Source organism: Metabacillus sp. GQ13, assembly GCF_059758525.1.
On record NZ_JCAXET010000007.1, the window covers coordinates 57,672 to 115,342 of the forward strand.

Sequence of the window (57,671 nt, forward strand, 5' to 3'; positions counted from 1 at the left end):
TCCTGGGATGTATGGAATCGTTGGTGGTCTCCATGATATTCCTGCAGGAGAAGTTTGGCCATTAGAACAAATTATTGCTTTAAAGAAAGAGGTTGAAGATAAAGGATTACATTTAGAAATCATTGAAAGCGTTAATGTCCATGAAGACATAAAGTTAGGCCTACCTACTCGTGATCATTATATTACGAATTATCAAGCAACAATTCGCAATTTGGCAGAGGCTGGTATTAAAGTTATTTGCTATAACTTTATGCCAGTATTTGACTGGACAAGATCTGAGCTTGCGAAGGAATTAGCGGATGGATCAACAGTTTTATCGTACGAAAAGGAAATGTTGGAAAATGTAGATCCTATTAGTTTAATAAAAACAATTGAAAACTCGTCATTGGGCTTTTCGATGCCTGGATGGGAACCGGAAAGGATCAGTAGTATTAAACGAGCATTTGATTTATATAAAGATGTTACAGAGGATGATTTATTTGACAACCTCCAATATTTTCTAGAAAAAATCATCCCTGTAGCAGAAGAATGCGATGTAAAAATGGCGATTCATCCAGATGATCCACCATGGTCTATCTTTGGATTACCAAGAATTGTCACGAATAAGGAAAACTTAGAAAGAATCATCGGGTTAGTCGATAGTCCGTATAATGGTCTAACACTCTGCTCAGGTGCACTAGGCGCAAATCCACAGAATGATATTCCAGCAATTATGAGACATTTTTCTGAAAAGAAACGAATTCACTTTGCTCATATTCGCAATATAAAAATCCTGGATAATGGTGATTTTTATGAAAGTTCTCACCGAAGTAGTGATGGTTCACTAGATATTTATGAAATAGTAAAAGCTTTACATGATACAAATTTTGAAGGGTATATTCGTCCAGATCATGGGCGTATGATTTGGGAAGAGCAGGCTCGACCTGGATATGGACTGTATGATCGTGCATTAGGCATTATGTATATTTTAGGAATATGGGATAGTTTAGAAAAAGTAAATGAGCAAATAGTCAGTGAGAGTAAGCGAGCCCAAGTATAGCATTCGATATGGTGCACTTTGATTCAAATTTGATAAGTAAGTAGAATTATTTGAGAAAGGGACTTCTAAATGTATAGGGATTACAAAATGCAGTCAACCTCAACACGTGAACAAGTCTATCAGAAATTAAAGGCACAAATATTACGTCTACAGCTTGTTCCAGGCACAAGTATTTCTGAGAAGGAAATGTCAGACGAATTTAATGTTAGTCGTACACCGATAAGGGAAAGTTTTTTAAAGCTTGCTCAAGAAGGTCTTCTAGATGTCTATCCACAAAAAGGGACATTTGTATCGTTAATTGACTTAGATCTGGTTGAAGAAGCAAGGTTTATGAGGGAGCATTTAGAAAGAGCGGTAATTCGCCTAGCATGTCAAGAATTGCCTAAGGACAAATTGCTTTTACTCGAAATGAACTTAAGTAAGCAAAAGGTCTGTATTGAACAACAGGACTACCGGAAGATGTTTGAAATAGATGAGGAATACCATCGGACGATATTCTCAGGTTGTCATAAAGCGACAACCTGGGAAGCTATCCAGCAAATGAATGTCCATTTTAATAGAAGCAGAATGCTAAGATTAGCGACTAATTTTGATTGGAATATAATCTATGCACAACATGAGGATATTGTAGAAGCTATAAAGGCTCGAATGCCAGATTTAGCTGAAAAGTTAATGCAAGAGCATTTACGTCAAGCGGTTATCGATAAGGAATATTTAAAGAGAACCAATCCAACTTATTTTAAGTAGGTATTAGGTTAAAAGAAATGAAGCGGTGGAGATTCACTACCGCTTCATTTTTTTGGCTATAAAAATGACAGCTTTATAGAAATGTATATTTATTTGTCGAAATAAACATTATAACGTTATGTTTACCGATTTGATCTTTTGTGTTATCTTATCATTATAACGTTATAATCAAACTATTAATCTATTCGCTACCCTACTTGTACGAGACAACAATAATAATCTATTTAATTGTAAGTGTGTTTAATAAGAGTTACGGAAAGGTGAAATTGAATGAAAGAGCGGTTCGTATTACGAAATGTAAAGCGGATAAATGGAGAAGGTATCGATATTGTAATAGAGAACGGTAAAATTGCTGAGATAATGAAGGCTAAGAGTGGACGAGGATATCTTTTAGATTACTCTAATGTTTATGTATCGAGTGGTTGGATCGATTTACATGTTCATGCATTTCCTAATTTTAATCCGTATGGCGATGAAATAGATGAAATAGGTGTTAAACAAGGTGTTACAACAATTGTTGATGCTGGAAGTACTGGAGCAGATCGAATAGCAGATTTAGTTGCTAATAGTGAACGAGCCAAAACAAACTTGTTTGCGTTTTTGAACATTTCAAAAATCGGATTAAGAAGAGTCGATGAATTATCCAATATAGAATGGATAGACAGGGAAGAGGCCATTCAGGCAATAAATGAGTATACAGAGGTCATAGTTGGCTTAAAGGCTCGGATTAGTAAAAGCGTCGTTGGTAATAGTGGTATTGAACCTTTGCGAATTGCGCGAGGACTTTCTAGTGAAACATCCCTACCACTAATGGTTCACATCGGTTCAGGGCCACCAAATATTGAGGAGGTCATTCCACTCTTAGCAAGAAGGGACATCATTACGCATTATCTTAACGGGAAAGAAAACAATCTTTTCGATGATAAAGGTAAGCCACTTCAGGTGTTAACTGATGCAATTGAACGTGGTGTGCATTTGGATGTTGGGCATGGTACTGCAAGCTTTTCATTTAGGGTTGCTGAAACAGCCAAACAACATCAGATTGGTTTTGATACAATCAGCACTGACATTTACCGTGGAAACCGATTAAAAGGCCCTGTCTATAGTATGGAGAATGTACTCACGAAATTTCTTTACTTAGGATACTCGCTTGAAGAGGTAATTGCTGCGGTTACAACTCATGCAGCAAAATGGCTTAAAAAGCCAGAGCTTGGGCGAATAAAAGTTGGGGATGTTGCAAATTTAACACTTTTTACTATTATAAATGAACCTTTAACACTTATTGATTCTGAAGGAGATATGCGTGTAGCAGAAAGAAGAATAGAAACAAAAGGGGTGGTTGTAAATGGCGAGTTCATTGAACGCTAAATATGGTCTTAAACGTGTAATTAATGCAAGTGGGAGAATGAGCATCCTTGGTGTTTCTGCTCCGACGGATACTGTAATGGATGCGATGAAACAAGGTGGACAAAATTATGTTGAGATTGCAGATTTAGTTGATAAAGCAGGAGATTACGTGGCAAAAATGCTCGGTTCTGAGGCTGCGGTTGTTGTTAATTCGGCATCAAGTGGTATCGCACTTTCGGTTGCGGCACTTGTGACAAAGGGGGATCCTCGCAAAAGTGAACGCCTTCACCAAGAAGACATACCTAATAGTGAAATCATCATGCTAAAAGGTCATAACGTTCAATACGGAGCACCCATTGAAACGATGATCTATTTGGGCGGTGGAAAACTCGTAGAAGTGGGCTATGCAAACGAAGGCAAAGCAGTACATATTGAACGTGCAATTTCTGAACATACTGCAGCTATTCTTTACGTGAAATCACATCATGCAGTTCAAAAAGGTATGATTTCTGTTGAGGAGGCATGGAAGGTAGCACAACGTAATGAAGTTCCTCTCATTGTGGATGCGGCGGCAGAGGAAGATATTCAAAAGTATGTGAAATACTCAGACCTTGCGATTTATAGTGGTTCAAAGGCAATTGAAGGGCCGACTTCAGGGATTGTGGGGGGGAAGCAAAACTATATTGAATGGGTAAAAGTACAATTACATGGTATAGGAAGAAGTATGAAAGTTGGTAAAGAAACAAGCTATGGTTTACTTCAAGCACTCGATGAATACGGTGTTAAAGAAGATAAAAGTGAAGAACTAAAAGAAACATTACAAGTGTTAATGTCATTGAAGAAACTGAAAGGTGTTAATGTGACGATTGTACAGGATGAAGCAGGTCGAGAGATTTTTCGTGCTCGTATACAAATTGATCCACAACAGTCTAACATAACAGCAAAAGAGGTCGTGACGTTATTGCGCGAAGGTGAGATTGCAATTTACACACGTGATTATGGCGTGGCGCAAGGCTATTTTGATATCGATCCGCGTCCTCTTCAAGGTGACGATATTCATGTTATTGAATCGAAAATACATGAATTAGTAGGAGGGAAATAGGGTGTCTATCATAACAAAACGTTTTTACAAAGAACGTGTTTCATTAAATGTATTAGCCAATAGTATTGAAAACGCAAAAGAGGTTTTTAAAGTGGCAGAAGGATATGTTTTTGTCGGTGTTCTTTCCAAAGACTATCCAACAGTAGAAGATGCTGTAGTAGCAATGAAGGAATATGGAAGTGAAATTGATGAAGCCGTATCAATTGGACTTGGAGCAGGTGATAATCGTCAAGCAGCTATAGTCGCAGAGATTGCGAAACATTATCCTGGCAGTCATATTAACCAAGTTTTCCCTGCTGTTGGAGCAACACGTGCAAATCTGGGAGGAAATGATAGCTGGATAAATAGCTTAGTGTCTCCAACAGGGCGAGTTGGTTATGTGAATATCTCAACAGGGCCTGTAAGTGCTGCCCAAAATGAACATGCGATTGTGCCAATTAAAACGGCGATTGCTCTCGTACGTGACATGGGCGGTAATGCATTAAAATATTTCCCAATGGAAGGATTACATCGCGAAGGTGAATTTCGAGCAGTTGCACAAGCATGCGGAGAAGAAGGTTTTGCGTTAGAGCCAACTGGTGGAATTGATAAAGAGAACTTTGAAACGATTTTACGCATTGCTTTACAAGCAAACGTACCACAAGTTATTCCTCACGTGTATTCATCAATTATCGATAAGGAAACGGGGAAAACAAAGGTCGAGGATGTAAGTGTACTACTTGGGACCATGAAAAGATTGGTTGATCAATATGTCTAAAATTGTTGCAGCATTTGGAGAGGTCATGATGCGATTGCAGGTGCCAGGGTATGAGCTCTTGTCACAGGCTAACACATTAAACTATTCTTTCTCAGGTACGGGAGTAAATGTCATTTCAGCTATAACCAGATTTGGGCATACAGGATATCTCGTATCCTCATTACCAGCTAATGCAGTTGGTGATGCTGCCGTTTCATATCTTCGTAAGCTTGGAGTTACACAATCGTACATTGTTAGGGGTGGAAAATACGTTGGAATGTACTTTTTAGAAAGTGGATTCGGCTCTAGGCCTAGTCGCGTTACCTATTCTAATCGTCTAGAAAGTAGCTTCAATATCGCATCTGAAGGAACGTATGATTTTCAAAGGATTGCCAAAGAAGTTGACGTTGTTCATTTTTGTGGTATCACACTTGCGATGAATGATTCTGTCCGTCAGCACATGAAAAATTTTGCAAGAGCCGTCAAAGATAACGATAAGATTGTTGTCTTCGATTGCAATTACCGCCCTTCGCTTTGGGGAGTAGACGGATATGAAAAAGCGAAATCGCATTATGAAGAAATGCTGTATTTGGCAGATATCGTCATGATGAACGAAAAAGACGCTATGTTTGTACTTGGTATGAAAACAGAGAAAGATGGACGCCGAGAGCAACTTATGGATCTGATTCCAGCCGTTGCAAAAAAATATATGATTTCTGTTATAGCAGGTACTCATCGGTCAATCAATGGCGACAATTCACATTCATTGCAAGGCTTTATGTATAAGGATCAAACACTCACATTTGCCAATACATTAACCTTTTCTGTCTATGATAGAATAGGTGCAGGAGATGCCTATACGAGTGGTATCCTACACGGTGAGTTAGAAGGATTCTCACCAGAGAAGACTGTTGCATTTGCGGCAACAGCAGCAATGCTTACGCATACGACTGTGGGTGATACCCCCATGTCATCGGATCATGACATCCTTCGAGCGATGACAGAACCAGTGGGCGATGTAGAAAGGTAGTGAATGTAATAGTGAACGTATCCCGAAAAAAAGGGCCGTTATATTTGCAAATAAAGAATATATTGAAGGATCGAATATTTCACGGTGTTTACCCTATCGGGGAGAATATACCACCAGAACCTCAATTAGAAAATGAATTTGATGTTAGTAAAATTACCGTCCGCAATGCAATCAAGGAACTTGTTCAAGAAGGCTATCTTGAAAAGAAGAGCGGCAAAGGGACAAAAGTCATTCGAAATACCTCTACTTCTAAACTTTCCAAAGGGAAACGTTTTACAGAAATTTTAGTTGGAGAAGGTCATAAAATTCATAAACATTTGGTACAAGCAGAAGTTGTGTCTAATGAAGAAGGGACAGAACAGCATCGATTATTCGGGGAGTGTTGCCTCCGAATAGAACGTCTTTATCATTTTGATGACATGCCATTTATCCATTATACGCATTTTTTAACAACGCAAATGAAGGATATTGAATTGTCAGATTTAAATGTGCAGTCTTTATACGGATTGATTGAAGAACAAGATATCAATTTAGATAAGTTTCGCGATGAATTTGCTGCTGTACTCGCTCCTCCTCGTTTGGGGGAAATACTGTGCGTGAAAACGGGAACACCTTTATTAAAGAGATTACGTTATTCCTATGATGAAACAGGAAAAATAATCGAATATAGTGAAGGGTTCTATCACACGGAAATGCAACATTATGTTGTGAATTATGATTTATAAAAAAAGACTGAAAAAGCGACAAGGTCCGCTTTTTTTTTCAGCCGTTTGAAAGCGCTTAATAATATGAGTATTGATATGTATCTATTATATATCGGCTAAGGATTAGATGTTTTGATAGTTATCTAGAAGTTCATTTGGAAATGGCCTACGTTAATGAATTTAAGGGGGGATATCAATGGTTGAGAATAAAGTAATATATTTATCCGTTTTCATCGGTATTACCATATTAATGATCTTAGTAGGGGTTTGGTCTTCAAGGAAAGTCAAAAGTGGAGATGACTTTTTAATGGGTGGAAGAGGCTTGCCGTTGCCGCTATTGGTTGGGACAACCGTGGCTACTCTAGTTGGAACAGGATCTAGTATGGGTGCGGTCGGATTTGCATACACCAACGGTTGGGCGGGAGCTTTATACGGTTTAGGTGGTTCGATTGGAATTTTTGGTTTATTACTATTGTTTGCTAATGTTAGGAAATATAACTTTACAACTTTCTCAGAAGAATTAAGCTTTTATTTTGGTGCAAGCAAACTAGTCAAAGGTGTGACATCCATTATCTTGTATCTGGCTTCCATTGGCTGGCTTGGCGCTCATATTATGGGTGGTAGCTTGTATTTATCATGGATTACCGGATTGGATCTCTTTACAGCGAAGATTATAACGGCACTCGGATTTGCCGTTTACACTTTCATTGGTGGTTATTTGGCTGTTGTTTATACCGATACGATTCAAGGCGTTATTCTATTCGTAGGGTTTATCATGCTCACGATTCTTTCTCTAGTTAAAATAGGGGGGTATGAAACCCTATCACGAGAACTATCTAGTGAAATGGTGTCTTTTTTTGGAATTGAAAAAATGGGTGCCCTTCCTGCTATCTCCTTGATCGTGGTTATCGCGATTGGTGTATTGGCAGCTCCTTCTTATCGTCATAGGATTTATTCAAGCAAAAATACCGTAACACTTAAAAAGGCACTATTGATATCTGGCATTCTTTTTGCAGCCTTTTCCTTGTTTCCATCGATTGTGGGAATGGCTACCAACTTGATGAATCCAGAATTGGAAGCTGGTTATGCTTTCCCTTATTTAGCCACTGAAGTATTTCCACTTTGGCTTGGAGCCATCATCTTGACAGCAGGTCTAAGCGCAACGATGTCTTCTGGAAGTTCAGATTTTATTGCAGCTGTTACGATTTTGGTAACTGACGTTTATCAAGTGTTTACAGGTAAGCCTTTAAAAAAGGAAAAAGTGGTGACCTACTCCAGGGTATCTCTGATATTTACACTAGGACTGGCTCTAGTTTTCACCTTAGGCGCAACGAATATTATTGGATATATTACGAATTTCATTGCTACTATTATGTCAGGTTTGTTTGCAGCATCTGTTTTAGGGAAGTTTTGGCCCCGAGCAACATGGCAAGGTGGGTTAGCCTGTTTGCTAAGTGGCTCGGTCATTTCTTTTGTGATTCTGAGCAATGACACCTTCGAGGCGTTTTGGGGCAATCCAATTCTCCCAGCATTAGGTGGAGCGTTCCTTGTTGGAATTATTGTCAGTTTGATTACCCCGAAAAACACTGTTACGAATGAAGAAGCTTTGAGAAGGTTAGAAAGGGATAGAATGGTAAATGATTTAGAAATTTCTGACGACGTGACAATTTCCTCAAGCAAATAGTTTGGGTTATCACCGGCAATAAGTTTTCGAGAAATAAAATTCTATAATGAAAGAGGAGCAGGCAAGATGATTGCTCCTTTTTATTCTTCACCTCTTTTACAATGAAATTTCGTTTCTTGAAATCATTAAATAGGGGTCTCTTTTAGTTATTAACCTATGTAAATAGACAAAAATTAGTTTTTCTTACTTTCTTTGCGTTGTTCTATGCTAAACGTGAGTTTGTTGGTTCTTCTCTTTAGCAGTACTTCAAATATATTCAGACAGTGATGCAGTATCGAGAGGGAAGTATATTTAAGTTTCTTATTTTCACTAGCTTACTATCCTTTTATTCTTCTTGAAATTATAAGGTTTGTAAAAGTCAGAGATAAAGTTGTTCGTAAGACTAGGTTAAAGGAGAGTATGGAAAATGGGGATTTTTTCATTTGGGGTAACTTCAATGGTAATAAAGCGTATGTTATTTGGACATACGCAAACTTTAAGCAAAGTCTTTCTAATACAATGCTTACAGCCTAATGGGAAGACGGTTGATCTGTAATGAAACAATGGTTTCGCCGGTCACTACAAAATCAGTTGACATTGTTTATTCTACTAGCAGTACTATTGCCGATTTGTCTACTAGGATTGTTTTCGTATTTAACGTCGGTTCATCTATCAAAGGAACGTGATACGCTTTCAGGTGAAAATTCACTACAACAGTTAGAAATGACTTTGGAATTTATCATTAATGATGTGGAGAATATGTCAATCTTCTTGATTGGTAATGAGGATGTGCAACAGTACTTGCAGATGGACCATGACCCTATTCAGGATCGCCGAGCTATTTATGGTTTTATCTCCAATTTAGCATTATCCAAATCATATATTGCCAATATATTAATAGAACCGCTCAACGGTAAACAAAATATTTCAACTATACCGATTTTAACATCAGGCAGAAAATCTAGTGACTACCATCTGGCAGGTAAGTGGTGGTCATCTTCCCATGAAGATAAGATGTCGATTGGTTCACAAAAGATGCTTACATTGTCGCGTCCGATTCGTAGTACAGACAGCTATGAATTAATTGGCTACTTGTCTATTAGTTTGGATCAGCAGGTCATTGAAGAATATTTGAAATTGGTCAATTTTGAGTGGAATGGATTTGTGTTGCTAATGTATGAAGGAGAGGTACTAGCAGGAAAGTCTGAGATGCTTCATGGTAGTCAAGAGCTACAGAATATTTATTCTTTAGTTGATAGAAATGATAGGTCACAGACGTTTATAGATCAAATAGGTGGAGAAAGGAGTACTGTATTATCAACGACACTATCGGAGGTTGGTTGGAAGTTAATAGGGATTATTCCGTTTCAAGAGTATAGTGAACAAAACCGCTATCTTTTGTGGTTAACAGTTATTGCAGTGGCAATTGCCGTCTTTTTCATTTTTATCCTTGTCTTGTTTTTTGTTCGCAAAGTCATTGGTCCGTTAACATCATTAACGACAGCGATTCAAACATCGCATCCAGGGGAGGGAATTGAACATTTACCCTCACATTCAAAAGATGAAGTAGGTCAGCTAATTATTAGCTATAAACAGCTTAACAAGCGTATTCGATTGTTAATGGAGGAAGTGAAAAAAAAGGAATCGGTTAAGCGAGAAGTTGATTTACAGGCATTACAAGCGCAAATTAATCCGCACTTTTTATATAATACGCTCGCTTCTATTCACTGGATGGCGCTTACTGTACGAGAAACCAATATATCAGAAATGGTATCATCGCTTAGCAAGTTTCTGAGATTTAGTTTAAATGAAGGGAATGAATATTGTACGGTAGAACAGGAGCTTGCGCATCTGTCATATTATGAGCACATTCAAAAAATTCGTTATCCGGATGCTTTCCAGCTAGAAATACGTATTCCGAATGATGTGAAGCAGATGTATATGTTAAAACTGGTGCTACAGCCAATTATTGAGAACTGTATTATACATGGATTATTCCCAAAAAGTACGGATCAGAATGTCATCAAAGTTATTGGTGAATGGGATCAAACTTATTTGCGTGTTACGGTAACTGATAATGGTGTCGGTATGTCAGGGGAGCAGGTTCAACAGTTGCATAATCAGTTTTCAAATGATGCAAATGGCGAAGTAGTAATGGGCAAAAGTTATGGTCTTCGGAATGTTAATCTACGACTATTATTACACTATGGTCCGTATTCAGGGTTACGTATTACGAGTAAGTTAGGTGCTGGTACGTCAATACAATTTTCTATTCCATTAGTGAGAAGGTGAGTACAATGAAAGTTTTGATCGTAGATGATGAGGTTATTATTCGGGAAGGCATAGGTAAAGTAGTTGCTTGGAGTGATCACGGCTATAAACTGCTTGAGACGGCATCATCAGCGGAGGAGGCGATGTTGCGGATCAGTGAAGAAATGCCTGATATCCTACTAACGGATATTCGGATGAAGGGGAAAAGTGGGCTCGAATTAGCTGCATATGTGTACAATCAAGATATGCCGATCGAAGTAATCGTATTAACTGGATATGATGATTTTGCCTATGCCCAGGAGGCACTTCGTCAAGGAGTTTGTGATTATTTATTAAAAACAAGTGCTCCTGATGATATTTTACGTGCTGTAAAAAAAGCGAAGGACAGGCTTGAGCATACAAAGGAGCATATTTTGTGGAAGCAAGAGGAACAGGAGCGAAATATATCTACTTTGATGAAGCGGGTGCTCCATCAAAATGCTGTTCCTACAGATGTAAGACAATTATATGAACTAGTTCCGGAACTTCAGGGGAAGCCGTCTCAATTATTGCTGATCGATATAACACTTAAGGCAGATCAGTTGGTCGAGAATGAGAAGCTTTGGAATACGTATGTTTTTGGAAAATGGGTTACATTCAATGAGAAAATCGCTATCATTGTACAGCGTGACCCTCTTTTAGAGGATGATTATTTATTGAGTATGGCTGCCAAGCGAATGGCTAGGCAGTTAGAAAAACCAATTTATGCCGGAACAGTAGTGTCATCATTAGCTGAACTTTCAGCATCCTATAAGCAAGCAGGATCACTCATCTTATATGAGTGGCTGTTGACAGATCATACGATGATTAGCTCCGATGATATTAAGCAACGCTTAGGAATTCCACACACAGAATTGCCAAATCATGAGGAGCAACTTCTTCATTATGTAAAACTAGGTAACCATGAAGATATGAAGCTTTGGTTAATGGAGCTTATTGATTGGCTATTTTCTCACGGGCAAGCTACACCAGAATCCATACAACTATATGTGCAGACCTTATTTATTGCAGCAATTCAATTTGTTAGTCGGGTAGCATCTTCTACTGGAAAAGAAATATGTAACTATCGGTCACTGCCTCCTGCTACAGAATGGTTTCCAGCATCGGAAGAGTCATTAACTCCATTTTTTTTACAGCTGATGGATAATTATCAAAAGCTAGCGAACTGCCAAAACAATTACGTAGAAATCGCTATCTATTATATTGAACAGAGGATTGGTGAACCAATAACATTACATAAGGTTGCTAATCACGTTCATATTCACCCTAACTATTTAAGCGACATGATCCGAAAAGAAACAGGCAAATCCTACGTCGAACTTCTCACCAAGATTCGGATGGAAAAAGCAGAAGAATTGCTCCGCTACTCACATGCCAAAGTAAAAGATATATCAAAACTAATCGGATATACCGACGGGAAATATTTCACCTCTCAATTTAAAAAATATACTGGAATGACACCATCTCAATATCGAGATCAGCAATAATGGATGCACTAAAAGAGAGCATCTAGTTTTTACTACTAAAAAATTAATATAGTATCTTTTGTCTACCCTTTATCTGTGATTTGTCCCCTTTGGAGGATGGAAGCGTTAACATATAATGAATCTATATTAAACAAGGGGGTTCAAATATGAGGAAATTGTTTACGATTGTTGGATTTCTATTTTTGCTTGTATTAGCTGCATGTAGTGGTGGGGGTGGAAATGGTCCAAGTGATGCTGCTTCTACAAAAGGGGAAGATGTTGCTTCAATTTCAATTTGGCATAACTTTTCCGGAGATGATCTACGTGCGAAAACGGTTCGTGGGATGATTGAGCAATTTCAAAAAGAAAATCCGGAAATTAAAGTGGATGCACAAGCAATTCCAGTGGATGGCTATCGCCAGCGAATTAGTACGGTTGCAGCAGCCGATGAGTTGCCAGATGTATTTTTAACATATGCTGGGAGCTATACAGATGAGTTTTATGAAGGTAATTTGATTCAGCCGATTACTCCTCTGTTGGAAGAACACCCAGAGTGGCGCGATTCCTTTTTACCTGGTGCTTTAGATGTATATGATTATGGTGAGGGAGAGATATATTCTGCTCCAGTTGCGATGTCCGCTACCTCATTTTTATATTACAATAAACAGTTGTTTAAAGAAAATAATTTAGAAGTCCCTAAAACATGGGATGAGTTCATGCATGTAATAGATGTGTTTAATAAAAAGGGGATTACCCCGATTTCGATGGGGAATCAAGCCCCATGGGTTGCCCAATCTACAACATTTGGTGCTATTGCGGATCGTGTGACAGGAACAGAATGGTTTATGGACGCTGCTGCACAAGACGGAGCATCTTTTACGGACCCTGTTTTTATCAAAGCGCTTGGATATTTTAAACAGTTAGTAGATGCAAATGCTTACCAGGATGGAGCAAATGGGATTGATAATACCCAGGCAGAGCAATATTTTGCTCAAGGAAATACTGCAATGATGATAAATGGGTCATGGACTATTAGTAGCTTAGCAGATTCTGCCTCAGAAGAAACACTGGAAAATATCGGTGTATCTCTCGTTCCTGCGATTACAGAAGGTGAGGGTCGTGCTAACACGATTACTGGGGGACCAGGGGGCGGTTTCTTACTTAACAGTAAAACTAAAGGGAAAGCTAAAGAAGTTGCACTTGAGCTCATATATGCGCTAAGCAATGCTGAGGCACAAAAAGCAATTGCAGAAAGTAATTCTATGGTTATGTATGACGTAAATATTAGTCAAGAAACGGTTAATCCGTTATTTTATGAGGCGTTTAATTTAGTTCTCGAAGCTGAGTATGCACCAGTTTATGATCTGCATTTGTCAGCGGCTGCGGGTGAAGCAATAAATATTGGGCTTCAAGAAATTATGTTAGGTGGAGATGTGGAATCGGTAGCGAAAAAGCTACAACAGGCACAGGCTCAAGCAGTCAATGAATAAAGAAAGTATGACATGCAAGAAGGAGAGAAGAATATGCAGTCTGTATTAAAAGTGAGGGGCATGCTGGCAGTAACACTGCTTCCAGCCCTTATGCTTTATTCCTTTTTCGTTATCATTCCAATTTTTTGGTCGGCATATTATGGGTTTTTTAATTGGTCCGGAATTAGTGATGCATCATTTATTGGATGGTCGAATTATATTGAAGTAATTAAAGATCCGATCTTTTGGCGGGCATTAAAAAATAACATGATTATTGTAGGTGCATCTGTATTCGGTCAAGTGCCAATTGCGTTAGGTCTTGCACTAATGCTTCGTAAAAGCTCCTTGTTTCAAAGACTTGTACGTTCAGCTATCTTTTTACCCATGGTTATTTCAACTGTTGTTGTTGGGGTGATTTGGGGATATATTTACCATCCGCAACTTGGAGTTGTAAATACATTATTAACAGCGGTTGGTTTAGAATCGTGGACACGTCCATGGTTAGCTGATCCAAGCATTAATATGTATGCAGTATCGATTCCGATTATATGGAATTATATAGGTCCGTATCTCATTATTTTTATAGCTGCATTGCAGAATATTCCGTCTGAATTAGATGATGCGGCCCAAATTGATGGTGCTGCTGGAATAAAGAAGCTGGTTTATGTGACATTGCCCATGATGTGGACAACTATCAAGGTGGCTGTAGTTTTATGTATTTCTGGTAGCTTAAAGGCATTTGACCAAGTGTTTGTAATGACGGGAGGCGGACCAGCGCAATCAACCGAGTTGTTAGCCACATACATGTACAATAATACGTTTATGATTTATCGCTATGGTTATGGTTCGGCCGTTTCCACAATGATTATTCTGGTTAGCTTACTTTTAATTATTATTAGTCAGCTGTTAATGAAGAGAAAAAATTAGAAGGGAGGAGGTAAATAATGCAAAAAATTATACTTGAAAAGCAAGCACCATCAATAACGTTTCAAATGAAATTGGTTGTGTTTCGAGTATTGAAAAATGGGTTTTTAGTCTTGTTTTCTTTATTGATGATTTATCCGCTATATTGGCTATTGATTAGTTCCTTTAAAACGAATGAAGAGTTTTTTCAGCACCCTTATTCTCTTCCTCAAGAGTGGACATTCGATAATATCATTCGTGCTTGGGACATTGCTGACATGGGACGTGCCATGATCAATTCTTCGTTCGTGACAATCGCTGCAACGTTATTAACGGTCTTTTTAGGTGCACTAACAGCATATGCTTTATCACGGTTTACGTTTCGTTTAAAAGGATTCATAATGGTGTTTTTTTTACTTGGTATGCTTATTCCGATTCATAGTACGCTTGTGCCCTTGTTTACATTAATGAATGAAGTCGGATTGTTAAATACGTATTGGGCACTTATTTTACCGTATACCGCCTTTGAACTGCCAATTGCAATCTTTTTAACAGTAGCCTACATGTCGTCAATTCCTAAAGAGATAGAAGAAGCTGCTGTAATGGATGGTGCAGGCTATTGGGGTATCTTTTTTAGGATGATTCTGCCGTTATCAGTTCCGGCTTTGTCAACAGTGGCAATACTTGCATTTTTACGCTACTGGAATGAATTTGTGTTTGCTCTTGTATTTATTAACGATTCATCGCTAAAAACGTTGCCGCTTAGCTTAGCTATCTTTTCTGACGGATTTAGCACGGATTATGGACTGACGATGGCAGCGATGGCAATAGCAGTTATACCAACAATTTTGATGTATGCATTCTTCCAGGAGCAAATTATGAAAGGTATGGTAGCTGGGTCTGTAAAAGGATAAGTAGACTAGTCAATGGTTTTTTTCTAGAGATAATGTTAGTTGGTGTTATTAATGATTGAATGACTTTCCTCAAGTTGTCTTTCTACACTGGTTAAAACTGCAACGTATTCTTGTATTTTTTTATAATAAAAGGAGGTATCTCAATGGGAGATTTGTTAGTACCCTTGTACCAGCTACCACCAGAGAAGGCGACTGATCAACCGTCATGGGTAATTCGAAAGCCATTGCCACCAGAGAAGCATATAGTAGTTGCCTGGGTGAAAGAGCAATTTTCGGAGAAGTGGTCAAGTGAGTGTGATGTGGCATGTTCGCAAACGCCGGCTTCTTGTCTCATAGCTGTTGAAAATGGGGAAATTCTAGGGTTTGCTTGCTTCGACGTCACTTTTCGTAATTTTTTTGGACCAACAGGAGTACATGAAGGCTCACGAGGTAGAGGTATTGGATATGGACTGTTAACAGCAAGTTTACAAGAGATGAAACATATGGGTTATGCGTATGCCATCATCGGAGGTGCCGGTCCCGTCTCTTTTTATAAACAGGCTGTTGGTGCTATCGATATACCAGGCTCTCAAACTGGCGTTTATGAAGGCATGCTGGAAACAAAGGAGGAGGAATAAGTATGAAACGTATTCGCATTGGTATTATCGGAACGGGTTCAATTTCCCAAGAGCATCTTGATGCATATACTAAGCAGCCGGATTCTGAGATATTTGCGATTTGTGATATACAAATAAAGAGAGCAGAGCAGGTAGCGGCCAAATATAACATCCCTCACGTATTTAAAAGTTTTGAAGAAATGTTGGAACTAGAAGAATTAGATGCAGTAAGTATTTGCACGTGGAATTACACACACGCGGACATAACCATTGCCGCGCTGCATGCTGGCAAGCATGTTCTAGTGGAGAAGCCATTAGCTATTAATGTTGAAGAAGCAGAGCGAATTAAAGTGGCAGCTAAGAAAACAGGTAAGGTCGTACAAGTGGGAGTTGTACGCCGCTTTGACCAAAATACACAAATGCTAAAGCAATTTGCAGATGGCGGTTTGTTCGGGGAATTTTACTATGCTAAAGCTTCTTATTTAAGGCGAGCAGGTAATCCTGGCGGTTGGTTTGCAGATAAACAGAAATCTGGTGGAGGTCCACTGATCGATATAGGTGTGCATGTCATTGATTTATGCTGGTATTTAATGGGCAAGCCAAAGCCAGTGTCAATTAGTGCTAACACGTATCATAAGCTTGGGAATAGGTCTAATATTAAGTATGTATCTTTTTACAAAGCAGCAGATTATGATCCAAATCAAAATGATGTTGAAGATTTGGCGAATGCGATTATCCGCTTTGAAAATGGGGCTTCCTTAATGATAGATGTGAGTTATACACTTCATGCTTCAAAAGACGAGACAGCGGTAAAGCTCTATGGTACAAAGGGTGGTTTGGAAATTGAACCTGAGCTGAAAATGGTGACAGAGCAGCACGATACAATGCTTAACATCTTCCCACAAACAGATTCACCAAAGTTAGATGTTAAACAAGCATTTGCTGCAGAAATTGATCACTTTATACAATGCTGTCAAACGGGACAAACACCAATTAGCTCACTAGACGATGGGATCGAGATCATGAAAATGCTGAATGGTATATATAAATCTGCTGAAAAGGGCCAAGAGATTACACGACAAGAACATAAAGGGGAGACGATAGAATGAACATCGGTGTAAGTTCCTATAGCTTGTTGAAAGCGCTTAGGTCTAAGGAGATCAACATCGAAGGGATGTTTCAATGGGTCAAGAAAATAGGAGGCAATCACGTTGAAATTGTCCCATTTGATTTTGACGTAACATTAGATACTGCACCAGTGATTCGGGAACAGGCAAAACAGGCAGGTTTAGATATTTCCAACTATGCTATTGGAGCTAACTTTGGGCTAGATGATAATAAGCAATACACTGAAGAAATCGAGAGAGTGAAACGGCAAGTAGATATTGGAGCTGAATTAGGAGTTAAGCATATGAGGCATGATGTAGCCACTCGAAAAAACGGTACAATAACGACATTTATTAACGAACTAGATAAACTAGCAACAGCATGCAAAGAAATTACTGAATATGCTTCATCCTATGGTATTGTAACATCAATTGAAAATCATGGACTATATTTACAAGGCAGTGATCGCGTCATTGCGTTAGTAGAACGAGTAGATCATCCTAATTTTCGTCTAACGCTAGACGTGGGAAATTTCGTATGTACTGATGAAGATCCAGCAATTGCAGTCGAAAAATGTTTACCATATGCCTCAATGGTTCATATAAAAGACTTTTACGTGCGTGAAAGAAATGACCTTCTGCAGGACGGTTGGATCAAAACAGCAGGTGGAAAGAAAATTAGAGGCTCTATTGTCGGACAGGGTGACCTACCTATCGATCGAATATTGCACATGATAACTAACAGCAATTACGACAGCTGGTTATCAATTGAATTTGAAGGAATGGAAGATTGTTTGGATGGTACAGCTGCAGGGTTTAAATATGTACAAAGTATAGTAGACAAGGAGGGTGCAGCATATGAATAATCCAATAGGTGTTATAGCAGACGGTTTTCAACGCGGGCTTTGGGACGGACTGCGTTTAGCTGGAGATCTTAAAGTACAAGGTGTACAGCTGTATGCTGTTTCGGGAGAAATGGATCCCAAAACAATGACAACTGACACAAAAAAACGGCTGAAAGAGGAGTTGCTAGTAAACGATTTGACAATTTCCGCACTATGTGGAGATTTAGGCGGCCACGGCTTTCAAGACCGTAGCGTGAATGCAGAAAAGATCGATACGTCCAAACGCATACTCGAGCTTGCAGTGGAACTTGGTACACCAATCGTTACGACACATATTGGTATTGTTCCAGAAGAAAAAAGTCACGTATATGAGACAATGCTCGAAGCCTGCGAAGAGCTTGGAGCATTTGCATCATCGTTAAATGCCTTTTTTGCGGTAGAAACCGGCCCAGAACCTGCAGCACATCTCAAATCGTTTCTCGATCACCTGTCCACCAAGGGTGTATCCGTAAATTTTGACCCAGCTAATATGGTGATGGTTACAGGTGATGATCCAGTAAATGGCGTTTATATACTAAAGGATTACATCGTTCATACACACGTAAAAGACGGAATAAAACTAGGACCGGTAGATCCGCGTAACGTTTACGGCGAAATTGGTTACAAGCCAATGAGCCACGAAGCTATTGCAAAAATGGTCGAAAACGGAGCAGGTTTTAAAGAAACACCCTTTGGAAAAGGATCTGTTCCATTTGATAAATACTTTCAAGCATTAGAAGATATTGGCTACGACGGTTACTTAATTGTTGAACGTGAAGCAGGCACCAATGCACTAGAAAACATTAAGCAAGCTGTACAGTTTTTACAGAAGCGGTAAGCCGAAGAGCATAATATAAAACATGGTGGTGATATCAATGGATAACGTGTTAGTCCAATATGCCAGTGCTCTTCAAAAAGTATATGGGTTTGCCTACCTACAAGTACTATGGATACTCTTTACATTGGCAGGTCTGATAATCTTTGGGATTTTTCCAGCAACAAGAGCACTAATGACCGTTATGAACCAACAAACAGACACATCAGCAGTTGATATCTTTCACACCTTTCGTCAAGCGTATCAAGAGTCCTTCTTTGCCATTAATAAAGCATCGATCATATGGACGATCATGCTTATTCTTATGAGTGTCAACCTACTGATCTTACCTGAAACACAGCAAATCTTAAGGCTTCTAGCTTTAGGTATGATTTGCTTCTTACTATTATGTATAGTACATTTCATTCACTATTTTCATTATCGTGAACCAACCTTTGCACAAATCAAACAATCATTTGCACACGCCTGTCTTCACCCAAGAAAAAATGTAGGCTACGCTTGTATTTTTCTCTTGCTGGGAATAGCCATATTGTTTATCCCTGGTATCACTTGTTTCTTTGGAGTAAGTGTTACTATCAAATTGATTACACACATTGCAACAAACTAACAGTGACAGACTGGAGAGTGTAGGTCGACAACTTAAAGTAATGAAAATTTATAATCATTTAGAATGAAGGAAATAAGACATACGCAAAATAAATTCCAAATAACTCCGTATAATGGGTTAATAACTATCTTTAAGTATTCGTAAACATCATCCATTCAATATATGTAGGGACAAGGAGTGAAAAACAAAACCTCCGGAAGATATATTTCAACCGGGGGTATGAGTAGTAAATTATGTTCGTTTTTTATATAGAAAGTATCTAATTTTGTCCCTATACCGAGAGTTTCTATTGCAGGAATCAATAAAGTAAGTAAGAAAATCCTCGCACTTTTACAAATCAATTTCCATCACATTAGAAATATCTCTAAAGCCAAGAGATTCATATAAACGCTTTGCGGGATTTCCGGTATAAACGTTTAGTAGAACCTTTTGATAGCCTTGCATCATCAAGTCCTCGATACCATGGATCATTAATTGTTTCCCAATACCAGCCTTTCTAAATGAAGGAAAGACATATAAAGACGTAATGGTAGCCGTTTTTACACTATTGATAGGATTGAAGTCTGGTCCGATTAAAATCCAGCCAGCTATCGTTGAACCTTCTAAGGCTACCAAATAATAGGAACCACTGTTTAATAACGGAACAAATATATTGAGGCCGCTTTGAGGGTTATTTTGCACAAGTCCCATCGAACTTTCATCCATGACATTGATTGTCATATGAAGAAGTGTATTAGTCTCAGCTTTGTTAGCTTTTTTAATTAACATGAAGACACCTCGTTTACCGTGTAAGTATCAATACCTTAGTTTATGAGGCGATAGGTGTTTTGTGTAAAAAACATTTTTTATGAATGCTTCTTTATAAGAGGTCTAAGAATTAGGCTCTTTTCTAAAAGTTTGTTGCTTTAGTACGATGTAAATTGAAGCTATCTTCAGAGGGATATTAGATTAATTTAGTGCAAAGAGCACGATGATATAGTTAAAACCTTTGTATGGAAAACAACAATCCTTGTGAAAACAGCCAAGAATAAAGACTTTGAGGTTTACCTAGGTAATTCATCCGCATATCTTACCCTCAATTCACTAAGTTCCTCCAGTTTCCGCAAGCTCTTCTCTTTGTTTTTCATTCCTGTCGCAATAATTAAATTTTCAACAATATAGGTTGGTGCAATCATTGAGTGAAACTCCCACATTTCGCCTCTACTCGCAAAAAGGACATGATCAGCAAGATTAGTAAAATCAGCAACCAGTTGGTCAGTGATCAGTATTGTTTTATAGCCAACCATTTTAGCATGTTCTAAGAGGACTTTTGCCTCGGGTAATAATCGTATAAATCCAAAAATGACAATGAGATCCTCTTTATCTATATGGAGTATTTCTTCTAATAGCTCACTTCCATTTTTCTGAAGCAAGTCAATTGATAATCCGAATCTAGACATTCGATAATGCATTAACTCCCCTAAACCTTTAGACGGACCAGGGCAATATAGGTGAATTTTAGGAGAAGATGCAAGTGCCTGTACAGCATGCTCAAAATCCTCAGTAGAGAAATGCACAAGCGTTTTCTCAAGATGATTGATATTTGTCTTTAATGTTTGTTTTTGAAGTTCCTTTTCTTCAATGCTATCAATCATATTTTTCATTTTTCCAGCAGGACTAACCTCAAATTGATTCCTCATCTTAAGCTTAAATTCTTTAAAGTTTTTATAGCCAACGGAACGCCAAAATCGAGAAACAGAAGCAATACTCATATTTAGTGAGTCAGATATTTCCTGTTCAGTTGAAAGCAATACTAAGTCGATGTTTTTTTGAATATAATCAGCAAGTTTATATTGATTCGGTGACATTGTTTCCTTGTTCCAGTTAAATATGCTCAAGTTCGTGTTCCTCCTTATCCGTACATATATCTATAGACTAGCATAATTCAATACCGACATGAAAGTTTTTTTACATATAAACATACAGTGAAAGTTTTTTTACAATTCCTTTACGAGAAGATCATATTGCGTTAATAAAACCTCGTTACAATGAGATTAAATCATATGAGGAGGTTATTTCAATGTCTTTTGTTAATCAAAGGTATGTGCTTACGCAATCACAAAAAATGATGGTATTTATTTTGTCGATGTCCCTTTATGGATTATCAAACATGATAACAGAGTTAATTCCAGAGGTTAGGCTAGGACCGATTGAATTATCTGTTGAATACTTTGCATTTATCCCATTAACGCTGTGTATCTTATTTCACCCATTATATGCGGCAATCGGTGCTTCACTTGGAGAGGTTATCTTCGGGGAAATTATGTTAGGACAATTCGGTGGGCTAGGAGAATTAGAGAAATTCATTGCCTTTTCACTAGCGATGTTTATCGCTGGATCGCTTGTAAATGATCCGAAAAATAAGCGACAGGTTGGAGTGGCGGCGATAACAGGTGTGATCATTCACCAGTTAATCAGTAGTCTCGTTGATATAGGGAAAGTATGGATAGGGTTAGAAGACTTAGAAACAGTCCCTGGTTTAGCGGAAAGTATTGTTGTGATAGAAGGTGTTTCCCTTTTAAATGACGTATTGTTTTCTGGGATCTTATTTGCGCTACTTCCTACGTTATATTTAGTACCAAGGCTGTATGGGAAAATTGAGCCATTACTTGGAATGAAGCCAAGAGATCGTGCGACTAAGTATTCACTTCGTGAAATAATCGCGCCACGATTGGTCATAGTAGCTATTATATTTGCTGCACTTGCATTTGTCGCAGAGTTTTTAGCTGAGGCAGATATCAACTTTATTGAATGGGAATCAAATGTAGGTGATTGGGTTATCTGGGTCAGTATGGCTGTTGCTGCAATTGTCGCCATTTGTACAATTGTATTTATGATAAGAAGTAAAAATAAGGAAATTAGCGGGAAGGGATAATCCGATGTCTATTCAAATAAACCAAGTGACCTTTACTTACCCAGGAGCAGAAAAACCTATCCTGAAAAATGTATCTTTAGAAATTAATAAAGGTGAATTTGTGGCAATTGTAGGCGGAAATGGTAGCGGGAAATCAACATTGTGTAAATTAATCAATGGTCTTATCCCACATTATTATGTAGGTGATTTTGAAGGTGAAGTCTTCATGAATGGTTGTTCAACATCGTTATATAAAGTAGCTGATTTATCACAACAGGTTGGTTATGTTTATCAAGACTTTGAGAACCAATTGGTGAGGCCGACTGTTCTTGATGATGTATGTTTTGCTCCATTGAACTTCGGATATGAAGATTATTTAGAACGAGGGAAGCGTGCGCTTGAACTCACTGGACTTGTCGGTTTTGACAAAGAGTTTATCTGGCAGTTAAGTGGTGGACAAAAACACCTATTGGCTCTTGCGGGTGCGATTTCGCTAGATCCAGAAATCCTCATTATTGACGAACCTGTTGCGCAACTTGATCCATGTCATGCACGTGAGATATATCGGGTATTGAAGATGCTTCATGAGTCATATGGAAAAACAATTATCGTTATCGAACATCATACTGAATTCATTGCAGATTATTGTCAACAGGTAGTTCTGATGGATGATGGACAAGTGGTTTGGAAGAAGCCGACTCGTCAAGCACTACAGGATGTTGACCAGTTAATGGAGAGGTCAATTTTTCCTCCACAAGTTACACAAGCTGCCCACCAATTAAAACTAAGTGATCGTTATCCAATCTCTATCAATGAAGCAGAACGTTATTTTTCCAAGAGTAGGTTAACAAGTCAAAATGACAGTGAAGTAAAGATGGAAGATTGCCTGCCAAAAGAGCCCTTTATTAAAATAAATGACGTAACATATGGCTATAAAACGGTAGATAGGTCCAAGAATATCATTTTAAAGGATACTAATCTTACCTTTAATCGAGGCGATTTAGTTGCCTTGATTGGTAACAATGGTGCAGGTAAGTCATCACTTATGAAGTTAATGACAGGATTAGTGAAACCGGACAAGGGTGACATCTTTATAGATGATTGTAATACGCGTAAGTACAAACCAGAAAAAATAGCGGATATTGTGACATATATTTATCAAAATCCAGAAGAGATGTTTATTGAAGACAGCATAAGAAAGGATGTCGAATTCTTCTTGAAAGCTAGAAGGGTAACCGGATATGAGGAGAAAGTGAATTCAATCTTAGAGCAATTTGACTTAACATCTCTGCAAGACCGTGATGGGCGATTGCTTAGTGGAGGCCAACAAAGACGAGCTTCTTTAGCCATTGGCGTTGCAATGAATCCAGCCGTTATTTTATTAGATGAGCCGACAGCAAATCTTGATATTGCGACTAGAAAACATATTACAAGCTTAATAAGTGATCTACGTCATACTGTAGAAACGGTCATTGTAGCAACACATGATATGCAATTAGTTGCCGAATGGGCTAACCGTGTCATTGTCCTCCATCAAGGAACTGTGCTCCATGATGGTACAAGAGAGTCCGTTTTTACTAACCAAGAATTGCTTAAAAAGGCAGGGTTGGAAGCACCACAAATTTTAGAAATAAGTAGAAGATTGGACATGTCTCCACTTACTTATACCGTTGCTGATTTTGTGAAAAATGTAGAGAATAGGAGGCTTGAAAGTGGAATATACCCGCAAACTGTTTGATAAATTTTCTGTAGAACAAGTAAAGATTGAACTACTTAATACAGCATACGGTAACGGTAATACCTTTTTAGCTAAGCTAGATCCACGCACTTTGTTTACGTGGTACCTATTCTTTGGTATTGTTCCATGGTTTATCCATAATCAAACGATCCTCTTCGGGATGTTACTATTTATGATTTTTACAACGATTATTGCGAGAGTAAGTCCATTAATTATCTTTATATTATGTTTGGGCTTAGTCAGTCAGGCGGGATACTTAGTCGTTGTCTCATGGTTTTTTGGTGGAAACCTGGAAGCTATTCTCCCTTTATTGAAATTAACTCTTAAACTATCCGTTATCTCATTAGCGAGTATGACTGTTTTTTGTTCAATGGATCCCGAAAAATTAAGTGATGGCCTTTTAAGCATCGGTGTCCCTGGACAAGTATCGTTTAGTATAGCCTACGGATATAGAATGCTCCCTAGTTTACTAGAGGAATATCATCATGTGTTTTTGTCTTTTCGTTTAAGGGGAAAGGCACCTGAGAAAAATGGCTTTTTATATTGGAAACTAGTAGTCTACCTATGTAAAATTGCTGTTCTATCATTTTATCCATTAATACTAAGTGCTTCAAAAAGAGCAAGAACAACAGTAGAAGCACTTGAAACAAAGGGTTTTTCGTACGCTGTTAATAAACCAGAGGTGAAAAGGATAAAGCTTTCTTATTTGGTATTAACAACGAGAGATTATGCATTTATGAGCCTCTCTCTTATTTATATTTTAATGATCTTTTTCTTGGGTCATATCTTACCTTATTAATTTATTCTAGGAGGATTTTTTAGTGAAAATTGATTTACATACACATGTGAAAATTTCTAAACAGTCGAAGTTCATGCCGGATTACTTCCGTGAGATGATGGAAGAAGCAAAGGCAAATGGATTAACAGCTCTTGCTATGACGGAACACTTTAATACAAGTCGTTATACAGATATTTACGAATTTCTAGATCAGAATTACACCTATATCAACGACTATTATGAAATAAATGGCCTAAAGTTATTTCCAGGTATTGAGGTTGATGTAAAAGAAATTGGCCATATCTTACTTATCGGAAACAGAAATGACATTTTATCGATAGAGAAAGAGCTTATAGACCATAAGGAAGAGGAAAACTTTATTTCTTATGCTAATCTTCTTGATCTTGCAGAGATGTATAATGTCTTAAAAATAGGTGCTCATCCATTTCGAAAAAGCACACCACTCTATCATATTGATCTGGATCAATTAAAAAGGTTAGATGCATTTGATCTTAACGGAAAAGACCTCTATTCCCAAGGTGAGGATCCTTACAAAGAGAAGCTTGAGCAATTTGCAAATAAGGTAGGCATTCCAATTGTAGGTGGTAGTGATACACATCATTTTCTTCAGTATGGAAGTGTAATAAATGAGCTAAATGATGAATGTCATACAATCAAAGAATTAAAGAATTGTATTAGTAACAGACAATATAAAATAAATGTTTCACCATGTCTTACCATCAAAGTAAGATCAGCAAAGCTAGTAAAAAAAATGATGAAAGAAATGATTGGAGAGGAGATGGATCTTACCCTATAAATTATGTTTTAGTATAAAACAAGGACTGTTAACTAAAAAAATAAGAATACAACATTTAAACTAGTAGGAAACTTGCTAGTTTTTTTGTTTACTAAATGATGGTCATAGTTGTATGAAAACCATTTATTTTTATTACCTAATCGATAAGTCTAATATTCAAAGAGTATTTTTTAATAGGACAGTTTTTTGAAAACGAAATGAAAAAAATCAATTAGATTTTACAAGAAACAACAATTTATCACAGATTATCAAGTGTTTAAGCAATCGTTAAACTAATTAATTGACAAAATATTAGGTTTTTTTACATAAAATACTTTTAATTGATAAGTTTACTAAGTATAATACTATCTGTAGATAGCGCTTTCATTATGCGTTTAGATAGGTAGGTGATAGAAAACGAATACTTTAGATTTAAAGATTTATAGTTTTTTTATGGATTTATTATTACTTTTATTAGGAGGACATTATGAGGCATGTTAAAAAGATAGTTGCAGTTCTTATGACATTAACGTTGGTATTTTCGAGCCTTCCATCAGCCTTTGCAGCTACCGGTGGAAATTCAGTTGAAATGAATCTTGTAGATTCTAATGCGTCAAATTATACAAAATCATTATTTGCATATTTGCAAAATATAAGCGGAAAGCAAGTATTATTTGGACATCAACATGCGACTGATGAGGGGCTTACACTGACAGGTTCTGGATTGCGTGTCGGTTCAATAGAGTCTGAAGTGAAAAATTCTGTCGATGATTATCCTGCTATGTTTGGTTGGGATACTTTAAGTCTTGATGGAGACGAAAAACCTGGTTCACCAGATAATACAAATGAAGAAAATAGAGAAAACTTAATTGCTTCAATGAAAGCAGCACATGATTTAGGTGGAGTTGTCGCACTTAGTATGCATCCGCCTAACTTTGCAACAGGTGGTCGTTACAATGACACTAGTAGCAAAAATGCAGTAGCAGATATTCTTCCAGGAGGGCCAGCTAATGATAAATTTAATGCATGGTTAGATAATCTAGCTTTATTTGCTAATAACCTAAAGGATGATAATGGTGAATTAATTCCAGTTATCTTCCGTCCATTCCATGAACAGAATGGTGGTTGGTTTTGGTGGGGTGCTCAAACGACAACAACAAGCCAATACAAAGAAGTTTATCGTTATTTAGTGGAATATTTACGTGATAAAAGAGATGTTAGTAACTTTTTGTATGCGTTCTCGCCAAATGGCCCGTTTAACGGAAATGAAGAAGATTATTTGATTACATATCCTGGCGATGATTATGTAGATATCATTGGTCTTGATCAATATGATAGTCAAAGTAACCCTGGATCTGAAAGCTTCATCAGTAAGCTTGTCAATGATTTAGCGATGGTTTCTAGACTTGCAGAAGAAAAAGGAAAGATTTCAGCATTTTCTGAATACGGTTACAGTCCACAAGGAATGAAGACAACAGGTAATGGGGACCTTGAGTGGTTTACAAAAATCTTACATGCAATTAAAGCAAATCCAGATGCAAAGAAAGTTTCTTATATGCAAACGTGGGCAAACTTTGCTTTAAATGGTAATTTATTTGTTCCTTATAAAGACTATAAAAATGCTCCGGATGGCACTCCAGTTGATCATGAGTTACTACCTGATTTTACTAAGTTCTATGAAGATCCATATTCTGCTTTTCTGAGTGAAACAGGTGAAATCTATAAAGGGGAGAATCATACAACTACAGAAGAAAATTCATTTATGCATGTCGTGTCACCAACTGCAAATGCAGAGGTGAAAGTAAATACTACGACAATTCGTGCCAGAGTTCTTAATAGTAGCCCATCAAAAGTTGTTTATACTGTTGAAGGATCAGATGAAGAGATTCCTATGACTTTGGATGAAGATGGATTCTACTATACGGCTGATTGGTCACCATCTGCATCACATAATGGAGGATCAGTAAATATTACAGTAAAGGCATACGATGACTCTAATGTTGTTGTACATGAACAAACAGTACCAGTCATTGTAAAGGTATCAGAGATTGTTGTGAAAAATTATCGATTTGATGAAAGTATTACTGACATCAAGAGCAACGGGTCATACCCTGAAACGATTCAATCTACGTTAGAACATTCATCATTTGATGGGAACGGTATGTTGAAAATGAATATTTCAGGACTTGAGCAAAGTCAAACATGGCAGGAATTAAAACTAGAACTAACAGATGTTTCAGATGTAAATCTAAATGCAGTGAAACGAGTGAAATTTAATGCACTAGTTCCAACTTCTGCTGGAACTGCTAACGCTAGTCTAAGAGGAATTGCGATGCTTCCTCCTGATTCGGAGACAAAATACGGGGAATCTACAACAAGTAAGCAATTAGCTAGTCTTGAAACAACGACAATTGACGGAGTAGAATATGCACAATTTCCAGTTTCAATTGATTTAAATGATTCAGCTAAATCGGAAGAAGCATCAGGACTTGCGCTTTCGCTAGTAGGAACAGAATTAAGCCTTGGGAAAGGTGCAATTTATGTCGATGATATCCAACTTCTAAGTGTTTTTGCTGAAGCTCCAAATGATCCTGCCCTAATTGATGATTTTGAATCGTATTTAGGCAGTGATGCAGCATTAGGAACAAAGTTTGTTCCTGCTAATACTAGTGCTTCGATATCATTAAGTGGTTCTAACAAAAATAGTGGTACTTACGGGTTGAAATATGATTACACATTATCGGCAGCGGGTGACTATACTGGGGTAACCAAATCATTAGGCACCCTGGATTGGTCTAATTTTAATAAGTTGCAATTTTGGCTTGATTCCGACGGGAAATCTCAAAAGTTAGTGATTCAGATTCAAATGAATGGAATTTCTTTTGAAGCATATCCATCACTTGCTTCTAAAGAATCAGGAATGGTAGAGATTCCTTTTAGTGAATTTACCCCCGCATCTTGGGATACAGCTAATGCTGGCAAGGTTATCACAAAAGAAAACTTGAAAAACGTAACAAATTACTCTATTTATATCAATGCTAGTGAGGATTTAATTGAACCGATCAGTAGCACACTTTACATGGATGATATTAAAGTCATTGATGATGGTACAGGTGGTGTTCCAAATGGTGGAACAGGATCAGGAAGTATGCCAGAAAAACCAGGTGTTCTACATGACTTTGAAGATGGTACACAAGGCTTTGTTATTGAGTCAAACAATGCACAAGCGACAAATGCTGCTATAACAGATGAAGAAGCTTCACAGGGGACTAAATCATTGACTTCAACATTTGATATGGAAGCTGCAGAAGGATTTGAATTTGCAAAAGTTCAGGCACATGATTTATCGGAGATTATGTCAATTAGTGCAAAGGTGAAGATATCTACTGGAACAGCGAATGCACGTCTTTATATTAAAACAGGCTCTGACTGGGCGTGGGTAGACAGTGGAGTAGTTGCCGTTGATAATAGGGAATTTAAAACGTTAACAATCCCACTAGGTGATGTAGCTAATCTTAATAGTGTCAATGCGATTGGAATAAAGATTGAACCGACAAGTGGAACTGGTACTGCCAGTGCATATATTGATGAGATTGTATTAGCCGGTGGAGTACCAGGACCAGGTGAACCAGACACAGACGAACCAGGACCAGGTGAACCAGACACAGAAGTACCAGGACCAGGTGAACCAGACACGGACGAACCGGGACCAGGTGAACCAGACACAGACGAACCAGGACCAGATGAACCGGTAACAGACGAACCAGATACAGACGAACCCACAGTTGAACCTAGCCAAGAAGGTGAGGACAAAGCCGGAGAAAATAAAGGTAATAATCAGTTACCAAGTACAGCTACAAGTCTATATAATTGGTTTGCTCTAGGAACTGTGTTACTTGTAGGTGGTTTGTTCTTGTATGCAATAAGAAGGAAAAGAAAAGCATTAAGTGAATAATTGAAAAATGAACGAACAATAATAAGTTCAAAAAGCAAGGGCTGACAATAGATAGTTGTCAGTCCTTTATTAGTTCCTAATTAATGGTGTGAAATGACATCATGGTAGGATATGATAGTGTAGATAGGTTAATAAAAGAACTGGATGTTTTTTACAACTAATAACGTTAAATGTTACATCCTTATAGCATCCATCTTATAGCATCCATTATCATGAATGTATGTAAAGTAATGCTAGCTACCTGATAGCGGCCATGGAAGTATAAGGATGTATGGCAAGTTAGGTACAAATGATAAACGAAGATGAGTAAAAACAGATAGGCAAAAATAGTCTAACAAAAGAGCTTTTGGGACTACAGTTTTTGGGTAAAACTACTATGAGGAAGTCTGTTAACATGACAACAAGGTGATTCGGCTTTTTACGGAACTCTGCTGTTTAATCATGTGTTCGACTAAATTCTATTATAGATCGATTTAGATTCAATTAATTTTTAGCATTGATGAAAGGCAGGTGGTTTGATGATAACGTATGAAGAAGTCATGGATACACTTAAGGATTTAGGATCAGATCAAACAAAGGATACCCATATGAGACATGGTGCGACGGAACCAATATTCGGTGTTAAAATAGGTGATATGAAAAAACATTTAGTGAAAAAGGTGAAAAAGGATCAGAATCTAGTCTTGAAATTATATGATACACAAAATAGTGATGCAATGTATCTTGCTGGATTATCGATTGATCCAAAGAAAATGACGAAAGAACAACTTCAAAACTGGGTTGAAAAAGCTAACTGGTATTTGATAAGCGAATATACAGTAGCTCAAGTAGCAGCAGAATCAAATGTTGCGTTAGAATTAGCAAGGGAATGGATGACTTCTGATGCTGAAATGATTGCTACTGCGGGTTGGAGTACGTATTCAAACTATTTATCAATAGCAGAAAATGAAAGCATTAATAAAAACGAGGTAGAATCATTACTAGATAAGGTAGAAGCTACTATACATGATGAAAGAAATCGAGTTCGTTATGTGATGAATGGTTTCGTAATAGCTGTGGGTGCGTACTATCCACCACTTATTGAAAAGGCTAAGAATGTAGCTAAAGTTATTGGGAAAGTCCATGTAGATATGGGAAATACAGCTTGTAAAGTTCCTTTAGCTACAAGTTATATAAAAAAAGTTGAGGATAAAGAATTGATAGGGAAAAAACGTAAGACATGTATTTGCTAAAAGGTGAGGGGATTTTTGGTGTTAGGCTCAAATTATGGTTGTTTGTCATTATCTTATTTAGCAGTAAGGATAGAGTAGAAACCGCATCAATGTAGAGGAAACGGCTCAATATGGTATAATAATATGAGAAGGGAAGTGTCGGGTTGAAATACTTAAACAATTTGTACAAAGAAGGAGAAGTTGTTAAGGTTCGTAAGACTGGAGAACTAGTGACAATTTCAAAAACGCAATATGTAAAACATATGAAAAAATACTCTTATAAAGTTATTGAATATCCTAGCACCTTTTATTTTGAAGGAGAATTTGAAAAGGCACAAGAACCCGAAGGAAAATAAAGAGTTTTGCCAAATGTTGTTTTCATATTAAAAAATGACCTAAATCAAACATATAGATAGTAGAAACAATGACTGCAAAAAACCACTTCACAATTAGAGGTGGTTTTTTTCGTTATATCAGACCTTATAGGTTTTGCGCTTCTTTTTTTCTTCTCAATCATTTGTCTATGTTAGCTGATTTTTTGATTTGAAAAGATGTCATAATCTATCAATCTAGTATGGTGACTATTTTAATAGAAAATGGAAAAATTCTTCAGAGGAAGATTGAAAGTGAGTCAAAAGATATACACCACTTTGCGAAAATTTATGTTTTTTGAGTAGTATGACGTAGGTCGTTATCTGTGTTTTTATTTAAACCATCAATACCGATTGACTGAGATAAAAGCATCATATAAATTGGGTATATATGTAATGGCAGGTAGTTATTTAATATTGACTTTAAGATAAAATACATAACTAGTTGACTATTATATGAGTTAGATAATTCCCTGCTCTTTTGAAAGATGTTTATCATGGTTTTCTGTGATGAAACAGGTTTATTTTTAGAGTAGGCAATATAATTCTGAAGGAGTGGAAGAAAAAATGGCAGGACAAATTCGTATGACCCCAGCTGAACTTACAGCTAAAGCAGCTCGCTATGGTCAAAGTTCACGACAAATTGAACAAATTTTAACAGACTTAAGAAACTTACAAAATGAATTACGTGGAGAATGGGAAGGTCGCGCATTCGAAAGATTCGATGACCAATTTAACGAATTAAGTCCAAAAGTGCAAAATTTTGCTCAGCTAATGCAGGAAATTAATGAGCAGTTGACAAAAACTGCAGACGCAGTGGCTCAACATGATGAGCAATTATCACGAAATTTTGGTTTAAACTAATCAATCCGTGTTAACTAATAAGGTGAACATATGATTGGTGGAATGAGTCATTTCGGGTCTCCTGTGTTCCCTTAACCAAAAGCCACGCAACAACTGTTGTGTGGCTTTTGGTCTTGTTTGGTAAATTTCTGGATTTTCACAATGGAAAGAAGTGCACGATAACCAGCTTCAACAATCCAACTTTAAAAAGGTTGATGCTTGTCGGGTGATCAAGGACCTTTCTCTTTCTATATATGAACTTATAAATAGCATACATACTACTTATCACTAGCAGGAGTTGAGATTGATGAAAAGAATAGAAAGAGGTGTCTTACTGTTTCTCGTTTTAGTATTAGCTCTGTCCGCAGGTATTTCCTACCTTGCATTGAACCAAGCCTCAAAGACCAGTAACAATGCAGTTCAGAAAATGGCTGTAGCGTTGGTAAACGAGGACGAAGGGACAGAATTTAATGGGAATCATTATGAATTTGGTTCAGAATTTATAAACAGTATAGAAAAGGATGCACAACATGAATGGTATATTGTCAGCCGTGGAGTTGCGGAAAGTGGTCTAGAGCGTAACGTTTATAATATGATGATTGTCATCCCAAATGACTTTACAGATAAAGCATTATCGATAGATTCTGCTTCACCTGATCAAGTATTACTGAACTATAAGATAAATGCCACCGACAATAATAAAGTAAAAGCAGAAGCTGAAAATACGGCAAGTTCGATCTTAGGTGACTTTAATCGTCGAATTATCGATGTTTATTTTGCTAGTATTATCGGGAATTTGCAGGACGCACAAGATAACATTAGCTCAATTGTAGAAAAGGAACAAAATTATACATATATGTATAATAATACAATTAATCGTCCGTTGTCTAACTATACTTCACAATTTAAAGCAGTTCAAAGTGATACGGAAATTTCCAAAGCAAGCTTCGATGGTTTACAAGATATATTAAAAGAATTCGAGAGTAATCTTGGAGAGGGCGTTAAAAAAACTCAAACCTACCAAGATAGCTTTATGAATTTAGCTGAAAAACAAGCTGCGAATGGCCTCTTGGCAAAAGATCTATCTAACCTTTTATCTGATTTAGATAGTGGTATGAATAGTGAGGATGCCTTGCAGCAACTTGATCATTTACAAGCGGCGAATGAGGCAATTAACAATCAATTCATAATGAAAAATGAAGAACAAAATACAGCTACAATTATTTCAAAATCAGTAGCCATTCAAACGTATCTTCATTCGACGAAAGAAAAGATGGGTAGAATTGATACAAAGTTAACAGATACATTAGCATCAGATATGCAGAAGACTCTTGCAGATAAATTACAGAAGTCAATTAGAAGTTCTTCTGGTGAAGAGCAAGATGTTTACTTAAATATGATCTTTGCTAAGCCAGATAATAATGCAAAGAAAAGTCTTGAGCGTCAAATAAATAAGCTCCCTTCGTTAAATCTCGATGATTTGGATGGGTTAAACATAGCGGAAGGAACGTATAATCAATTAAAAAATGTCATTGAGGTGACCAATAAATATACTAGTGAGTTTGGATTTATCCCCGAGCGCCCTACAGATAGCACCCCTCTGGCAGACCAAGTGGATCAAATCCTGAGCGATTTAGTGGAAACTGGTGTAAATGTAACGGACTCTGTAATCCTTCCTGAGAATAAGAAGAAAGGACAGGAACTTACATTAAACGTTCCAGAAGAGTATGAAGTGAATCAAGTACTACTAACATTACCTGATGAGCAAGAAATGGATTATACAACTTCTTATAGCGAAAATAAAAAAATTTCCCTTCCGGCGACAGATGAAGGGAAATTCATTGTTAAGTTGAAGCTTCATTTGAAAGACAAAAGCAGCGGGGTTGATGTGTTCCAACCGATTACATGGAGTTGGAATATTGTCCAAAAAGATGTGACAGATGTTGATAAACCAGAATTACCATCAGAACCAGAAATACCGGAAGTTCCAGAAGAACCAGAATTAGAAATACCAGGAAATCCAGAGATAGCTGATCCAACAGATCCAACAGATCCAACAGATCCAACAGATAAAGATACTGCCCCACCTGTTGATACGGATGATCCTGTACTACCTGTACAAGTCCTTAATATCACCAATAGCAGCGAGAATATAAACTCCGGTGAGATGAAGGCTAGTGATGAAGAGCAGAATGTCAGCGTAGAGAAGGATACAAATCTCAATGATGATAACGCAGAAGAAAATGATCTTGATCCACTAAATCCAGTGGAAGAGAACACCGGTGAAGATGAGCAAAGTGAAGAAGAACTAAATCCAGGGAATCCAAATGACGAAAAACCTGGTGATGGTAATGAAGAGGATGGTAATGATTCAGGAGATAAGGATGAACAGGATGATCAACCTAAAAATCCAACCGAAAAATTAAAAGTAATCAATAATACCATCAATCATCAAGTGATGTCACCACTTATAAATGATTCAACAAGCATACTTTTTAATGCAGCAAGTGATACGATAAGCAATTATCAAAGAATGCTAATGTTATATGATATTTACTTTGGAATTAACATGTTTAATCCTGATCTCGTAGATCAATTGAGTCAAACAAAGCTATCAGATTTAACAACACCAGATTCATTGTATTACCTGTTTAATAAGCAGGATATTGTTGAAGTGATAGCAAATTATCTAGCGGAACAAATTACAGAGGAAGTACGCATTGAAACTGAGAACTTACAAACCGATATGGATACTTATATCGCTATGGTGAACCAGGCTGTTCAAGACTCAGAGACAATGTCAAATTTGATTAACCAAACGACAGACCAAGCAAATGTTTTAAATACAAATCTAGCAGAATCATTAAATGATGTGACTTCTTGGAGAGAGGCAAGTCTTAACTTACAAGATGAACAGACTAAAATCCTTAATAATGAGGATGAAGTACAAAGTGTTGTAGTCGAATTGGATGGGCAATTTAGTTCTTTATTAGCTGCAAGTCAATCACTTGCAGAACAATCAAAGGGTAATTTAAATACAGCTGATGGGGTTTATCAAACATTTGAGGCGATTGATAACCAAGCAGCTAAAATTCAAACAAGTGGTTCTGATATTGTCGAAGATGCAGCTGATTTGTCTGAAAATCTAACTGAAAAGCTAGTCGAAGATCAAACATTCGCAGAAAATTTTGCCGGCGTCTTAGCCAATAGTCGAGTAGGTGAAAGGCAAAATGAAAATCTATTCAGTTTTCTTTCGAATCCAGTTCAAACAAAAAATGATGGAGTTATTGTAGCAGGAAATAAATTCACACCGTATTTTATCGTGTTAATTTGTTTTATCGTTTGTTTATTTACTGCCTATGTTATCTCTACAAATGAAAGAAAAAGGGTACAGAAAGATACATTTGAGGAAGAACGGTCAATGGTTCGTAACAATGGACCGATAACGATTGTAACTACAAGTATTGGGATTATTGAAGGAATAGTAATTGGGTTGCTTTCTGGTTATTTATTACAGATGGGTCAAGATGAATTCTTGCTTTGGACCGGTACGATTACTTTGATTATGCTGGCTATGCTACTTGTAGCAACTTACTTATTAAGACAATTAAAAATGGTAGGTATGTTTATTCTACTTATTATTCTGAGTCTCTATTTATTTTTAACGGAAGCATTAGGACTACACTTAGAAAAAGTATCAATTGCAGCTAAATTACGTACATTTTCTCCGCTGCAATATATAGAGAAGTTACTGATGGAATTTGGAAATGGTCTAGGAGACAATCAATCAATCATTTACAGCTGTCTCGCTTTAATTGTCATTAGTATTGCAGGTCATTTATTTGTCTTAAACCGTTTTGCAAAAAGCAAGGAGGTTGATGATGAGGGTGTTAGTGAAACGATCTAGTGTTATAGCAGTCTCCCTAATAGTAACCTTGAGCATTTTTCCTTCCTTAACAATTGCTGAGGAAAGTCCTGAAGATACTGGAAAGATGAAAGTGAAAATGGAACGAATTGGCCAGAATGACACAGACCGAAAAAATTCAGGCAGTAATGATAATAAGGAAACCGAATTAGATAAAATTGCCCCGAGTTTGTTTGAAGAACAAACTCGGGCAGCAATCCAAGTTAAACAACAAGAATTGCAAGATACAACAGAGCAACTTGAAAATGTCCTTTTCGTTACAGATAGTAAGGGCAACACAGCTTTAATGGAAACGGAAGAAACGTTGTTTACAAGTGATTATGATGTTGAAATGACAGTTGCCATAAATCAGAATAATAACGAAGATAATGAAGAGGAAAGTATAAGCGCAAATATAGTGGCAGGCTTAAGTGGATTAGTTCTAATGGGCTGTGCAGGCCTTTTCTTGATGATGAGAAAGATGTTTTAGTTAGGGGGATAAAGGCGATGGCATATGGAACACATATTAATATTACGATCGATTTCAGTAAGTGGGATGATAAACAATACGATTTAAGAATCCCAATACATCAGCCTATAAAACAATTGCTTATGAACTTAGCGGACACATTAAATCTCGATATTAAGAGAGAAGTTCTTTTCGCAGTAAAGGTACCAGCAAAAAAACTCCTATTGACTGATGATGACCGTCTTGTTGATTTTTCGGTGACAGACGGTGATATTCTAATAGTTTTATAACGCTCTTTTCAAAAAAGCCCTTATCAAGATCATTTCCCTAAAGTCATAAAACGCTTAAGGTAGTAGCGTGGATAACTAAAAAGACTAAGCAATAAACTTGCTCAACTTAGAAAAAGGAGTCAATGAAAATGAATGAACGAACCATAGAAATGGATTCAGTGCCTATCCAATTTTCGATCAATGATGACATATGGCAGCTAAAGTTGGCAAAGTCTCAGACACATGTTAAGGATATTCGTCAGTTGGCGCTTATTACAGAAAAGGCGGACAATTTTGTACCTGCACAAGTTGAAGATGGTGAGGATATCTTTACCTTTTCATTCATCGTCGATTCAAAGGTAAAGAAATGGGAAGATGTGTTAAAGCTGAGTCGAAGCGATAAATTACGGTTATTGTGTAATATTTCTCGGTTTGAGAAGGCTCTATCAACTCGAATGACCTTCTTCTTACATCCTGAAAATCTTGTATTTGATGATAACCTCTTACCATCTTTGGTCTATCGTGGCATTCGTGACTTGGTACCACCCTTTGAACTCGATAAAGATAAGTTTGTTCTCCAATATAAATGTTTAGTCGTTGCATTGTTTTCCAAGAAGTATACCTTTGATGAACTTTACAGTGGGTCTTTAAAGAATGCTAGAGATACAGAATTTGAGCGTGAAATTGGGGAAACAGAGGATTTAAACTCACTGATCAATCTCCTAGAAGCTAGTTATCTACAAGAAAAAGACCAAACAGATAGAAATATGCAGGTTGTACCTAAGAAAAGGTTTCGCCTCTTCAAACAATTAACCATTACAATGATTATCGTTTCCGTTATTTTAGCGGTACCTCTGGCTTATTTCAGTTTTGGTAAAGTACCTTTTCAAAATCATTTACTAGAGGCTCATCGCCACTTCCTTGCGACGGACTATGGCCAGGTAATCAGTGAAATGCAGGGGGAAGAACCAGAGAAAATACCAGTAGCTGGAAAGTATGTGCTAGCCTATTCGTACATTAAGTCAGAGAAACTATCCGATGAACAAAAAGAGTCAATTATGAAAAACATTAGTATGAAAAGTGATGAAAATTACTTATTATACTGGATTTATAATGGACGAGGTGATTTTGACAAATCAATAGATCTTGCGATGTATATTGATGATCCTCAATTAATCATGTATGGACTGATTAAACAAATAGAAAGAACGAAAAATGACCCTGATATGACGGGATCGGAACGTGAAGAAGAGGTGCAAAAATACCAGGAACAACTTGTTAAATATACAGAGGAATATGGTACCGATTCACTACAGGATTCACAGACATCCGGCTCAGTAACCGAAGATGAAAAAGACGTAGTGGAGGAACAAGTTAATCCAGATGTGGTAGACCAAGGAGAAAAACAAGAAACGACAACGAAAGATAGACCTAATACGGAAAAAACAGAGCTACCAAAAGATAGCGATGCAGCAGAAGGTAAGGAACAGACAGAGAAGAAAGAGTAGTCTGTGATTCCTTATAGAAGAGGAAGAATCTTATCGAATGAACGAGCAATTTTTGTTTGGAGAGGGAGATTGAAGGATGGCGAGACGATTACTACTACTAAGCTATGGAGATCAATTACACAAATGCCATTTAATTTTATACGAAAATAGGGTTATTACAATTGGGAATAGTGATACAAATACGGTCACATTTTCGGCAATGATGGAGGAAAGACCTGTAAGAATTGAATGGTCAGGTGAAGTCTGCAAAATTGGAGATCAACGACTTAAAGATAATGGGAAACTTACAATAGCACTAACTGAAACACCACTACATCTATATTTAACAGATGAAACGGAATGGCAGGTATATGATACAGCAAGACAGTATAGTATGACATTCGGCAAAAATGAATATGATGATGTATGGTTACAAAACTCAACAGTCGATCTTATTCTAATTCGTGATCAGCTGGGGGCGTCGTTCAAGCTAGAAATTTACGATGGTCTTGTGTATCACAATTTTAGTAAAACAAATGGAAATGTGGTGCTTGAACCAGGCGACCAGCTTTTCTTTGATGGACTTCTAATGAACATCGGAAAAGATGAAATCGAGATACTAAAGACTGATGTGGTAAAATCAACAAAATTAGTTCGTTTACATGGAGAATCCTACGGATATGGAGAAGAATATCCGGATTATCACCGATCACCGCGAATCATCTATCGTGAACCTGTAGAAAAGTTAAAAATGGCGAAGCCTACTTCTATCCCAAGAAAACCAAGTGAACAATTGGCACGTGTTATTGTCCCACCATTAGTTATGATTGCAGCTATGATTTTGGTTTCTTTTTTTCGACCAAGCGGAATTTATATCATCATCATGCTTTCAATGACAGTAGTGACAGTGATCTTTTCAATCACAACTTATATAAAGAGTCTAAAGCAATATCGTTTGGATACAAAGGAACGAGAAGAGAGCTACCAGGAATATTTGAAACAGAAAACAAAGGAATTATATAAGGCAAGTGGAGAACAACGGCATGCGCTACATTATCATTATCCAAGTATTGGGAAATTGCGTGAAATGGCTGTGAGTGTCGATTCAAGAATCTATGAAAAGACGATGTTCCATCACGATTTTCTCATGTACCGTGTCGGATTAGGTAGGGTAGACTCAAGTTTTGAAATTGAATTTAATATCGAAGAATTCACCCAGGAAAAAGATGAATTGATCGAAACAGCACGAGAACTTCGTTCACAATATCTAGCACTAGAGTCTGTGCCGGTGGTGACCTCTTTATCGAAAGGTCCGGTCGGGTATATCGGTCAACGCTATCTTGTTTTGGAACAATTGCAGTTATTAGTAACTCAGATGTCCTTGTTCCACAGTTATTTTGATTTGCAGTTTGTTACAATTTTTCCAGAAGAGGAAAAAGAAAAATGGGACTGGATGCGTTGGTTGCCACATGCTAGTTTACGGGATATAAATGTACGTGGTTTTGTTTATCACGACCGCTCTAGAGATCAAGTCTTGAATTCACTTTACCAAATGTTAAAAGAACGAAAACTAGCGATTGATGAAAAAGGTAATAAAAACGAAAAATTATATTTCTCTCCCCATTTTGTTGTACTAATTACCGATGAAAAAATGATTTTGGATCACTCTGTTATGGAATTCTTTAATGAAGACCCGAGTGAACTGGGTGTTTCACTACTGTTTGTTCAAGATGTTATGCAGTCTCTTCCAGAACATGTGAAAACTGTTATCGATATCCGAGATGCGAAGAATGGCAATATCATTCTTGAAGAGGGTGAATTGGTTAACAGAAAGTTTACTTTGGATCATTTCCCAGGTGGATTTAATAAAGAGGATATTTCACGTGCGTTGGCACCACTTAACCATTTGCAAAATTTGAAAAATTCAATTCCTGAAAGTGTAACATTTCTTGAAATGTATGGTGTGGAGAAGGTAGAAGATTTAAGTATTCCATTACGTTGGGCACAAAATGAAACATATAAAAGCTTAGCTGTTCCATTAGGATTACGTGGAAAAGAGGATATCGTCAACTTGAATTTACACGAGAAGGCACATGGGCCACATGGTTTAGTTGCCGGTACGACTGGATCTGGTAAATCAGAAATCATCCAATCCTATATCATTTCACTTGCTGTAAATTTTCATCCGTATGAAGTTTCCTTCCTATTGATTGATTATAAAGGTGGCGGGATGGCAAATTTATTTAAGAATTTACCACATTTATTAGGGACGATTACAAATTTAGATGGCGCACAATCGATGCGTGCACTTGCATCTATTAAAGCGGAGTTACAAAAACGTCAACGCTTGTTTGGTGAGCATGATGTTAATCATATCAATCAATATCAAAAACTTTATAAACAAGGTGAGGCAAGTGAGCCAATGCCACATTTATTTTTGATCTCAGATGAATTTGCCGAGTTAAAATCTGAACAACCAGACTTCATGAAAGAACTCGTCTCGACTGCTCGAATCGGTCGTTCTCTAGGGATTCACCTCATCTTGGCAACGCAAAAGCCAAGTGGTGTTGTCGACGATCAAATCTGGTCAAACTCTAAGTTTAAGTTAGCTCTCAAGGTGCAAAATGCGAGTGATTCGACTGAGATTTTAAAGACGCCTGATGCAGCAGAGATCACCCTTCCAGGTCGTGCCTACTTACAAGTAGGCAATAATGAAATCTATGAATTATTCCAAAGTGCATGGAGTGGTGCAGATTACCTTCCAGATAAGGATGAAAAAGATCTTGTAGACACAACGATTTTTGCAATAAATGACCTTGGACAATATGATATTATCTCTGAAGATTTGAGTGGTCTAGCCAATAAAGAAACCATTTCAAAAGTACCAACAGAGCTGGAAGCTGTCATTGATTTTATTGATGCCTATACAAAGAGTGAAAAGATTCCTGATCTTCCTAGACCATGGCTACCTCCATTAGAAGATAGAATCTATCTTTCCGATTTACATATAGTGGATTACAAAGAAACGTGGGATGAAGAAAAAAAACCATTAGAGGTCACAGTCGGTCTTCTTGATATTCCAGAAATGCAAGCGCAAAAACCATTATCACTAAATCTATCAAGGGATGGGCATATTGCAGTCTTTTCCAGTCCAGGATATGGAAAATCGATATTTCTACAAAGTATTGTTATGGATGTGGCTAGAAAAAATAACCCACAACGAGTGCATATGTACCTGATCGATTTAGGAACAAATGGTTTGCTACCATTGAAAGATCTCCCACATATAGCAGATACGATTATGGTTGATGAAGAAGATAAATTGGCAAAGTTAATTCGCCGTATACAAAGTGCCTTAAAGGAAAGAAAACAAAAACTAAGTAAATATGGAGTTGCCACTATCCAAATGTATGAGCGTGCGAGCGGAGAAGAAGTGCCTTCGATTCTATTAGTGATCGATACAATTGACTCTGTAGGTGACGCAGTTTATAAAGATGAGTTTGAAAAAATAACTTCACAGATTGCTAGAGAAGGTGCCAGTGTAGGTATTCATATGGCGATAAGTGCGGGGCGTCAAAGTGCTATGAGGGCTCCATTGCTTGCTAATATCAAGCACCAACTTTTTTTATATATGATTGACGAAACAGAACCTAGAAATATAGTAGGAAGAACAACTTTGAATATAGAGGAACTACCTGGTCGGGGATTAGTTAAGTTAGACCAACCAACTGTTTTCCAAACAGCGCTCCCGGTAAAAGGTAAGGACACGTTGAACATCATTGAAGAAATACAAAGAGAGTCTAGCGAAATGAAACAAGCTTGGACAGGTAAGATCCCAAAGGGGATACCGATGGTTCCTGAGAAAATTGACTTCACTGATTTTATCGATAAATCAGAGACTAAGGCAATTATTGAAAAAGGTGGAATACCTTTTGCTGTTGACTTTGAAGAGGTAGAACCAATCGAGTTAAGTGTTGTCAAAGATCATACAACATTGATCTTAGGTGACCTCATTGATTCAGTAGAACAAACCTATTTAACTATTATTTCAAGTATTGAATTTAACGACCATATTGATGTCGGAATGATAGACAATACGGCCACTAGATTTGGTTCATATAAGGATCAAGTCGATATGTACGCAGAATCGGGTGAAGCTATCGATCTATTTACTGAACGTCTCCAAGGGTTGTTTGAGGCTAGAGAAGATGCATTTCGTGAAGTGCAATCGGCAACAGGTGGGCGTGCAACGACAAATGATTTCCTGAAAGAAATACGTCCAATGGTCGTACTTATAACTGATGTGTCATTTGTGATCGATTCAGCATCATTAACAACACAAACAACAATTGCCAAGCTTATTCAAACAGGAGCTAGAGTTGGGATTCACTTTGTTGTTGGAGCAGCACATGGTGCGATAGAGAGACAATATGATGACATCACAACAACATTGAAAAAACAAAAAGTCGGTGTGTTAATTGGCAGAATCGCTGATCAAAATATGTTAGAAGTGTTGAATCGACCTTATAAAGAGAAGGGCCTACTCCCTTATGAAGCTTATTATATAAAACAAGGGAAAGCAGAAAAAATTAAGATTGTCGCCCCAAATCAAAAACGAGAGGTAGTGAAGTCCAGTGTTTAATTGGTTTAAAACAGATACTGAAATTAAAAGGGATGATTATGATAAATTGCATGACAAGTTAAATGATGCACTTGCAGATCATGATAAAAAAGTAGCAGAAGCCAATTCAGCATACAGTAGTTATTCTGGATCAATTCCTAATCTTTCAAATACAAAAATACCATCCAATGATTTTGATCCGAAAAGAGAAGAATTAAATGACAAATTAATGGAGCGGTATAATACCGATAAAGAGAAAAGGTCTTCACTTAATACAGCAATCAATCAAGCTTATGAGCGTTATATTTACTATAAAAACCTGGCGATTCGAGAAGAAGCAGCAAAAGAAGCTAAAGAGGCTAAAGAACGTAAAGAGAGATTGGAGCGATTATATGGGAAGCGTTAAAATTTATGGTGACAAAGTAAATGATGCAAAGACAGCTGCAAGAACATTGGAACAATCTTTAAAAACTACCTATGATCGTTGCGAGGAATTATCCTCATATGTCCATTCAGCAAAATGGAGTGGGAAATCTAGAGATGCATTTTTGACATACATTGACATTATTCAGCAGTATCATAAAGATTTGGTGTCGGTAGCAGCTAAACAAACAAAAGCGTTAAATAACTTGGATGATTATATCGATGACTTTAACAAAGATAGTGCTGTAAAAGAAGTGAGAAACTTATGATGAATAAGACATTAGAAGCGACAGATACATTTACTGGACCTGAGTTATACCTGTTAGCTGCTGCTTTTGGTGGAAATGTCCTTTTTGGCTTACCTGATAAGCAGACGTATCAATTAAAGGGTGAGAAAGTCTTTGAAGAGGCTCATTTTCGCTTAAGAGAGAAGGAGATTCTTTCTCTCGATGGAAAAATAACAAAGGCTGGGGCAATGGTGATTAAAGCGGTTGAAACATATCATCAAAGTGAAAAGTATGTTCGAATAAATAATTTAATGTTCGCTTTCCAAGACCGTGAAAAAGACGAGTTAATTATGCTGGTTGAGTTGGAAGAACCAGAACATTATCAATTACACGTTATATCAAAATCACTTGTTTTGAAAATGTTAGGTGAAAAGTTCCCTGTCATCGTAAGAGAACCCGATGAAAAGGAAAAAGACTTTCTTAAAAAAGAATTATCCAACCAAGAGAAAAAAGAGGTTGAAGGGTTTGAACCAGAATCGATGTTTATGAATTTGGAGCTATTTCATTTAAAGGAAGTACCAAAGATAAGCACCAATTCTGCCTATTACCAACAATGGCTTATTTTCACAAAGGATGGGAAGCTAATGATGGTTGATCCCATTTATAAAAAGTATTACCATGCGAGTCAATATTGGTTTCTGAAAAAGGTCTTTGATGAAATGGAATTCCCTTACAAGGAGGCACAAATAAATGGTTAGAGCAGCGATGAGTAGTGGAGGTGGAGGCTCTGCATCACTAATTAATGTTAATACAGATGAGATGACAACAATCTTTACTTATTTGCAGGAGATTATAACCGAATTAGAGTCGAATGCAGCTAGTAGTATTGAAAAGCTTGGGAACATTGATTTTTATACAGAGGGAAAGGCAAAGAAAACAATGGAAGTATATGCAGAAGCAAATGAAAAGATTATGGATCTATACGATAACTATAGTCGTGCTTCAACGTTAGTTATTGATATTCTAAACACAATGATGGAAGCTGACCAAGAAATTGCCGAACAAATTATCGCGAAGTTGGGGATATAAGCTATGGACGTAAAATACATCCCTGCAGACTGGGAAAAGATGAGAGATGGTATTGGAGACCTAATTGGTTTAGGGCGTTGGGGAAAGGGCATGATCGACGAATTAAAGGATTTAAGCGATAATTTAGACGGAGCTGAAGATGACATTGCAAAATATGACAGTGATGGGGTGATTTCTTTCCACCACACAAGTCAAAAGGATAAATACCAAGAACTATTTGAAGATTTCAAGGTTCTGCATTCTTTTGCCGGGAAAGTTGGCGATATTGTCGACCGTACAATTGACCAACCATTCTATGAAGATATGGATGAATTCGTTGAAGCAATGAGAGATTTGTCGATATCAAACTATACAACACAAAATCGAATTGGTGTAACAGAAGTCAAGATCAATTACTCGAGATATGGTCCACAAGAAACACTAGAAGTTCCAAAAACGGAAGTAAACTTGGATGATTTATTCAGTGGTGATAATCGTTACGCCAATCAAATAAAATTAGAATACGACGCCTGGAAAGAAACCAATCCTGACCAAGACTTCACACAAAAGGAATACCAACAAGCTATCGTGAATATGAAAGCATTTGAATATGAATCGATTCGGAATCAACAGGAAAATAAAGAGTTTTGGGTACATATAGGAGCATTGGTCGTGGTTGTAGCCGTAACAGTAATTTGCCCTCCTGCTGGTCTTGCACTAGGTGTAGCTTACGGTTCTCTAGAGTTAAGTTCAGCTGTATCTGGGAACGATTGGGTATCAGGTAGAGAACTAGGAACTCAAGAACGTTGGGTACGTGGTTTGTTAAGTCCGATAGATATTATTCCTGGCGTAGGTGGTTTAGCCAAGTTTAGTCGTACTGTTCATGTTGCCAATCTCGGAAGCCATACAGGTGCACTAGGTTTAAGAACAGGAGTAAGAAGTAGTCTACAACAAGGGGCTACACATCTTGATAATCTGGTAAAAACAGCTAGTGAACAATCCGTTGCACGTTTGAGAAGTGCAGCTTCTACCATAAAGGATGCTCCTAGTGCAGTGAAAGACAAACTTGTTCGTGACGCAAAGGATATAGGCGAGATCACAAGGAATGCCCTAGCATCAGCCACTAATATCCAATCTACTAGAAGAATGAACCTTGCATTTGAAGGTATTGATGTTGTGGATATTCCTATTAGGAATACGGATGCAATGGGGAATACGAGTAAGGATACATTGAGTAAGATAGATGAGATAGATGCTGGTGGTTTAAATAAAGGCGGAGCAGGAAAACATGGTTTTGATGCTACAAGTGATTTGAAGGGTTTTAGTGAAAAAATCCCAGAATTATTAACACATCATCGTCTTACACTGGAAGATTTCCACAACTTAAGATTAAAATCAGTATCAGACTTAACAGAGTCAGAGACCAAAATTTTGAAAGATATTCGTGATTCTGTACAACCAATAACTAATGAGACACTTTTGCAAAAAACTCTACCTATTAATGATATTGAGAAGTATCTTTCAGGGCAATATACTGAAGTAGGTGGTTACGTAGCAAAAGTAGAGGATGTAGCTGATATAAGAATGTATGATGATGTAGTAGAGACATCTCGTTTAGATTATACGACGTGGGATGGTTCAAGACCTTATCCAGAAGGTGCAAACTCTTATGCAATGATTAGATTTCAAAGTTCTGATGTTAATAAAATTGAAGTACCATATGGTGAGAGATTTGGTGGTACTACTACTGATGGACCTCCGTGTACACAAAATGGGTTTACTGCAGCCAGAAATGGAAAAATAGTACCTGAGTGGAAATTTAATGGCTATTTCGAACCAAAAAATGGTGCTGAGCTCTATGAAGTTATCGATGGAGAAGAAAGATTATTAGCTGTCTATAATAATGGTAAATTCGTAAGTGTAGCTAAGTAATTCTAATAAAAGAGGTGTGCTCTAATGCTAAAAAAGGGTAAATACACTATGGTAGACGGTAAAGAATATAGAATTTTTATAAATGAAAATAACACTGTAAACCTAGTAACAGATAATTCTGAAGCCTTACAGATGGGTTTTAATAAGGAACTATCAACTGGAAGATATGTTAAAACGGTTAGTAGTCATTTGCTAAATAATGTATATAGAATTTCAACATATGGAACATATAAAAATTCAGAGTTTAATGTTCATAATGAAAATCATGATCAATATTTAGTGGGAACTTCAGATGCAATAATAGCAAAATCACTAAATTTAAATAGATCCGATAAATATTATTATGAGGGTTGGATTCCGAAGCATGATGTCAAGGTATTTGAAAGGAAAGAAGACGTAAGTCTATGAGGGAATATAGATGGTCCCCCTTGCACACTAAATGGTTTTACAGGTGCTAGAAACGGTAGAATTGTACCAGAATGGCAATTTAATGACAGATATTTACCAGAGGATGGCGCTGAACTATATGAGGTTGTCAATGGTAAAGAGAGACTAGTAGGCATCTTTGAAGATGGAGTTTTTACAAAAGTAAATAAGTAGAGGTGATATTGCTATGATAAGAAGTGGAGATTTCACAACTTATAACAATAAGGAATATAGCTTCTTTAAGAAACAGGACGGTAGCGTAAACCTAATTTCATACGATTCAGATGCTTTATTGGAAGGGTTTAAAAAACATGATAAGATTGCAAATGCTTTTGTTAAGAATGTAGGAATTGATGAAATTCAAAACCCCTTTCTAATAAAGACACATGGGAAATATAAGAATGAAGAAATTAATGTGAGAACTGAAAAAGGAGATTCCTATCACATAGGAACACCAGATGCAGAAATAGCAAAAAATTAGGTATGGATAGAACGGATAAATATTACTATGAAAAGTGGGTTCCAAAAGAAGAAGTAGAGTTATTTGAAGTAAGGAAACCTATTACATTATAAATATAATATCTTCTTTATTAGAAAGATAATGAAACCTCAGAAATAGTTATAGTGGTAAATAAAACGAAAACACTTTTGATTTATGTTAGAGAGTTCCAGATAGAGGTAATACTTGGAACTCTTTTTAGTGTCAAGGAAATTATCAAATTCTTGTACTATGGATAAGTTAAAGAATTAATTAATGTTATTGAGTTAAAAATAGAGTTAGGAAAATTAGGAACAGAAGAATCTGAATTTAATTTAGGGGATAAACCAATTCGTGAATTAGAAATAGGTATTTGAAAGAAAGAAAAGATAAAGATAATACATACAGAGAAAAGTAGTAATGGTGCAACATGCAAAATCTACTTAAAAAAAGTAGAAGAAGGAATATTTAAAGATATTATAATTGGCGATTATAAGGAATTATATTTTTTTTAAGACAATCGACATTTTATATGTTTCTAAGTACTAATATCAAGGGTTGGTACTGATCGATAACGTTAAATTTATGGGTTAATTAAATTAGGGGAGAATCAGCATGAAAAAAATAATGATTTCAATGATAATCATGATATTAACAGTGGTTATCGTTGCTTGTGGAAGTAAAGAAGGTACGGTAACACAGGAACAGGTGGATGAACTGAAGGAAGGGATGACGAAATCAGAAATTGAGGAATCCTTTGGAGCCCCATTAGAGAAAGAGGAAAATAAGTGGATTTATGATCTAGATAAGGATGGGAAAATCGTTCAATTGAATATCGGGTTTAGCGGTGATGAATTATTGGTCCATTCAACGAGTCCAAAATAACATGATGAAGGTAATGGCTTGTTAAGAAAAAGCTGACCGATAGAGGAAAGCAACCACAGTGGAAGCCTTATTGTGGCCATTTTTGTTATATAACGCTTAGAAGGGGTTTTTGCGCTTTTCAAAGTTGGCTGGACCTAGAACCTAGAGCCCGGCGATAAGTAAATTTCATACTTCTTCATAAGATAAGTCAACTTTGAACTAGCTGTCGTCCTAAATATGTTTATATGGCTTTATTAGGAAGAGGAGTGAGCTGCACCAGTAACCTTCTCTAGTCTAGCGTGTTTGGCTTTTCACCATTAACGGGAGCCTTACGCTTCATAGTTAAGAAAGAAAAAATGTATAGTCCTTATGGTTGATAGATGACACAAATTGCGAAACTTATGACCTACGTTTAACTGATTATTTATGTGTCTTCCATACTGTGCAATACTAAAATAACTAGGAGATAAGTTTGGTTTTTATTAACAAACCAGATTAAATATGTATTTTAATGTAAATCTGTGTTATTGGTATAGAAGGTACTAAAATGTATGATTAAGGAGAGTTGCGGTGTGAAAAAGAACTTATTTTTGTTCATGATGTTTATTTTAATAGTAGGAATTTTGTCAGCGTGTGGTTCAGATGAAACAACAAAAGAGCAAGCTACCTCTGATAAAGCAAAAAGTGAAGAGACCGAAAATGACAAAGAAACAGATGATGATAAAGAAGAGGCAAGTACAGAGAAGGAAGAAATAGAAATTTCGACATCTGTTGAAGAAATAGTCGCAGAAAAATCAGGTGAATATTACGGGAACAGTTACAATCAAGCAGTCGTACATAGAGATTTAGATGATAATAGTTTCCAAGATAAAGATAGCTTCCAAGTTTATGATTATTTGCTTGGCTTAATGAGTGAATCTGAAACATACAAAGAATACTATGATTTTGCAGAGGAGTATAATGCTAGTATAGAAACAGCTATTTCTGGAACACCAGAAGGCATGAAGTTAGACGATGGTCAGGTTGTTAATGGTACGTCAAATATTGCGATTTTGCTAGATGCTAGTGGAAGTATGGCACAAAAAGTTGGTGGGAAAACAAAGATGGAGCTGGCAAAGCAGGCGATTAATGAGTTTGTAGCGTCAATGCCAGAAGGTGCGAATATATCATTACGAGTTTATGGACATAAAGGAAGTAATAGTGATAGCGACAAAAAGGTTTCCTGTTCAAGTACAGAAGTGGTATATGAATTAAATCCTTACAATGAATCAGAGTTTAAAGATTCATTAAACAGTTTCAAACCGACAGGATGGACACCAATTGCTAATGCGATAAATGAAACAAAAAAGGATTTTGAGAGCGTTGATAAGCAAGCGCAAAACATTATTTATGTAGTAAGTGATGGGATTGAAACATGTGATGGTGATCCAGTCAAAGCTGCAAAGGACCTTCATGATTCAAATATCAAAGCAGTTGTGAATATTATTGGATTTAATGTTAATACAGAAGGGCAAAAGCAATTGTTAGATGTAGCTGAAGCTGGTGGAGGCACATTTGAAACAGTTGACTCAGCTGACGACTTTAAGAGGGTCTGGGAAAAAGAGCGCGTTCGTCTTTATAATGAATGGAGTAAGTGGTCATCAAAGAATTATAATGAAGTTTCATCTGAACAGTCTGATAAAATAAATGAACTTTATGGAAAAAAATCAGACTTTACTAATTTAACCTACTCTGAGAAAAGTCATCTGAATGATGCTATTTATTATTTGCAAAAAAAGGAACAAATAAGTTCGGAAGTTCGCGGAGAAATTCAAAGTCTTATTGATCAGCGCCATAAAATTATTGTAGGATACGAGGAAACATATAAAGAGCTAATTGATCATGTAGAAACAGAAGGTAAGAATATGAAGGAAGAAATTAATCAAAAAGGTGACGAAATGAAGGATAAGTATAAAAACTAATTACACGTTTAAATATCCTTCATAATGTAAAAGGCCTTACTACATATAAAGTGTAGTAAGGCCTTTATTTTTTCTGTAACAATTTTTTTAACTCTATATTTAGACGTTACCTCTATCTTCAAATAACCGAACGATTTCAATCACAGTGTTAGATGCTTGAATCATGTTCTCCACAGAAATAAACTCGAATTTACCGTGAAAGTTTTCCCCACCAGTAAAAATATTAGGTGTTGGTAATCCCATATAAGATAGCTGTGATCCGTCAGTTCCACCACGGATGGGTTCGACAATCGGTTTAATTCCTAGATTCTCCATAGCCTTGTAAGCAATATCAACGATGTATTTAACGGGCTCAATTTTATTCTTCATATTGTAATATTGATCTTTCAATTCAAGAACGATTGAATCTTCTCCATATACAGTTCTAAACTCTTCGATAAGGGCTACTACTTTTTCTTTTCTTGCTTGAAATTGCAGCTTATCAAAATCTCGGATAATATAATGAAGGGTTGTTTTTTCAACATCACCTGAAACTGAGAGTAAATGATAGAATCCCTCATAGCCTTCTGTAAATTCAGGTGCTTCCATAGCTGGTAGTTTACTGTTAAAGGCCATTGCTATTTTCGCGGAATTGACCATCTTACCTTTCGCAGTGCCAGGGTGGACGTTATTACCTTTGAAGGTGATGTTTGCCGCGGCTGCATTAAAGCTCTCATATTGAAGCTCACCAAGTGGGCCACCATCAACTGTGTAAGCAAAGTCTGCCTGAAAAGCTGAAACATCAAATTTATGTGGGCCTCTCCCAATTTCTTCATCAGGTGTAAATGCCACTCTAATTTTTCCATGTTTTATTTCTGGATGGTTTAGTAAGTAAGCCATGGCAGTCATTATTTCTGCTATTCCTGCTTTGTTATCAGCACCTAAAAGAGTAGTGCCATCAGTCGTAATTAGTGTATGACCTTTATAGTTAGCTAGATTGGGGTACCTAGATGGTGAGAGAATAATGTTTTGTTGCTGATTTAAGACAAGGTCCTGTCCATCATAGTTTTCAACTAGTTGAGGTTTTACATTTGTACCGGTAAAATCAGTGGCTGTATCTAAATGAGCCAAAAATCCAATTGTAGGAACCTGTTTTTCTGTGTTAGCAGGTAGAGTGGCCATGACATAGCCAAATGTATCGAGTGAGACATCTTCCATGCCAATTTCATTTAACTCCTCGACAAGCATCCTTGCAAGGACTAACTGACCAGGAGTTGAGGGACAGGATTCAATGCTTTCATTGGATTGAGTATCGACCTTTACATAGCTTGTGAATCGTTGAATCATATCGTTTTTCATACATACTTCCTTTCTTAATAAGAGATTAAGTTTATTTTACCACCATGAGGCTGGAATACCAGGAGATGAAGTGCTACTTAGGTCTTAGTGAAAGAAAAAACTGCCTCCTAAGATGTATGAAAATACTCGGAGGCAGCTTTATATAAATTCGAAAAGTATTCTCTTGTGATACCCTTAAACACCACGACGTGCAAAATCGACAAACCTGAACTTATCAAGTCTATGTCTGGATTCGGTGTACTGGAACAGGCTAGCGTTATCTAGATAAACATAGTTTTTAACGACAACAATGTGAGAGAAGCCTTCTAAGTCAAGGTGTTTTTTGTCTTCTTCCGTGCAATCCTCGACAACAATTTCTTTTTTTGCAAAGCTGATGTTTAGTTGGAGATCTTTTTCTAAGTAATCATAAATGGAACCTTCACAAATTTGCTTTGTTAATGTAGGGACATATTTTTTTAAGAAATAGTCTTTATCTAAGATGATCGTCTCGTTCCCAATCATTCGTGAGCGGATTACCTTCCAAATCTCGTCCTTGCTAGAAGTATTTAATTGTTGTTTGATAAACGGATCTGGTTTTATTAAGCCAAAGTCATGAACCGTTGTTATGGGCTCGTCTTTAAAGTTTTTAGAAACTTCCTTGAAACTCACTAAGCCAGAAATCGGAAAACTCATCTTTTGAACATCGAGAACAATCGATCCTTTTCCTCTTATCTTTTGAATAAATCCATTTTGTGATAACAGGTTTAATGCCTTACGAATCGTTTCTCGGCTTGTCTCATATTGAATGGCTAAGTCATTCTCAGATGGAAGTGCCTCTCCAGCTTTCATTTCCCCAGCTTTAATTTTATCCGTCCATTCTTTGTAAATGGCAAGGTACTTGTTATTTTTCATGTTTTATCACCATGATTAGTTTACCATGAACTAGGATGCACGTGAATCTAGCTTAGATGAAAAGCAACAGATTCGTATGGGCGCAGCTTTATTTTTTCAATCGAGTTCTTAGAGTCTGGATAGTTTGAAACCAATTGTTTCATTTTATAGCCATCGACTTTTATATGGTCAGGTAATTCAAATAGTGTTGGCTTGTCATAAAAGTTATTGATAACAATCAGTTTTTCGGTTGCTGTTGAACGTACATAAGCGAAAATCTGTTGATGATCGCGTAAAAGTAGCTCATAATTCCCATCAATGATAACTGGATATTCTTTTCGCAGGGCAATTAACTTCTGATAGTGATAAAAAACGGAATTTGGATCGTTCACAGCAGCTTCCGCATTGATTTTTTGATAATTTTTCGCAACATCAATCCATGGTGTTCCAGTTGTAAATCCAGCATTCTTTGTGGAATTCCATTGAACCGGTGTTCTTGAATTATCACGTGACTTCCGTTGTAAAATTTCTAAGATATCCTCTTCAACTAATCCTTTTTCCTTTAAGATGTTATACATATTTAGCGATTCTACATCACGGTATTGGTCAATTGATGTAAATTTAGGATCAGTCATGCCGAATTCTTCCCCCTGATAAATATAGGGTGTCCCTTGCATCATATGAATGGTCGTGGCCAGCATCTTTGCAGATTCCAAGCGATACTTTCCGTCATTTCCATAACGAGAGACGATTCTCGGTTGGTCATGATTACACCAAAAAAGTGCATTCCAACCCCCGCCTTGATTCATGCCTACTTGCCAAATCGATAAGATATCTTTTAGGCTAATGAAATCCATCTCACCAAGTGACCATTTTTCCCCATTCGGATAATCGACCTTCAAATGGTGAAAATTAAACGTCATACTTAATTCTTGACGACTAGGGTTCGAGTATTTAATGCAGTGATCAATCGTTGTTGAAGACATTTCCCCAACTGTCATACTATCGTGCTTTGAAAAGACTTCTTCGTTCATTTCATGAATAAACTCGTGTACACGAGGGCCATCCGTATAAAATTTCCGACCGTCACCAGGAGCAACTGATCCATCATCGTCAGGGAATTCTTGATTTTTAGAAATTAAGTTGATGACGTCAAGACGGAAGCCGTCAACACCTTTGTCAAACCAAAAGTCCATCATTTCGTACACTTCATTACGAAGTTTTTCGTTTTCCCAATTAAGATCTGCTTGTGTGACATCGAAAAGATGCAAGTAGTTCTGATCTGTATTTTCGTCATACTGCCATGCTGATCCACCAAATTTAGATATCCAGTTTGTAGGCTTACTACCATCTTCTTTGCTATCACGCCAAATATAAAAATCGCGATAAGGATTATCCTTTGATTTTGATGCTTCCTTGAACCAATAATGCTCTGTAGAGGTATGGTTGACAACAATATCCATAATAATCTTAATCCTGCGATCATGGGCTTCCGTCACAAGTCGGTTGACATCCTCCATTGTTCCATATTCCTCTTGAATGTTGTAATAATCACTAATATCATAACCATTGTCCTTTTGTGGGGACTTGTAGATAGGTGTGAGCCAAATTACATCGACACCCAATTCTTTTAAATAATCTAGTTTTGCGATAATACCGGGTAGGTCACCTACACCATTTCCTTGCGTATCATTAAAGCTTTTCGGATAAATTTGATAAACAACTGCTTTCTTCCACCAAGGATGCTTCATGTTTACACCACCAATTATTTAGTAAGTAAATAGACTCTAGCCTCATATGGCTTTAATTGAAACGTATTTACATTGTCTGTTTTGTGTATTTCATAGTTGCAAAGTAACAACCTACTTGATTTGAATGCAAAAGCAGCATCTTCAAATGAAAAGAGAGGTTCATTTTCATAAAAATTACAGATAACTAATAGTGTTTTCCCCTCAAAGGATCTTTTATAAGCAAAAATTTCAGGGTGATTTTCTTCTAATAAATCGAACGTTCCGTATACAACAATTTTGTGCTCTTTACGGATTTGAATCAATTTACGATAATAATGATAAATAGAGTTTTGCGATTCCACCGCTTTCTTTGCATTAACGGAGGGGAAGTTTGGATTAACGTTAATCCAGGGCTGTCCAGATGTAAACCCTGCATGAGGATCATCGTTCCACTGCATAGGGGTTCGCGAATTGTCGCGTCCTTTCGCATAAATCTTCTCCATAATTTGTTCTTCTGAGATGCCTTCTGCTCGTAGTTCCTGATACATATTCTTGATTTCAATATCACGATAATCATCAATTGAATCAAAGCGTACATTGGTCATGCCTAATTCTTCGCCTTGATAAATGTAAGGAGTACCCTTCATCATATGAAGGAGGGTTGCCAACATTTTTGCTGATTCCTCGCGATATTCCTTATCATGACCAAATCGGGAAACAGATCGTGGTTGGTCATGGTTATTAAAATAAAGGCTATTCCATCCCTTTTCTTCAAGAGCCATTTGCCACTTTGTTAAGTTTTGCTTTAAATCGTTCAGTTGGAGAGGTTTTAAATCCCATTTGCCGTTTGAGCCATTATCAAGTCCCATGTGTTCAAACTGAAAGACCATATTTAATTCTTTACGCTTTTCATCGGTATAGACTTGTGCTAATTCTGGGGTAACTCCTGGCATTTCGCCAACCGTCATTAGATCATATTTTGATAGAACTTCATGGTTCATTTCTTGAAAATAATCATGGATATGTGGTCCGTTTCGATAATACTTGCTTCCAGAAGCATACTTTTTCCCTGGCTTCGGTTCACCGTCTTGAAGTACCTCAGGTTTGGAAATGAAATTAATGACATCCATTCGGAAACCATCGATTCCTTTGTCAAGCCACCATGTCATCATGTTGTAAACTTCTTGACGAAGCTTTGGATTGCTCCAGTTCAGATCAGGCTGTTTCTTTGAAAATAGATGTAAATAATATTCATCGGTTGCCTGATCATACGCCCATGCCGACCCACCAAAGTTTGAATACCAATTAGTAGGTTCTTTTCCATTTTTTCCAGAGTGCCAAATATAATAGTCACGATAAGGATTATTTTTTGATTTTTTAGCTTCTATAAACCATGGATGTTCATCAGAGCTATGGTTTACGACAAGATCCATGATTAGCTTCATGCCACGTAAATGTATTTCTGATAGAAGTTCTTCCCAATCTTCCATCGTTCCAAAGTCCTTTAAGATTCCTTGATAATCACTAATATCGTAGCCATTATCATCATTAGGTGATTGATAAACAGGAGAAAGCCAGATCACATCAACGCCTAGGTCTTTTATATAATCAAGCTTTGAAATAATTCCTTTGATATCCCCAATTCCATCACCGTTACTGTCCATAAAACTGCGAGGGTAAATTTGATAGACAATACTTTCCTTCCACCATGTTTGAGTCATGTTATCAGCTCCTAAAGCTACCAATGTAAGTAAGTCTAAATAATGCAAGAGAACGATACCACTGTGAACAAGTCTTACCTCACCTTTTGTTCACTGGTATCGTTTTGCTTGTATGATAAACGAGATCTATTTCTTACTTTTGCGAATTTTCCCTAAGAATAGAGTTAAAAAGAAAGGGATAACTAATACAATCGCCATTCCGATAAAGAATGCACCCCAATTACCAGGGAAAATCGATAAAAAGCCGGGTAGACCACCAACACCAATAGATGGAGCCTTAACACTTTGAATGGAAATGAACGCTCCAGCAATTGCCGAACCGATTATTGCAGAGATAAATGCATAGCGGTATCGAAGGTTAACCCCGAACATGGCAGGCTCTGTTACACCTAAATACGCAGAAACAGCCGATGTAATCGATAAACTTTTTAACTTTTCATCCTTAAGAATAAACATCATTGCTAGTGCTGCAGAACCTTGAGCGATATTTGATAGAGCAACCATTGGCCATAAGAAAGTGCCACCTGTGCTTCCGATTAATTGTAAGTCAACAGCTAAGAAAGTATGATGCATACCTGTTATTACAAGAGGTGCATAAAGACCTCCATAAATTAATCCTCCAATAATTGGGGCAAATTCAAAGATGCCCACTACAGCAGATGTAATGACGTTCCCAATTGCAAATGTAATTGGACCAATTGCGATAAAAGAAATAAGTCCTACTAACAAAAGAGTAATTGGTGCCACTAGCAGAAGCTGGAATGCATCAGGAATACGTTTTCTAAGAAAAATTTCAACTTTTGCCAATGCATATGAAGCGATTAGGACAGGTAATACTTGACCTTGATAACCAACCTTCTGAACTTCCAAACCGAAGATATTCCATGTAGGAATTTCTTCCGCTGAACCATAGCCCCATGCATTTAATAGATCAGGGTGAACAAGCATTAATCCAAGGACTATCCCGAATAATGGACTACCACCGAAACGATTTACTGCGGACCAACCAATTAATCCAGGCAGGAAGGTAAAGGCAGTGTTTGCAATTAAGTTGATAATATTAGCGAGATCGGCCCATTGAGGATAAACTTCAGTTAATGCTTCATCAAAGAAAATTCCTGGACCAGTCAAAATATTATTGATACCCATCAGTAAACCAGCTGTTACGATCGCAGGCAAAATCGGTATGAAAATGTCGGCTAACGTTTTAATTGCACGCTGGAGCGGGTTTAAATTCTGTTCAGATGCCTTTTTCACATCATCTTTAGTAGCTTCGCCAGCCCCTGTTTGATTGACTAGTTCTTTGTAGACCTTATCAACTGTACCTTGGCCAATAACAACCTGAAATTGACCATTTGTGGAAAAGGATCCTTTTACTAAATCAATGGTTTCTAGTGAATCCTTATCAACTTTCCCTTCATCTATCAGTGCAAAGCGTAAGCGTGTAACACAATGGGTTACTGCAGATATATTTTCTTTACCGCCGATAGAATCGATAATTTGACTAACTTGATTTTGATCGATACTCATAACTTTTCCCTCCTGTAATTCATTTATAGTAGTAGGTTCTTCTTAAAAACCACAAGATTGCTAGAATGACTTAGTATAAAAAAGGCCATTTAAAACCATAGAAGCGTTTTCATTCCAGTTATAATTAAACTTGTATATACAAGTTATAAGTTCATTTTAGACATGTATATACAAGTTGTCAACAAAAAGAAATACGTTTTCACAAACCCCTTTGACCCCCTATACCACCTGTTATAGATTACTAACCATAGAAAATAGGCTTTTAACCAATTGGAGAGTAAGATTAATTGAAAAACTTTCCTTGATTTAG

The 57,671-nt window shown here is 37.0% G+C and carries 47 protein-coding genes and 1 pseudogene (1 of these 48 only partly in view); 40 read left to right on the forward strand and 8 right to left on the reverse strand.

What is annotated here, in order from left to right; genetic code table 11:
• The 18 genes from uxuA to AC6CHR_RS10285 form a co-directional block, all read left to right on the forward strand.
• On the forward strand, nt 1-1,039 hold the 3' portion of the coding sequence (gene uxuA, locus AC6CHR_RS10200; RefSeq protein WP_498248597.1) for a mannonate dehydratase. 68 nt of this gene lie to the left of the window's left edge; 1,039 of the gene's 1,107 nt are visible here — the last part of the coding sequence; its start codon lies beyond the left edge, outside the window; it ends in the stop codon at nt 1,037-1,039.
• 87 nt (nt 1,040-1,126) lie between these two features.
• Nucleotides 1,127-1,786 (forward strand): GntR family transcriptional regulator, encoded by a 660-nt coding sequence (locus AC6CHR_RS10205; protein WP_498248599.1) that lies wholly within the window; start codon nt 1,127-1,129, stop codon nt 1,784-1,786.
• Nucleotides 1,787-2,056: 270 nt separating this feature from the next.
• Nucleotides 2,057-3,154, forward strand: coding sequence for an amidohydrolase/deacetylase family metallohydrolase (locus AC6CHR_RS10210; RefSeq protein ID WP_498248600.1), 1,098 nt, complete (start codon nt 2,057-2,059; stop codon nt 3,152-3,154).
• Nucleotides 3,132-4,235 (forward strand): DgaE family pyridoxal phosphate-dependent ammonia lyase, encoded by a 1,104-nt coding sequence (locus AC6CHR_RS10215; protein ID WP_498248601.1) that lies wholly within the window; start codon nt 3,132-3,134, stop codon nt 4,233-4,235. Before AC6CHR_RS10210 ends, AC6CHR_RS10215 begins: the two co-directional genes overlap by 23 nt.
• Before the next feature lies 1 nt (nt 4,236).
• Nucleotides 4,237-4,992: a 2-dehydro-3-deoxy-phosphogluconate aldolase gene (gene dagF / locus AC6CHR_RS10220; RefSeq protein ID WP_498248603.1), complete on the forward strand. Its 756-nt coding sequence runs from the start codon at nt 4,237-4,239 to the stop codon at nt 4,990-4,992.
• On the forward strand, nt 4,985-6,001 hold the full coding sequence (locus AC6CHR_RS10225) for a sugar kinase (protein WP_498248604.1): 1,017 nt from the start codon (nt 4,985-4,987) through the stop codon (nt 5,999-6,001). Before dagF ends, AC6CHR_RS10225 begins: the two co-directional genes overlap by 8 nt.
• Complete coding sequence (locus AC6CHR_RS10230) at nt 6,001-6,726, forward strand: GntR family transcriptional regulator (protein ID WP_498248605.1); 726 nt, start codon at nt 6,001-6,003, stop codon at nt 6,724-6,726. Before AC6CHR_RS10225 ends, AC6CHR_RS10230 begins: the two co-directional genes overlap by 1 nt.
• A 175-nt stretch (nt 6,727-6,901) precedes the next feature.
• Nucleotides 6,902-8,389 (forward strand): sodium:solute symporter family protein, encoded by a 1,488-nt coding sequence (locus AC6CHR_RS10235; protein WP_498248607.1) that lies wholly within the window; start codon nt 6,902-6,904, stop codon nt 8,387-8,389.
• 534 nt (nt 8,390-8,923) lie between these two features.
• Nucleotides 8,924-10,660: a sensor histidine kinase gene (locus AC6CHR_RS10240; protein WP_498248608.1), complete on the forward strand. Its 1,737-nt coding sequence runs from the start codon at nt 8,924-8,926 to the stop codon at nt 10,658-10,660.
• 5 nt (nt 10,661-10,665) lie between these two features.
• The gene (locus AC6CHR_RS10245; protein ID WP_498248609.1) at nt 10,666-12,165 is read left to right on the forward strand and encodes a response regulator; all 1,500 of its coding nucleotides are present in this window, start codon (nt 10,666-10,668) and stop codon (nt 12,163-12,165) included.
• A 146-nt stretch (nt 12,166-12,311) separates the two neighbouring features.
• On the forward strand, nt 12,312-13,634 hold the full coding sequence (locus AC6CHR_RS10250; RefSeq protein WP_498248610.1) for an extracellular solute-binding protein: 1,323 nt from the start codon (nt 12,312-12,314) through the stop codon (nt 13,632-13,634).
• A 33-nt stretch (nt 13,635-13,667) separates the two neighbouring features.
• Nucleotides 13,668-14,540: a carbohydrate ABC transporter permease gene (locus AC6CHR_RS10255; protein ID WP_498248611.1), complete on the forward strand. Its 873-nt coding sequence runs from the start codon at nt 13,668-13,670 to the stop codon at nt 14,538-14,540.
• 65 nt (nt 14,541-14,605) lie between these two features.
• On the forward strand, nt 14,606-15,430 hold the full coding sequence (locus AC6CHR_RS10260) for a carbohydrate ABC transporter permease (protein ID WP_498248808.1): 825 nt from the start codon (nt 14,606-14,608) through the stop codon (nt 15,428-15,430).
• Between the two features lie 143 nt (nt 15,431-15,573).
• Complete coding sequence (locus tag AC6CHR_RS10265; protein WP_498248613.1) at nt 15,574-16,047, forward strand: GNAT family N-acetyltransferase; 474 nt, start codon at nt 15,574-15,576, stop codon at nt 16,045-16,047.
• A 2-nt stretch (nt 16,048-16,049) separates the two neighbouring features.
• The gene (locus tag AC6CHR_RS10270) at nt 16,050-17,135 is read left to right on the forward strand and encodes a Gfo/Idh/MocA family protein (protein ID WP_498248614.1); all 1,086 of its coding nucleotides are present in this window, start codon (nt 16,050-16,052) and stop codon (nt 17,133-17,135) included.
• On the forward strand, nt 17,132-17,998 hold the full coding sequence (locus AC6CHR_RS10275) for a sugar phosphate isomerase/epimerase family protein (RefSeq protein WP_498248615.1): 867 nt from the start codon (nt 17,132-17,134) through the stop codon (nt 17,996-17,998). The genes AC6CHR_RS10270 and AC6CHR_RS10275 overlap by 4 nt, the downstream gene beginning before the upstream one ends.
• Nucleotides 17,991-18,854, forward strand: coding sequence for a sugar phosphate isomerase/epimerase family protein (locus AC6CHR_RS10280; protein WP_498248616.1), 864 nt, complete (start codon nt 17,991-17,993; stop codon nt 18,852-18,854). The genes AC6CHR_RS10275 and AC6CHR_RS10280 overlap by 8 nt, the downstream gene beginning before the upstream one ends.
• Nucleotides 18,855-18,891: 37 nt before the next feature.
• Nucleotides 18,892-19,458: a YesL family protein gene (locus AC6CHR_RS10285; protein ID WP_498248617.1), complete on the forward strand. Its 567-nt coding sequence runs from the start codon at nt 18,892-18,894 to the stop codon at nt 19,456-19,458.
• 330 nt (nt 19,459-19,788) lie between these two features.
• Here AC6CHR_RS10285 and AC6CHR_RS10290 read toward each other — a convergent pair whose 3' ends face one another.
• Both AC6CHR_RS10290 and AC6CHR_RS10295 read right to left on the reverse strand, forming a co-directional pair.
• On the reverse strand, nt 19,789-20,226 hold the full coding sequence (locus tag AC6CHR_RS10290) for a GNAT family N-acetyltransferase (RefSeq protein ID WP_498248618.1): 438 nt from the start codon (nt 20,224-20,226) through the stop codon (nt 19,789-19,791).
• Between the two features lie 275 nt (nt 20,227-20,501).
• Nucleotides 20,502-21,335 carry a MurR/RpiR family transcriptional regulator gene (locus tag AC6CHR_RS10295; RefSeq protein ID WP_498248619.1) on the reverse strand — a complete coding sequence of 278 codons (834 nt, stop codon included), beginning with the start codon at nt 21,333-21,335 and terminating at the stop codon, nt 20,502-20,504.
• A 182-nt stretch (nt 21,336-21,517) separates the two neighbouring features.
• On the opposite strand from AC6CHR_RS10295, the gene AC6CHR_RS10300 reads away from it, so the two are divergent.
• The 7 genes from AC6CHR_RS10300 (at nt 21,518) to AC6CHR_RS10330 (ending at nt 31,185) form a co-directional block, all read left to right on the forward strand.
• The gene (locus tag AC6CHR_RS10300) at nt 21,518-22,372 is read left to right on the forward strand and encodes a DUF8171 family membrane protein (RefSeq protein WP_498248620.1); all 855 of its coding nucleotides are present in this window, start codon (nt 21,518-21,520) and stop codon (nt 22,370-22,372) included.
• Between the two features lie 4 nt (nt 22,373-22,376).
• Complete coding sequence (locus AC6CHR_RS10305; RefSeq protein WP_498248621.1) at nt 22,377-24,089, forward strand: ABC transporter ATP-binding protein; 1,713 nt, start codon at nt 22,377-22,379, stop codon at nt 24,087-24,089.
• On the forward strand, nt 24,064-24,888 hold the full coding sequence (locus AC6CHR_RS10310; protein WP_498248622.1) for an energy-coupling factor transporter transmembrane component T family protein: 825 nt from the start codon (nt 24,064-24,066) through the stop codon (nt 24,886-24,888). The genes AC6CHR_RS10305 and AC6CHR_RS10310 overlap by 26 nt, the downstream gene beginning before the upstream one ends.
• Before the next feature lie 22 nt (nt 24,889-24,910).
• The gene (locus tag AC6CHR_RS10315) at nt 24,911-25,684 is read left to right on the forward strand and encodes a PHP domain-containing protein (RefSeq protein WP_498248624.1); all 774 of its coding nucleotides are present in this window, start codon (nt 24,911-24,913) and stop codon (nt 25,682-25,684) included.
• 466 nt (nt 25,685-26,150) lie between these two features.
• Complete coding sequence (locus AC6CHR_RS10320) at nt 26,151-29,618, forward strand: glycosyl hydrolase (protein WP_498248625.1); 3,468 nt, start codon at nt 26,151-26,153, stop codon at nt 29,616-29,618.
• A gap of 521 nt (nt 29,619-30,139) precedes the next feature.
• Nucleotides 30,140-30,850, forward strand: a complete 711-nt coding sequence (locus AC6CHR_RS10325; protein ID WP_498248809.1) for a DNA alkylation repair protein — start codon at nt 30,140-30,142, stop codon at nt 30,848-30,850.
• A gap of 143 nt (nt 30,851-30,993) precedes the next feature.
• On the forward strand, nt 30,994-31,185 hold the full coding sequence (locus tag AC6CHR_RS10330) for a hypothetical protein (RefSeq protein WP_498248626.1): 192 nt from the start codon (nt 30,994-30,996) through the stop codon (nt 31,183-31,185).
• Between the two features lie 304 nt (nt 31,186-31,489).
• Here AC6CHR_RS10330 and AC6CHR_RS10335 read toward each other — a convergent pair whose 3' ends face one another.
• The gene (locus tag AC6CHR_RS10335; protein ID WP_498248627.1) at nt 31,490-31,699 is read right to left on the reverse strand and encodes a hypothetical protein; all 210 of its coding nucleotides are present in this window, start codon (nt 31,697-31,699) and stop codon (nt 31,490-31,492) included.
• 68 nt (nt 31,700-31,767) lie between these two features.
• Between AC6CHR_RS10335 and AC6CHR_RS10340 the strand changes: the two genes are divergently transcribed.
• From AC6CHR_RS10340 to AC6CHR_RS10410, 15 genes and pseudogenes are all read left to right on the forward strand, one after another.
• Complete coding sequence (locus tag AC6CHR_RS10340) at nt 31,768-32,064, forward strand: WXG100 family type VII secretion target (protein ID WP_498248628.1); 297 nt, start codon at nt 31,768-31,770, stop codon at nt 32,062-32,064.
• 286 nt (nt 32,065-32,350) lie between these two features.
• Complete coding sequence (gene esaA / locus AC6CHR_RS10345; RefSeq protein WP_498248629.1) at nt 32,351-35,950, forward strand: type VII secretion protein EsaA; 3,600 nt, start codon at nt 32,351-32,353, stop codon at nt 35,948-35,950.
• Nucleotides 35,925-36,437, forward strand: coding sequence for a type VII secretion protein EssA (essA, locus tag AC6CHR_RS10350; RefSeq protein WP_498248630.1), 513 nt, complete (start codon nt 35,925-35,927; stop codon nt 36,435-36,437). The genes esaA and essA overlap by 26 nt, the downstream gene beginning before the upstream one ends.
• Before the next feature lie 17 nt (nt 36,438-36,454).
• Nucleotides 36,455-36,706, forward strand: coding sequence for an EsaB/YukD family protein (locus tag AC6CHR_RS10355; RefSeq protein ID WP_498248631.1), 252 nt, complete (start codon nt 36,455-36,457; stop codon nt 36,704-36,706).
• Between the two features lie 128 nt (nt 36,707-36,834).
• Entirely contained in the window at nt 36,835-38,193 is a 1,359-nt protein-coding gene (gene essB, locus AC6CHR_RS10360; RefSeq protein ID WP_498248632.1) for a type VII secretion protein EssB, read from the forward strand.
• 76 nt (nt 38,194-38,269) lie between these two features.
• Nucleotides 38,270-42,814, forward strand: coding sequence for a type VII secretion protein EssC (essC, locus tag AC6CHR_RS10365; RefSeq protein ID WP_498248633.1), 4,545 nt, complete (start codon nt 38,270-38,272; stop codon nt 42,812-42,814).
• A complete protein-coding gene (locus AC6CHR_RS10370) occupies nt 42,807-43,199 on the forward strand; it encodes an EsxC family T7SS substrate (protein ID WP_498248634.1) in 393 nt (130 codons plus the stop codon). Before essC ends, AC6CHR_RS10370 begins: the two co-directional genes overlap by 8 nt.
• Entirely contained in the window at nt 43,186-43,485 is a 300-nt protein-coding gene (locus tag AC6CHR_RS10375) for a WXG100 family type VII secretion target (protein WP_498248635.1), read from the forward strand. The genes AC6CHR_RS10370 and AC6CHR_RS10375 overlap by 14 nt, the downstream gene beginning before the upstream one ends.
• The gene (locus tag AC6CHR_RS10380) at nt 43,485-44,201 is read left to right on the forward strand and encodes a DUF5081 family protein (protein ID WP_498248637.1); all 717 of its coding nucleotides are present in this window, start codon (nt 43,485-43,487) and stop codon (nt 44,199-44,201) included. The genes AC6CHR_RS10375 and AC6CHR_RS10380 overlap by 1 nt, the downstream gene beginning before the upstream one ends.
• The gene (locus AC6CHR_RS10385) at nt 44,194-44,532 is read left to right on the forward strand and encodes a hypothetical protein (protein WP_498248638.1); all 339 of its coding nucleotides are present in this window, start codon (nt 44,194-44,196) and stop codon (nt 44,530-44,532) included. The genes AC6CHR_RS10380 and AC6CHR_RS10385 overlap by 8 nt, the downstream gene beginning before the upstream one ends.
• A gap of 3 nt (nt 44,533-44,535) precedes the next feature.
• Complete coding sequence (locus AC6CHR_RS10390) at nt 44,536-46,443, forward strand: hypothetical protein (RefSeq protein ID WP_498248639.1); 1,908 nt, start codon at nt 44,536-44,538, stop codon at nt 46,441-46,443.
• Between the two features lie 24 nt (nt 46,444-46,467).
• Complete coding sequence (locus AC6CHR_RS10395) at nt 46,468-46,851, forward strand: UCP033725 family protein (protein WP_498248640.1); 384 nt, start codon at nt 46,468-46,470, stop codon at nt 46,849-46,851.
• A gap of 205 nt (nt 46,852-47,056) precedes the next feature.
• Nucleotides 47,057-47,442 (forward strand): annotated as a pseudogene (locus AC6CHR_RS10400) (UCP033725 family protein).
• A 520-nt stretch (nt 47,443-47,962) separates the two neighbouring features.
• Nucleotides 47,963-48,232: an outer membrane protein assembly factor BamE domain-containing protein gene (gene bamE / locus AC6CHR_RS10405; protein ID WP_498248641.1), complete on the forward strand. Its 270-nt coding sequence runs from the start codon at nt 47,963-47,965 to the stop codon at nt 48,230-48,232.
• 551 nt (nt 48,233-48,783) lie between these two features.
• Nucleotides 48,784-50,172: a VWA domain-containing protein gene (locus AC6CHR_RS10410; RefSeq protein ID WP_498248642.1), complete on the forward strand. Its 1,389-nt coding sequence runs from the start codon at nt 48,784-48,786 to the stop codon at nt 50,170-50,172.
• Between the two features lie 99 nt (nt 50,173-50,271).
• Here the strand turns inward: AC6CHR_RS10410 and pepT are convergent, their stop codons facing one another.
• The 5 genes from pepT to treP all read right to left on the reverse strand — a co-directional run bounded on the left by pepT (nt 50,272) and on the right by treP (nt 57,361).
• Nucleotides 50,272-51,510 carry a peptidase T gene (gene pepT / locus AC6CHR_RS10415; protein WP_498248643.1) on the reverse strand — a complete coding sequence of 413 codons (1,239 nt, stop codon included), beginning with the start codon at nt 51,508-51,510 and terminating at the stop codon, nt 50,272-50,274.
• A 174-nt stretch (nt 51,511-51,684) separates the two neighbouring features.
• Nucleotides 51,685-52,401, reverse strand: a complete 717-nt coding sequence (gene treR / locus AC6CHR_RS10420; RefSeq protein WP_498248644.1) for a trehalose operon repressor — start codon at nt 52,399-52,401, stop codon at nt 51,685-51,687.
• A 47-nt stretch (nt 52,402-52,448) separates the two neighbouring features.
• Nucleotides 52,449-54,131, reverse strand: a complete 1,683-nt coding sequence (treC, locus tag AC6CHR_RS10425; protein WP_498248645.1) for an alpha,alpha-phosphotrehalase — start codon at nt 54,129-54,131, stop codon at nt 52,449-52,451.
• 14 nt (nt 54,132-54,145) lie between these two features.
• Nucleotides 54,146-55,831, reverse strand: coding sequence for a glycoside hydrolase family 13 protein (locus AC6CHR_RS10430; protein WP_498248646.1), 1,686 nt, complete (start codon nt 55,829-55,831; stop codon nt 54,146-54,148).
• A gap of 126 nt (nt 55,832-55,957) precedes the next feature.
• A complete protein-coding gene (treP, locus tag AC6CHR_RS10435; protein ID WP_498248647.1) occupies nt 55,958-57,361 on the reverse strand; it encodes a PTS system trehalose-specific EIIBC component in 1,404 nt (467 codons plus the stop codon).
• Nucleotides 57,362-57,671 lie beyond the last annotated feature (310 nt).

Excerpts from the sequence above, each read along its gene's own strand:
- AC6CHR_RS10215 (WP_498248601.1), top strand. The coding sequence starts at position 3,132 with ATGGCGAGTTCATTGAACGCTAAATATGGTCTTAAACGTGTAATTAAT.
- AC6CHR_RS10210 (WP_498248600.1), top strand. The coding sequence starts at position 2,057 with ATGAAAGAGCGGTTCGTATTACGAAATGTAAAGCGGATAAATGGAGAA.
- AC6CHR_RS10255 (WP_498248611.1), top strand. The coding sequence starts at position 13,668 with ATGCAGTCTGTATTAAAAGTGAGGGGCATGCTGGCAGTAACACTGCTT.
- treP (WP_498248647.1), bottom strand. The coding sequence starts at position 57,361 with ATGAGTATCGATCAAAATCAAGTTAGTCAAATTATCGATTCTATCGGC.
- AC6CHR_RS10205 (WP_498248599.1), top strand. The coding sequence starts at position 1,127 with ATGCAGTCAACCTCAACACGTGAACAAGTCTATCAGAAATTAAAGGCA.
- AC6CHR_RS10375 (WP_498248635.1), top strand. The coding sequence starts at position 43,186 with ATGGGAAGCGTTAAAATTTATGGTGACAAAGTAAATGATGCAAAGACA.
- AC6CHR_RS10240 (WP_498248608.1), top strand. The coding sequence starts at position 8,924 with ATGAAACAATGGTTTCGCCGGTCACTACAAAATCAGTTGACATTGTTT.
- AC6CHR_RS10390 (WP_498248639.1), top strand. The coding sequence starts at position 44,536 with ATGGACGTAAAATACATCCCTGCAGACTGGGAAAAGATGAGAGATGGT.
- pepT (WP_498248643.1), bottom strand. The coding sequence starts at position 51,510 with ATGAAAAACGATATGATTCAACGATTCACAAGCTATGTAAAGGTCGAT.
- AC6CHR_RS10265 (WP_498248613.1), top strand. The coding sequence starts at position 15,574 with ATGGGAGATTTGTTAGTACCCTTGTACCAGCTACCACCAGAGAAGGCG.
- AC6CHR_RS10275 (WP_498248615.1), top strand. The coding sequence starts at position 17,132 with ATGAACATCGGTGTAAGTTCCTATAGCTTGTTGAAAGCGCTTAGGTCT.
- AC6CHR_RS10270 (WP_498248614.1), top strand. The coding sequence starts at position 16,050 with ATGAAACGTATTCGCATTGGTATTATCGGAACGGGTTCAATTTCCCAA.
- AC6CHR_RS10340 (WP_498248628.1), top strand. The coding sequence starts at position 31,768 with ATGGCAGGACAAATTCGTATGACCCCAGCTGAACTTACAGCTAAAGCA.
- treC (WP_498248645.1), bottom strand. The coding sequence starts at position 54,131 with ATGAAGCATCCTTGGTGGAAGAAAGCAGTTGTTTATCAAATTTATCCG.
- AC6CHR_RS10385 (WP_498248638.1), top strand. The coding sequence starts at position 44,194 with ATGGTTAGAGCAGCGATGAGTAGTGGAGGTGGAGGCTCTGCATCACTA.
- AC6CHR_RS10235 (WP_498248607.1), top strand. The coding sequence starts at position 6,902 with ATGGTTGAGAATAAAGTAATATATTTATCCGTTTTCATCGGTATTACC.
- essC (WP_498248633.1), top strand. The coding sequence starts at position 38,270 with ATGGCGAGACGATTACTACTACTAAGCTATGGAGATCAATTACACAAA.
- essA (WP_498248630.1), top strand. The coding sequence starts at position 35,925 with ATGAGGGTGTTAGTGAAACGATCTAGTGTTATAGCAGTCTCCCTAATA.
- treR (WP_498248644.1), bottom strand. The coding sequence starts at position 52,401 with ATGAAAAATAACAAGTACCTTGCCATTTACAAAGAATGGACGGATAAA.
- AC6CHR_RS10355 (WP_498248631.1), top strand. The coding sequence starts at position 36,455 with ATGGCATATGGAACACATATTAATATTACGATCGATTTCAGTAAGTGG.
- AC6CHR_RS10430 (WP_498248646.1), bottom strand. The coding sequence starts at position 55,831 with ATGACTCAAACATGGTGGAAGGAAAGTATTGTCTATCAAATTTACCCT.
- AC6CHR_RS10225 (WP_498248604.1), top strand. The coding sequence starts at position 4,985 with ATGTCTAAAATTGTTGCAGCATTTGGAGAGGTCATGATGCGATTGCAG.
- AC6CHR_RS10300 (WP_498248620.1), top strand. The coding sequence starts at position 21,518 with ATGTCTTTTGTTAATCAAAGGTATGTGCTTACGCAATCACAAAAAATG.
- AC6CHR_RS10245 (WP_498248609.1), top strand. The coding sequence starts at position 10,666 with ATGAAAGTTTTGATCGTAGATGATGAGGTTATTATTCGGGAAGGCATA.
- AC6CHR_RS10380 (WP_498248637.1), top strand. The coding sequence starts at position 43,485 with ATGAATAAGACATTAGAAGCGACAGATACATTTACTGGACCTGAGTTA.
- AC6CHR_RS10260 (WP_498248808.1), top strand. The coding sequence starts at position 14,606 with ATGAAATTGGTTGTGTTTCGAGTATTGAAAAATGGGTTTTTAGTCTTG.
- bamE (WP_498248641.1), top strand. The coding sequence starts at position 47,963 with ATGAAAAAAATAATGATTTCAATGATAATCATGATATTAACAGTGGTT.
- AC6CHR_RS10285 (WP_498248617.1), top strand. The coding sequence starts at position 18,892 with ATGGATAACGTGTTAGTCCAATATGCCAGTGCTCTTCAAAAAGTATAT.
- AC6CHR_RS10395 (WP_498248640.1), top strand. The coding sequence starts at position 46,468 with ATGCTAAAAAAGGGTAAATACACTATGGTAGACGGTAAAGAATATAGA.
- esaA (WP_498248629.1), top strand. The coding sequence starts at position 32,351 with ATGAAAAGAATAGAAAGAGGTGTCTTACTGTTTCTCGTTTTAGTATTA.
- AC6CHR_RS10250 (WP_498248610.1), top strand. The coding sequence starts at position 12,312 with ATGAGGAAATTGTTTACGATTGTTGGATTTCTATTTTTGCTTGTATTA.
- AC6CHR_RS10290 (WP_498248618.1), bottom strand. The coding sequence starts at position 20,226 with ATGTTAATTAAAAAAGCTAACAAAGCTGAGACTAATACACTTCTTCAT.
- AC6CHR_RS10335 (WP_498248627.1), bottom strand. The coding sequence starts at position 31,699 with ATGATAAACATCTTTCAAAAGAGCAGGGAATTATCTAACTCATATAAT.
- essB (WP_498248632.1), top strand. The coding sequence starts at position 36,835 with ATGAATGAACGAACCATAGAAATGGATTCAGTGCCTATCCAATTTTCG.
- AC6CHR_RS10320 (WP_498248625.1), top strand. The coding sequence starts at position 26,151 with ATGAGGCATGTTAAAAAGATAGTTGCAGTTCTTATGACATTAACGTTG.
- AC6CHR_RS10305 (WP_498248621.1), top strand. The coding sequence starts at position 22,377 with ATGTCTATTCAAATAAACCAAGTGACCTTTACTTACCCAGGAGCAGAA.
- AC6CHR_RS10280 (WP_498248616.1), top strand. The coding sequence starts at position 17,991 with ATGAATAATCCAATAGGTGTTATAGCAGACGGTTTTCAACGCGGGCTT.